Below are 57,671 nucleotides of genomic sequence, written 5' to 3'. Positions count from 1 at the left end.
GGCACAGCAGCGCCGTGATGAAGGCGTAGGCGATCGAGCGCAGATACGATTCGACGTACAGGGTCTGGAACAGGGCGCCGTCGGGGCCGGTGCGGAATATGCTCCAGTAGTTCTCGAACTTGAGCAGCAGCACGCCCTGCTGCGGGTCCCAGAGCGGCTGGAAAGGGTGAATCTCGTTGCCCATATCGACAAAGCTGATGTACAGCAATATCAGAAAAGGCAAGAAGAAGAAAATCAGCAGCCAGACCAGGGGCACGCCGATGACGAAGCGCCGGCCTGGCACGGACAGTTGAAAGGGTTTGGCCACGGTGTTGCGCGCAGGATTTGCGTTGCCAGGGGCGATCAGTCGCGCAGCACCACGCCGGCGCGGTTGCTCCACCAGAAAAAGACCTCGTCTTCCCAGGTGATGTCGGACAGGTCGTGGCGCGCCGTGTTGGGCTCGGTGATCTTGACCTTCTGGCCGTTGCTGGCCTGCACCAGAAAGGTGTTGTACGAGCCGAAATAGGCGATTTCCTTGACCCGGCCGCTGTACAGGTTGCAGCTCACCCCGGCGGGGCGGGTTTTGGCGATTTCGATCTTCTCGGGACGCACCGCCACCGCCACCGGCATGTTCAGCGAGCCACTGACGCCGTGCCCGATCTGGATCTCGCCGATCTCGGTCTGCACCGCGCAGTGGTCGATCTCATCGACGCTCAGACGGCCGTCGAACAGGTTGACGCTGCCGATGAAGTCGGCGACGAAGCGGTTCACGGGAAATTCGTAGATGTCTTGCGGCGCCCCGACCTGCAGCACCCGGCCCTTGCTCATGACGGCGATGCGCTGGGCCATGATCATGGCCTCTTCCTGATCGTGGGTGACCATGACGCAGGTCACGCCCACCTTTTCGATGATGTTGACGAGTTCGAACTGGGTCTGCTCGCGCAGTTTTTTGTCCAGCGCCCCCAGCGGTTCGTCGAGCAGCAGCAGCTTGGGCCGCTTGGCCAGGCTGCGCGCCAGCGCCACGCGCTGCTGCTGCCCGCCCGAGAGCTGGTGCGGCTTGCGCCGGGCGTAGTCGCTCAGTTGCACCAGGTCCAGCATCTCGCCCACCCGGCGCTTGAGCTCGTCCTTGGGGCAGCCCTCGCGCTTGAGGCCAAAAGCCACGTTCTCCCAGATGTCCAGGTGCGGGAACAGCGCGTAGCTCTGGAACATCATGTTGATCGGGCGCTCGTAGGGCGGCATCAGGGCCACGTTCTGGCCGCCGAGCAGGATGCGGCCCGAAGTGGGTTTCTCGAACCCGGCCAGCATGCGCAGCAGGGTCGATTTGCCGCAGCCGGAACTGCCCAGCAGGGCAAAGATCTCGCCCTGGGCGATCGACAGCGAGACTTCATCGACGGCCAGCGCCTCGTCAAAGCGCTTGACCACCTTTTCGGTCACCAGAAAACCTTCTTTGCCTACGTCTTGGAGCATGTGCGCGCCTTGGTCTGCCCTGTGCAAGATGGAAGGCCGCCGCACCCCCGATCGGGGTGGCAGCGGCCTGTGAAAGGTGCGAGCGGTGCAGCGGCGCTGCGCGCCCGGCTGGCTTGGGGCGCTCGAGCCCCCCCACTCAACGGCCTTGCTTGAAGCTATTGTAGGCCGTCGCCATGGCTTCGCGCGCCTCGTTGGAGAGGCTGCCGGGCTGGATCATGCGCGGCATGTAGTCGGCCGGCACCATGATGGTCTTGTTGCCGGCGATCTCGGGCCGAATCTGCGGCATGGCGGCCAGGTTGCCGGTGGGGAAGTTCATCTCGTTGGCCATGCGCGCGGCGTTTTCCGGGCGCAGGAAGAAGTTGATGAAGGTGTGCGCGTTGTTGGGGTGGCGCGCGTCGCGGGTGATGGCCATGGTATCGACGAAGATCAGGCCGCCGGTGCTGGGCAGCAGGGCTTCGAGCACGTCGGTGTTGCCCATTTCGCGCGCCCGGTTGGCGGCGATGTTGATGTCGCCCGACCAGCCCAGCACCACGCACGCCTGACCGCCGGCAAAGGTGTCGATCATGGTCGAGGTGAAGATGCGGATGTGCGGACGCACCTTGAGCAGCATCTCGAGCGCGGCCTGGTAGTCGGCCGGGTTGTTGGAGTAGGCGTCGCGGCCGATGAAGTGCAGCGCCGGCGGGATGATCTCGGACGGCGCGTCGAGGAAGGCGATGCCGCAGCGCTGCGCCAGCGCGGTGTATTTGGGGTTGAACACCAGCTCCCAGGCGTTTTCGGGCATGGGCGTGTTGCCCAGCGCGCGCTCGAGCCGGGTGCGGTTGATGCCCACGGTGGTAAAGCCCCAGGCCCACGGCACCAAGTGGCGGTTTTCGGGGTCGGCCTTGGTCAGGGTGGCCATCAGCGCCGGGTCCATGTTGGCCAGATTCGGGATCTTGCTCTTGTCCAGCGGCTGGAACAGGCCGGCCGCGATCTGCTGCGCCGCAAACACGCTGCCCGGCACCACGATGTCGTAGCCGGTGTTGCCCGCCACCAGGCGCGCGTGCAAGACCTCGTTGGAGGCAAAGGTGTCGTAGGTGACGTCGATGCCGGTTTCCTGCTCGAAGGCTTCGATCAGGCCGGTCGGCACGTAGTCGGGCCAGTTGTAGATGTTGAGCACCTTGGGCTCGGCCGGCGGGGCGGCCGGGGCCACTGCGGCGGGCTGCTCACGCGGTCCGCAAGCCACCAGAAAAGAGGCCGCCAGTGCGGCCGCCAGCAAGGTCTTCAACATGGTTTCACTCCAGCAAGTAAAGAGCAAAAAAGGGATGGGGACAGCCGCACACACGGGCCACGGCCTGCACTGCCTATGCAAACCGCGTGCCAAACGCTATTTTAGCCACAAGGCCAGGGTTTCAGAACCAAGCTTTGGCCCGAAGTTCCGCCAGCGTGGCGTCGAGCGCGCGCTCGATCAGGCCCATCATTTCGTCGATCTGCGCCCGCGTGGTGATCAAGGGCGGGGCGATGATCATGCGCTCACCCACCGCCCGCATGACCAGTCCGCCCCCAAAACAGTGCGCGCGGCACAGCATGCCCACCGCCTGCTCCTCGGGGAAGGGCAGGCCGCGCGCCTTGTCGCGCACCAGAGTGAGGGCGGCGACGAAGCCGCAGCTCTGGGCGCGGCCCACCAGCGGGTGCGCCTCCAGCTCGGCCAGGCGCTGCGCCAGGTAGGGGCCGGTGTCGCGCCGCACCCGGCCCGGCAGGTCTTCGCGCTCGAGCAGATCGAGGTTGGCCAGCGCCACCGCGCACGCCACCGGGTGCCCGCTGTAGGTGTAACCGTGGTTGAACTCGCCGCCGCGCTCGATCAGCACCTGGGCCACGCGCGGCCCCACCAAGGTGCCGCCCAAGGGCACGTAGCCGCTGGTGATGCCCTTGGCAAAGGTCACCAGATCGGGGCGCAGGCCGAATTTTTCGTAGGCAAACCAGTGCCCGAGGCGGCCAAAGGCGCAGATCACTTCGTCGGAAATGAGCAGGATGCCGTACCGATCGACGATGCGCTGCACCTCGGGCCAGTAGCTGTCTGGCGGGATGATGACGCCGCCCGCGCCCTGCACCGGCTCACCGATGAAGGCCGCCACGCGCTCGGGTCCGAGCTCGAGGATTTTGGCTTCCAGCCAGCGCGCTGCGCGCAGGCCAAAATCGTGCTCGCTCTCGCCCGCCAGGCCATGCTGCAAGAAATGCGGCTGCTCGATGTGCACGATGCCGGGGATGGGCAGATCGCCCTGGGCGTGCATGGCGCCCATGCCGCTGAGCGAGGCCGCCGCCACCGTCGAGCCGTGGTAGGCGTTGCGGCGGCTGATCACGGTTTTGCGCTGCGGTTGCTCGAGCAAATCCCAGTAGCGGCGCACCAGCCGCAGGTTGGTGTCGTTGGCCTCGGAGCCGGAACTGGAATAGAACACGTGCTCGAAGCGCCGCCCGGCCACCGGCGGCGCCAGCTCGGCCAGGCGCGCCGCCAGCCGCACCGCCGGCTCGTGCGTGGTCTGGAAAAAGCTGTTGTAGTAGGGCAGCTTGAGCATCTGCGCGTGCGCGGCGTCGGCCAGCTCGCGCCGCCCATAGCCGGCGTTGACGCACCACAGCCCGCTCATGGCGTCGAGCAGCCGCTGGCCCTCGCTGTCCCAGACGTAGATGCCCTCGCCACGGGTGATGACGCGCGCGCCCTTGGCCGCCAGCGCCCGGTGGTCGGTGAAGGGGTGCAGGTAGTGCGCGGCATCGAGCGCCTGCAGCTCGGCGGTGTGGTGGGTGGGGGGCATGGTGGTTCCGGGGTGTGGCACGGCAAATCAGACGTGCAGCAACAGGTGTTCGCGCTCCCAGGGCGAAATGACTTTCATGAATTCCTCGAACTCGAGCTCTTTGATTTCGGTGTAGATGGTGATGAACTCGCGCCCCAGCACCTCGTGCAGATCGCTCTCGCGGCGCAGCCAGTCCAGCGCCTCACCCAGCGTGCGCGGCAGCGCGTAGGCCGACAGGTAGGCGTCGGACTTCATCTCGGGCTTGGGCGCGATCTTGTTTTTCAGCCCCAGGTAGCCACAGGCCAGCGTCATGGCCAGCGCCACGTAGGGGTTGGCGTCGGCGCCGATGACGCGGTTTTCCAGCCGCCGCGACTGCGGCACCGCAATCGGCGAGCGGATGCCGACGGTGCGGTTGTCGTGCCCCCACTCGATGTTGATCGGGGCGGCGGTGTGGCGGCTCAGGCGCCGGTAGCTGTTCACATAGGGGGCCACCAGCGCCATCGCCGCCGGGATGTAGCGCTGCAAGCCGCCGATGTAGTGGTAGAAGGCCTCGCTGGGCGTGCCGTCGAGCTGGCTGAACAGGTTGCGCCCGCTTTCCTGCTCGACGATGCTCTGGTGCACGTGCATGGCGCTGCCGGGCTCGCCGGCAATGGGTTTGGCCATGAAGGTGGCGTACATGTCGTGGCGCAGCGCCGCCTCGCGCACCGTGCGCTTGAAGAAGAACACCTCGTCGGCCAGCGCCAGTGGGTCGCCGTGGAAGAAGTTGATCTCCATCTGGCCGGCCCCGACTTCGTGGATCAGGGTATCGACGTTGAGCTCCATCTGGTCGCAGTAGTCGTAGATTTCCTCGAACAAGGGGTCGAACTCGTTCACGGCGTCGATGCTGTAGGCCTGGCGCGAGGTTTCGGCGCGGCCGCTGCGGCCGATGGGCGGCTTGAGCAGGGTGTTGGGGTCGGTGTTGCGCGCCGTGAGATAAAACTCGAGCTCGGGCGCCACCACCGGCGACAGGCCCATCTCCTCGTACAGGGTGCAGACGTGGCGCAGCACGCTGCGCGGGGCAAAGGGCACGCGCTTGCCGGTGTGATCGAAGCAATCGTGGATGACTTGCGCCGTGGGGTCGGTGGCCCAGGGGACGATGCGCACCGTGGACGGATCGGGGCGCAACTGCATGTCGCGGTCGGTGGGGTCGATCACATCATAGTAGGGCCCGCTGTCGGGGAACACGCCGGTCACCCCCATGGCCACCACCGCCTGGGGCAGGCGCATGCCACGGTCTTCGGTGAATTTGCCGCGGGGCAAGATCTTGCCCCGCGCCACGCCGGTGAGGTCGGGCACCAGACACTCGATTTCGGTCACGCGGCGCTGGTTGAGCCACTGTTCGAGTTCGTTGAAGCTCTGCGGTGGGGTGCTTTTCATCTCATGCTCCGGTGGCGCTGGCGGCGCCGATTGTGGGCTGCGCCAGACCCGCTTGCCAGCGGCGCTGCTGGCGCCGCCGCAGCGCCCGGCCAAAGGCGCTAAAGGTGGCGGCGTAAAAGGGGTTCTGGTCGCAGCGCCACTCGGGGTGCCACTGCACCGCGTAGGCAAACTCGGCCGCGCCCTGCACCTCGATGGCCTCGACCAAGCCGTCTTCGGCCCACGCCAGCGCCCGCACACCGGGCGCCAGGCGGCCGATGCCCTGCCCGTGCAGCGAGTTGACCATGGCCAGCGTGCCGCCGGCCCACTGCGCCAGCGCCGAGCCCTCGGCCAGCCGCACCGGGTGGCTGGGGCCGTACTGCTGCTCCAGCGGCAGGCCGTCGGAGTCGCGGTGGTCCATCAGCCCCGGCACGGCGTGCACGGTCTGGTGCAGGCTGCCCCCCAGGGCCACGTTGATCTCCTGGAAACCGCGGCAGATGCCCAGCAGCGGCACCTCCTGCGCCAGACAGGCGCGCACCAGCGCCAGCGTGAGCGCGTCGCGCTCGGGGTCCAGCGGCAGCGTGGGGTCGTGCACGTCTTCATCGAAGTGCGCCGGGTGCACGTTGGAGGGCGAGCCGGTGAGCAGCACGCCATCGACTTGCGCCAGCAACTCGTCCACCTGCGCCGCCTCGGCCAGCGGGAACAGCACCGCCTGCGCCTGCGCACCGACCTTGACTGCACGCGCGTACTTGTCGCCCAGCAGCAGGTAGGGCATGGCGTTGGGGCCCAGCCGGCGGTGGTCGGCGGGCAGCCAGACCAGGGGCGGGGTGGAGGCCTGCGGCGGGAGCTGCGCGGGCGCACAAGATGCCAGCGACGCAGCGGGGGCGCGGCCAGAGAAAGGGGCGGCGGGGGCGTTCATGGGTGGGCTTGACTAAGCGGGGCAAGGAGGCGAGGCATAAAGCTCAAGGCAAACCATTGTGGCAGATGCCAGGCGGGCGCGCTTGGGCAGGGGCGGGGCTGAGGCTCTGCATGAGGTGAAAAATGCATGACAAGCATGTGTTAGATTAACAGTGCCATGTTGCACCCCTAGTCGCAGTGCCCGCGAACCGATCCGTATGGGTCTTGGACTGGCTGCACAGTCAGGGGTTTGGAAACAGCCAGTCCAGGAGGAGGCCGACCATGCCTGACCCATCCATTGCCCAGCAACACCACGCCACCTTCGAAGGCATCCGCCACGTTGACGAGGACGGCAACGAGTTTTGGCTGGCCCGCCCGCTGGCCAAGGTACTGGACTACTCCGAGTACCGCCACTTTCTGCCCGTGGTAGGGCGGGCCCGAGAAGCTTGCCGCAACAGTGGCCACCCGGTGGCTGACCATTTCGAGGACATCCTCGAAATGGTCGAGATCGGCTCGGGCGCCAAGCGCGCGCTGCCCGACGTGAGCCTCTCGCGCTACGCCTGTTACCTGATCGTCCAGAACGGTGACCCGGGCAAGCCCGTCATCGCCAACGGTCAAACCTACTTTGCGCTCCAGACGCGCCGCCAGGAGCTGGCCGACGATGCCCAATTTGCCCTGCTCAGCGAGGACGAGAAGCGCCTCGCCATCCGCAACGAACTGGCAAGCCACAACAGGCTTTTGGCGGCAGCGGCCAAGGGCGCGGGCGTCGAGACCACGCTGGACTACGCCATCTTTCAGGACCACGGCTACAAAGGGCTCTATGGAGGCTTGGGCAACAGGGAAATCCACGCGCGCAAGGGCCTGAAGAAAAGCCAGAAGATTCTGGACCACATGGGCAGCACCGAGTTGGCGGCCAACTTGTTCCGCGCCACGCAAACCGAAGAAAAGCTGCGCCGCGATGAGGTGCAGGGCAAGTTGCAGGCCAACAAAACGCACTACGAAGTGGGCCGCAAGGTGCGCCAGACGATTCGAGAACTTGGCGGCACCTTGCCCGAAAACCTGCCCAAACCCAACGCCAGCATTCAGCAGATCGAATCTGCGAAGAAAAAGCTCGAGAAGAAAAAACCTTGAGGTGGCAGCGCCATGGCCACGAAAGCGATACATCGCAATTGCTCGCCCCCGCCCCTTGATCCACCTCACCCCAGCGCCTCGCGCAAGCGCTGCCACGCCATGCCCAGCGCCAGCAGCGGCGTGCGCAGCCACGGCCCGCCGGGAAAAGGGTGGTGCTTGAGCCGCGCATAGACATCGAAGCGCCCGGCCTGGCCGCCGATGGCCTCGGCCACCAAGCGCCCGGCCAAACCGGCCAGCACCACGCCGTGGCCGCTGAAGCCCTGCAGGTAATAGACCTGCGGCGACAGCCGGCCAAAATCGGGGGCCCGGTTCATGCTGATATCGACAAAGCCGCCCCACAGGTATTCGACCGGCACCTGCGCCAGATCGGGGAACACCGCCAGCAGGCGCTGGCGCATGAGGGCCTGCAGCTGCGCCGGGGTGCGGGTGGTGTAGCTGACGCGGCCGCCAAACAGCAGCCGCTGCTCGGCGCTGAAGCGAAAGTAGTCGAGCACCAGGTTGTTGTCGCACACCGCGGCGGCGCTGGGAATCAGGCGCCGGCTCAGGGCGGTGGCCACCGGGGCGGTGGCCACCAGGTAGGTGCCCACCGGCATGATGCGCCGCGCCAGCGTCGGCGCCAGTGTCGGGGCGTATTCGGGCAGCAGGCAGTTGCCGGCCAGCAGCGCGTAGCGCGCCGACACCTGGCCGTGGGCCGCGTGGGCCGTGACGCCGGCGGCGCCATGGCTCAGGCGCAGCACGGCGCTGTGCTCGTGCAGCGCCACCCCGGCGCGCTGCGCCGCCTGCGCCAGCCCCAGCGTGTACTTGAGCGGGTGCAGGTGCCCGCTGATCTGCTCAAAGGCGGCGGCTTGGTAGCGCGGGCTGTCGATGTAGCGGCGCACCTCGGGCCCGGTGGCCACCTCGCACGCCAGACCGTAGTCGCGCTGCTGCTGCTCGACGTCGGCCAGCAAACGCCGCGCCTGGCGCGCCGAATCGGCTACCGTCAGGTAGCCGCGCTGCCAGTCGCAGTCGATGCCCTGCTGCGCGATGCGCTGCCCGATGAGCTCGATGCCCTCCAGCGTCCAGTCCCAGAGCCGGCGCGCGTCGGCGCGCCCGAGCTGCTGCTCCAGCTGCCCCTGCCCGCAGGCATAGCCCACCAGGGCCTGGCCGCCGTTGCGCCCACTGGCCCCCCAACCGATGCGCTGCGCCTCGAGCAGGCAGACCTGCAGGCCACGCTCGGCCAGCTCCAGCGCCGCGCTCAAACCCGCCAGCCCGCCCCCGACGACCAGCACATCGGCGCGCTGCTGGCCCTGCAGCGGCGGCAAGGCCGGCGCGCGCTGCACCGACGCCTCGTAGTAGCTGCGCTGGTTCAACAGGGTGTCGGATTGCAGCAGGTGGGATGCCATGCAGCAAGCGTAGCACAGGCCCGAAGCCGCTCATCGGACCTTGCCTCCCGGCCGATCCTGCATCAGCCCAAACCCACAGGCGCGCTGCCGCGCCCCAGCGCCACCTGCCCAGCCAGCCAGGTCCAGACCAGGGTGGCGGCGGCGTTGCTGGTGAGTTCGGCGTGGTCGTAGGCTGGGGCCACTTCGACGCAGTCCATGCCGACCCAGTTCAGGTCAGCCAGTTCTTCGACCACGGTGAGCACTTGGCTGCTGCTCAGGCCACCGGGCTCGGGGGTGCCGGTGCCGGGGGCGAAGGCGGGGTCGAGGCAGTCGATGTCGAGCGTCAGGTAGCAGGGCCGCTGGCCCATGCGCTGGCGGATTTCGCGCAGCAGCGGCTGCAGCGCCGCGCCGTCGAGGCCACGCAAGTCGCGCGCGGTGTAGATCAGGCCGCCTTGGTCGCGCACGTACTCGCGCGCCGCGCGCGCGCCGCTGGAGCGCAGCCCGATCTGCACCGTGTGCGCCGGGCTGACCAGGCCCTCTTGCAGCGCCTCATAGGTCCAGGTGCCGTGGCCCGAGGGTTCGCCGCAGTGATCGCTCCAGGTGTCGCAATGGGCGTCGAAGTGCACCAGCGCCAGCGGTTCGCCCCGGCCATGGACGCGGCGCGCGGCGCGCAGCAGCGGCAGGGTGATGGAGTGGTCGCCGCCCAGGAACACGCAGCGGTGCTGGCCCATCAGGGCCTGCGCCTGCTGCTCGATGCAGGCCTGCAAATCGGGCAGCGCGGCAGTGTTGGGCAGGCGCATGTCGAGCGCATCCCCCAAGTGCTCGATCGGGCTGCAGTTGAAGTGCGGGTGCTCGCCGTCGCACAGCATCAGGCTGGCGGCGCGGATGGCTTGCGGGCCAAAGCGTGCGCCGGGGCGGTTGCTGACGGCGCCATCGAAAGGCACCCCGACCAGCGCAAAGGGCTGGGCGGTCAGCGGCGCGCAACCCAAAAAACGGTTGCCGTTGTTGGCGTAAGCAAAGTCTCCGATGGCCATGGGGTGCTCCTGCGGTGTACCAAGTTCAGTGCGTCGAGCGCTCGGTGTTCTGCAGCGGCCGCTGGCGCCACGCCAGCGCGGCGCCCAGCCACAACGCCAGCGCCGAGTAAAACAAGCCGCGCTCCAGCCCGCCGGGGCCGTCGGCGATCCAGCCCACCGCCGTGGGGCCCACGATCTGCCCGACCGCAAACACGATCGTGAAGGCGCTGATGCCGCCGGCCCACTGCGCCGCAGGCAGATTGTGGCGCACGAGCGCCGTGGTCGAGGCCACCACCGACAAAAAGACCGCCCCGAACAGCAGCCCCGAGGCCAACAATGCCGGCCAGGCCGCCGTGAGCGCCGGCACCAGCGTGGCCAAGCCGAGCAGGGCGCTGAGGCGCGCCAGCGCCTGCCCGCCGCGAAAGCGATCCAGCCAAGCGGCCCATAGCCGCGCCGAAGCCACCACCCCCAAGCCCAACAGGGTGTAAAAAAGCGTGATCGCCCCGCTGGCGTGCCCCTGCTCGTGCAGCAGCGCGATGACGAACGTCATGTAGCCGATGTAACCCAGACCAAACAGGGTGTACGCGGCCAGCGCCCAACCCAGGCTTTGCACCAGCGCCTCCCAACCCAAAGCCGGGCTGGGCAGCGCACCGGGGCCTGCGCGCTGCACGGGCGCGGCATCGACCTCCAGCCCCAGCTGGCGCAGCGCCCGCAGCAGCCTCCACAGCGACGCCGTGGTGAGCAAACAGACCAGCGCCAGCACCCACCAAGCCCAGGCCCAGCCGTGCGGCACGCTGGCGGCCCAGCCCAGCACCGGCGGCACCGCCAGCGCCGACAGCACGATGCCCCAGCCCACGCCGCCGTAATACAAGCCCAGCAACCAACCGCTGTGCGCCGGCCAAACGGTGCCCAGGCGCGCCGCCAACAAGCCCCCGGCGACAAACACCCAGGCGCTGAACACGCCCGCCGCCAGCCGCTGCGCCAGCAGCGGCGCGCTGGCGCTGAAAAAACCGCTGCTGGCCATGAATACGCTGGCCAGCAGGGCCCCGGCCAGCAGCAGGGGCCCGGCCCCCAAACGGCGCAGCAGCCACGGGGCCGACAACGCACCCACGAGGTAACCGATGGCATTGAAGGTGTTCATGGCCCCGGCCAGGGCGTAGGTCCAGCCGAGGTCGGCGCGCATGGGCGGCAGCAGCAAACCGTAGGCAAAGCGCGTGATGCCCAGCGCCACCGCCGCCGCCAGCGACAGCCACAGCGCCAGCAGCACCCCGCGCCACCAGGCTGGCACGGGGCGTCGGATAGCGAACCGGCTGGTGGGAAGGCGCACGCGCAAGAGGGTCTCTCAGCCTACAGGCTGCGCGCCGGCGGCCGCCAGCGCTTGAGCAGCAAGGTGTTGCTCACCACGCTCACCGAACTCAACGCCATCGCCGCCCCGGCCAGCACCGGGCTGAGCAGGCCCAGCGCCGCCAGCGGGATGCCGACGGTGTTGTAGATGAAGGCCCAAAACAGGTTTTGCCGGATTTTGGCCACCGTGCGGCGCGATATGTCGAGCGCCGCCGCCACCAGCAGCGGCTCGCCGCGCATCAGGGTGATGCCGGCGGCATGCAGCGCCACATCAGAGCCGCCTTGGGCGTGGCTCATCGCCAGCCCAACGTCGGCCGCTGCCAGCGCCGGGGCATCGTTGACGCCGTCGCCCACCATCGCCACCACCCGGCCCTGGGCTTTGAGTTCGGCCACCAGCCGCGCCTTGTCGCCCGGCAGCACCTGGGCGCGCACCTCGCCGGCCGCCTCCAGGCCCAAACGGCGCGCCATGGCCTCGGCGGCGCGCTGGTTGTCGCCCGAAATCATCAGCACGCGCAAACCCAGCGCACGCAACTCGGCGATGGCTTGGGCCGATCCGGGTTTGGGCTGGTCGGCAAACGCCAGCAAGGCCAGCGGCTGCCACCCTTGCTGCTGCGCCAGCACCGACACGCTGCAGCCCTGGCTGGCCCAAGCCTCGGCCTGCTCCTGCCAGCCCCGCAAATCGGCCCCGAGCTCCTGCAGCCAGTCCCAACTGCCCAAGTACAGCGCCGTGCCCTGCACCTCGCCATGGCAGCCGCGCCCCGGCACCGCCTGCACCTGCTGCGCCTGCTGCGCCCCGTGCCCTTGAAGTTCCTGTTGCGCCTGCGCCGCCTGCAGTACCGCGCGCGCCAGCGGGTGCTCGCTGTGGCGCTGCAAGGCCGCCGCCGCCTGCAGCGCTGCCGCCCCATCCACACCCGCCGCCGGCAACAGGTGCCGCAACACCGGCTGCCCCAGGGTGAGGGTGCCGGTCTTGTCGAAGGCCACCGTGTCCACGCGGCGCGCGGCTTCGAGCGCCTCTGGGTCCTTGATCAGGATGCCGTGCTGCGCCGCCACCCCGGTGCCGGCCATGATCGCCGTCGGCGTGGCCAGCCCGAGCGCGCACGGGCAGGCGATCACCAGCACCGCCACCGCCGCCAGCAGGGCCTGCTCAAACGGCGCCTGCTGCCAGCCCCACCAGAGCGCAAAGGTGGCCAGCGCGACCAGCAACACCACCGGCACGAACACCGCCGCCACCCGGTCCACCTGGCGCTGCACCGGCGGCTTGACCGCTTGCGCGTCTTGCACCAGCGCGATGATGCGCTGCAACACCGACTGCGTGCCCACCGCCGTCACGCGCAGCTCGATGGCGCCGTCGCCATTCAGGCTGCCGCCGGTGACCGTGTCGCCCACCAGCCGCAACACCGGCAGCGGCTCGCCGGTGAGCATGGATTCGTCGATCTGCGTCTGCCCCTGCTCGATCACGCCGTCGGCAGGCAGGCGCTCGCCCGGGCGCACCAGCAGCCGGTCGCCCGGCAGCAATTCGGCCACCGGCACGTCCTGCAGCTGCTCGCGCCGCACGCCGTCGGGCAGCAGGTGCGCCACCTCGGGGCGCAAGGCCTGCAGGGCGCGTATGGCGCTGGTGGTCTGGCGCTTGGCGCGCGCCTCCAGCCATTTGCCCAGCAGCACCAGGGTGATGATCACCGCCGCCGCCTCGTAGTACAGCGGCACCATGCTGCCAGGCTCGGCGCGCCACCACAACCAGGTGCTCATGCCCCAAGCAGCCGTGGTGCCGATGGCCACCAACAGCTCCATGTTGCCGCTGCCGGCGCGGATGGCGTGCCAACCGGCGCGGTAAAACCGCGCCCCAAGGATGAACTGCACCGGCGTGGCCAACAGAAACTGCCACAGCGGCCCCAGCATCCAGTGCTCGCCCCAGAGCTTACCCACCATGGGCAACGCCAGCGGCAGCGTGAGCGCCATGGCCAGCAGCACCGGCCAAAAATCGCGCCGCACGCCCCACAGGCGATCCAGGGCCGGGTCGGCGTCTGTGGCCTGCGCCAGGGGCACCGGTTCGTAACCGGCGTCGCGCACCGCGCGGTGCAGCCGCGCTTGCCAGAGCGTGGCCTCGTCGGCCTCTACGCCCATGCCCACGTTCAGACCCATACCCATTTCTGCAGCGCCCTGGCCTGGGGCGCCCTGGGCCGGTGCACCGCCGCCATCGGCTGCACCTTGCACGGGCGCCGCCACCCGCACACGCACCGTTTCGGTGGCCAGGTTGACGCTCACCTCCTGCACCCCGGGCAGCTTGGCCAAGGCGCGCTCGACCCGCGACACGCAAGAGGCGCAGGTCATGCCCACGATTTTGAACTGGCTCTCAAACGGCGGCGCGGCAGGGTTCACTCAAGCTTCCAGTAAAACTCACATACTACGGACTTTAACCAGTAAAGGACTCTACCATGGACACCCACCACTTCACGGTTCAGGGCATGAGCTGCGGCCACTGCGATCAGGCGGTGCGCCAAGCCATCCGCCGCCTCGACGCGCAGGCCGAGGTGCAGATCGAGCGCAGCAGCGGCCGCGTGACGGTGCGCAGCAGCATCTCCCGCGGTGCGCTGGCCAGCGCGCTCGACGACGCCGGCTACCCCGAGGTTCCGCCCGAGGCCGGCGATTCCGACCCGGTTTAAAACAGGATCTGCCGCCGCACAAGGGCGCGCACCGACGCGCACCAAAGTTTACCGATCCGTGCCGGGCAGGATCGCTGCACAAGTCTGTGGATAGCTCGCGCACAAGGTGGGGTTTATCCACAGGCTGCGCCGCCCAAGGCCACTTATGCAGCGCTGCAAGAATTTGTCCAGCCCCGCTCTGCACACCTAAAAATGGGTGCAACAGATTGAATCCAAAAGAAATAATGAGTTGTTCAGTGAATCGGGATGGGCCTACTACTACGACTATGCTTTAAATCAAGATATTGGAGATAGAGACACATACCGGCCACCCCCGCGGCTTCGTTGCGGCGCCTCATCTGTCGCGGCCCGTCTGCCGTCCGGCCGCGCTTTGGCCTTCCGGTTTGGCCGGGCTGTTAAGATTTGCCCTTGAACCCCTCCTGCTCTCCCCACCATCCCCCCTTGCGGCCTCTGACCCCTCTATGAGTTTCGAGCTCAAAAGCACCCACTGGCCCTTGTTGGCTTTGGCGCTGCGCAGTGCCGACACCCAGCGTCTGATGCAAGACTGGCAGCAGCGCTACGGCGATGCAGCGGGATTTTTCGACCAAGACGCTCTGTTGCTCGACTTTAGCGCGCTGTCAGACAGCGAACCAGCCCTTGCCGATTTGTCGGCGCTGCTGGCGCTGTTGCGCGCGGCCCACTTGCAACCTGTGGCGTACCGGGGTGGATCGGCGGCCGTGCGCCAGCAGGCCGCGGCGGCTGGGTTGGTACGTGCCGACGATGCAATGGATGCCGTGCAGGCACTCACAGCCAGCGCAACCAGCGCGGCCAGCACGACGCTCGAGCCCACCCCATCCACCCCATCCACCCCAACCGCTGCCCCGGAGCGCCCTGCGGTGGGCGCGCTGCTGATCGACCGCCCCTTGCGTTCGGGGCAGCAGGTGTATGCGCGCGGCCGCGACCTGATCGTCACCGCCATGGTCAACCCTGGCGCCGAGGTGGTGGCCGATGGCCACATCCACATCTATGCGCCGCTGCGCGGCAAGGCCATCGCCGGCGCGCGCGGCGACGAAAACGCGTGCATTTTTGCCACCTGCCTCGAGGCCGAGCTGTTGTCCATTGCCGGCACCTACCGCACCAGCGAAGTGCCGCTGCCGCCCGAGGTGCGCTCCAAAGCCGCGCGGGTGCGGCTGCAGCGCCACAACGATGCCGAGCGGCTGCTGATCGAAGCCATCGCTTAAAAAATTTGTATAGAAAGTCATGACCACATGAGCAAAATAGTCGTCGTCACATCCGGTAAAGGCGGGGTGGGCAAGACCACCACCAGCGCCAGCTTCGCCGCCGGCTTGGCCCTCAAGGGCTTCAAAACCGTGGTCATCGACTTTGACGTCGGCTTGCGCAACCTCGACCTGATCATGGGTTGCGAGCGCCGCGTGGTCTACGACTTCATCAACGTCATCCACCAAGAAGCCAATCTGAACCAGGCCTTGATCAAAGACAAACAATGCGAAGGCCTGTACGTTCTGGCGGCCAGCCAGACGCGCGACAAAGACGCCTTGTCGCAAGAGGGGGTGGAGCGCGTGCTCAACGATCTGGCTGGCATGGGTTTTGATTACATCGTCTGCGACTCGCCGGCCGGGATCGAGACCGGCGCCCTGATGGCCATGCACTACGCCGACGAGGCGCTGGTGGTGACCAACCCCGAGGTCTCCAGCGTGCGCGATTCGGACCGCATTCTGGGTATGCTCAGCAGCAAAACGCGGCGCGCCATCGAGGGCCGCGAAGCCATCAAAGAGCACCTGCTGATCACGCGCTACAACCCGAACCGGGTGCAAGAGGGGCAGATGCTGTCGCTGCAAGACATACAGGACATTCTGCGCATTCCGCTCATCGGCGTCATCCCCGAGAGCGAAACGGTGCTGCAGGCCTCGAACCAGGGCCTGCCGGCGGTGCACATGCAGGGCAGCGAAGTGTCGGAAGCGTACAAGGACGTGATCGAACGCTTCCTGGGCCAGGAGCGGCCGCTGCGCTTTGTCGATGCGCAAAAGCCCGGCCTGCTCAAGCGCCTGTTCGGAAGGTGAGCGCCATGTCCTGGTTGTCGTTTTTCCTGGGCGAGAAAAAGCAGACCGCGTCGATCGCCAAAGACCGGCTGCAGATCATTCTGGCGCACGAGCGCAGCGGGCGCAACGCCAGCGAGCCCGACTACCTGCCGCAGCTGCAGCGCGAGCTGATCGCCGTCATCAGCAAGTACGTGCACGTCAATCCCGGAGACATCCGCGTCAACCTCGAGCGCCAGGACAACCTGGACGTGCTGGAAGTCAAGATCGAGCTGCCCGAAAAACCGCGCTGAAAGCCAGCGCCTGGGCGCCGCAATGCGGTGGCGGGTTGTGTCAAATGACCTGTCTATACTGGATCGGGTCGCTACATTGCGCCTTTGTGCGCCGCTCGCCATGCCTCTGTTGCTCACGCTCAACGCCGGTTCGTCGTCGATCAAGTTTTCGCTCACCGCCTTGCCCGAGGGCGGGCCCGGTACCCTGCCGCAAAGTGCTTTGCCCGCGCCGCTGGCGCATGGGCAGGTGTCTGGCATCGGCGGCACCGCGGCGCGGCTGAGCATCGAGTCGAGCACGCACGGCAAGCAACAGCACACGCTGCCCAGCGCAGAAGCGGCACCCAGCGGCCACGAGCAGGCGCTGGCCGCCGTGCTGCACTGGCTGGAGCACAACCTGCCCGAGCAAAAGGTGGCGCTGGTGAGCCACCGTGTGGTGCACGGCGGCGTGCACTATGCCCAGCCGGTGCGCATCGACGCGCCGGTGCTGGCGCAGCTCGAGGCGCTGGCGCCGCTGGCGCCGCTGCACCAGCCGCACAACCTGGCCGGCATCCGCTCGGCCATGGCGGCCTTTGGGCAGGCGCTGCAAGTGGCGTGTTTCGACACCGCCTTTCACCGCCAGCACCCCTTTGTGGCCGACACCTTTGCGCTGCCGCGCCAGTTTTACGACGCCGGCGTGCGCCGCTACGGTTTTCACGGTTTGTCTTACGAGTTCATAGCGCGCGCGCTGCAGCAGCAGTGGCCGGCGCTGCACCAAGGGCGGGTGATCGTGGCGCACCTGGGCAACGGGGCCTCGATGTGTGCGCTGCGCCAGGGGGTGTCGATCGATTCGAGCATGGGCTTCACCGCCCTCGACGGCTTGCCCATGGGCACGCGCTGCGGCCAGATCGACCCCGGCGTGCTGCTCTATCTGCTGACCGAAAAAGGCTACAGCCCGGCCCAGTTGACCGAGCTGCTCTATCAGCAGTCGGGGCTCAAGGGCATGTCGGGCCTGAGCAACGACGTGCGCGAGCTGCTGCAGTCGGCACAGCCCGAGGCGGCGCAGGCGCTGGACTACTTTGTGGCGCGCTGCAAGCGCGAAATCGGCGCCTTGAGCGCCAGCCTGGGCGGGCTCGATGCGCTGGTGTTTACCGGCGGCATCGGTGAAAACGCGGTGGCCCTGCGCGGGCGGATGTTGGCCGACATGGGCTGGATCGGAATCGACTTCGACGCGCAGGCCAACGCCCACGCGTGCGCTGGCCGCGGTGGCCCGATCAGCCGCGCCGGCTCGCGCGTCACGGTGCTGGTGCTACCCACCGACGAAGAGCGCATGCTGGCCGAACACGCCCTGGCGCTGTGGCAGGCAGACTGAAATTTTAGGCAATCCCGGAGCAGCCCCATGTTCATCGACCCCCACTCACGCGACCCCCTGCCCAAGGTTTGGTACGAAAACACCCGCATCGGCGACATGCTCAAGGGCAAGCGCGGCCTGGTGGTGGGTGTGGCCAACGCCGACAGCATCGCCTTTGGCTGCGCCGCCAAGCTGCGCGCCTTTGGGGCCGAGATCGCCCTCACCTACTTCAACGACAAAGCCAAAAAATTCGTAGCACCGCTGGCCGAGCAGATCGACGCCACGCTGCTGTTGCCGCTGGACGTGAGCCAACCGGGGCAGATGGAGCAGGTGTTTGAGCAGATCAAGGCGCACTGGGGCAGCCTGGATTTCGTCATCCACTCGATCGCCTTTGCCCCGCGCGAGGATCTGCATGGGCGCATCATCGACTGCACGCAAGCCGGCTTCTTGCAGGCCATGCAGGTGTCGTGCCATTCGTTCATCGAAATGGCGCACCACGCCGAGCCGCTGCTGCGCCCAGGCGGCGCGCTGGTGACCATGAGCTACTACGGCGCCGACAAGGTGGTGAACAACTACAACCTGATGGGCCCGGTGAAGGCGGCGCTGGAGTCGGCGGTGCGCTACTTGGCCAAGGAGCTGGGCGAGAAAGACATCCGCGTCTACGCCGTTTCGCCCGGGCCGCTCAAAACCCGCGCCTCATCGGGCATCGCGCACTTCGACGAGCTGATCGAGATGGCGGTGACGCGCGCCCCCGGTCGGCGGCTGGTGGACATCGCCGAAGTCGGGCGCGCGGTGGCGTTTCTGGTCGGCGGCGCGGCCTCGGGCATCACCGGCGACGTGATCTACATCGATGCCGGCTTGCACCACATGGCTTGATCCAGCGCGCCGGCGCCGGCGCGGGCGGCGGTGCAGTGCCAGCGCTTCACGAGCCTGACACACACCCAAGGCAAACTGCGCGCTACCGCCAAGATTTGCACCATGGACAAACAAAAAGCCGTCGCCACGCTGGGCCAAAATTCGTTGCTCTTGCCGGCCTGGATCACCGCCGCCCTGCTGGCCAACGACCGCCTCAAGCTGTATCTGTCGGTGCTGCAGTCGGCGGCGGCGCACGCGGCCGACCCGCAGGCCCCGCTGCCCGACTGGAGCGCCGAGCTGCGCCAGCACGGCCAAGCCGACCTGCTGTGGCTGGGCGAGCTCGCCGCCAACGCCTTTGTGCAGGATGCGCTGCTGGTGCTGCCGCAGCTCGATGCCCTGACGCAGGCCATCGGCGACGATTTGCAGACCATGGCCAAGCCGGTCTGCGAAGCCGGTGGCGCAGCCGAGCCCGCGCTGTGCCAGCGGCGTGAGCAGTGGCTGGCGTTTCTGGAACGGCTCAAGGAGCAGGAGGCGCTGCACCCCGGCGACCTGATCGCGCTCACCCATGGCGAGCGCAAGGCGGGCGACAGCCTGCACCTGCTGGTCATGGACCTGCACAAGCGCCTCAACGCCCTGTCGGCGCAGATCGCCACGGAGAACATCGACGGCGCCCACGCCTGGCAGATCGAGCCCGAGGACCGGCCGCTCATCCAGGCGTTCATGCGCGGCCTGCAGCGCACCGCGCCGCTCAAGTTTGGGCACCCCGGGCTGGCCACGGCGGTCACGCGCCACGGCAAGAAGCTGCTGATTCAAAACGACATCGGCACCAACGACGCGCACGTGCTGGTGCTCGAAGTCAGCGCCAGGACGGTGCGCCTGACCTACTCCGACCTGCACCAGGTGCGCTTCGATTTTTTCCGCCAGCAACTGGAATCGCTCGGCTTCAGCTGGGAGCTGCTGGCGCCACAACGCGCCGATGGGCTCAACCAAGGCCAGCCCTACGTGCTCGGCCACGCCACGCTGCAAGTGCGCCAGCCGGCGGCGCTGTTGCAGGGGCTGGAGGCGGCGGCCGCGCGCATCGTGTTTCTGATCGACTGGAACCGGGCCCGCAAGCGATTGCAACTGTTCGTCGGCAAGGCGCTGGCCATCGACGTCCTGAGCCACTGCGCCAAGACCGAAGTCGGGCACATGGCCTGGCTGCTGGCGGGCGGCGAGCAACTGGTCTATGAAGCCATGCAGGCGGTGGACAGCCACGCCTTTCGCGTCGGCGAACGGCTCGACCTGGTGCTGGGCGAGGCGGCGGCGCGGCAGTTTTTGCAAGCCCTGCTCACCGAGGCCAGCCTCAAGCTGCGCCAGCAACTGCCACTGGCCATGGTGCAAGACGAAGCCCGGCTGCTGCTGGCGCGCGCCATGCGCCAGCGCAGCTTCGAGTTCGACCTGCTGGCCGAACACGCGGCGCTGCAGCACGCCTTGGCCAGCGAGCTGTGCCAGGCGCTGGCGCAGGCCGGCCGCGGCGAGCCACAAAACTGGGAGCGCACGCTGCAGCGCTGCAAAGCCTGGGAGCACCAAGCCGACCAGCTGCTGACCACGGCGCGCGAGCGCACCCGCCGCCACGAGCGCTGGCGCCCCCTGCTGGAGCTGCTCAACGCCATGGACGACGCCGCCGACACGCTCGAAGAGGCGGCCTACCTGCTGATGCTGCTGCACACCGAGCCCTTGCGCGGGCTGCCGGCGCGCATCGTCGAGGCGCTGCTGCGCCTGGCCGAAACCACCTTGGCGGCGATCCAGGACCAGATCAAGGCGATCGAAATCGCGCGCCACCTGAGCCTGCAGGCGAACCGGGTCGATGAAGAGGCGTTTTTGCAGGCCCTGTGGCGCACGCTGCGCGCCGAACGCCAGTGCGACGAGCTCTACCGCCAGACGCGGGTGCAACTGGTGCAAGAGCTGACGCAGCAGCCGGTGCTGTTTGGCTTGGGCAACGAACTGGCGGGGGCGCTGGAAGCGGCCACCGACCACCTGCTCACAGCCGGCTACGTGTTGCGCCGCATCGTGCTCGGCCCCGCCGGAGTGGTGGCATGAAAAAATCCGCTGCGACTGCCGCCGCCTGGCCGCGCCACCTGCACCTGATCGGCCCCGAGCCCGCAGGCAAGACCCCGCCACCGACCCCGGAGGCGGTCGGCGCCAAGGCCTACCACCTCTGGCGCATGGCGCAGCTGGGTTTGCCGGTGCCCGCGGCGCTGGTGCTGGGCACCCACTACACGCGCGACCCAGCCGCCAGCCTACCGCCCTTGCTGGGCAGCGGTTTGCCGGCCCTGGAGGCGGCCTGTGCCCTGAAACTGGGCGACCCGCGCGCGCCGCTGCTGGTCTCGGTGCGCTCCGGCGCCCCGGTGTCGATGCCGGGGATGATGGAGACCTTGCTCAACGTCGGGCTGTGCGAGGCCACCCTGCCCGGCCTGCTGCGCCTGAGCGGCAACCCGCGCATGGTCTGGGACGCCTACCGGCGCCTGATCGCCAGCTACGCGCAGCTGGTCGCGGGCCTGCCCGCACCGCTGTTCGAGGCCGAGCTGCAGCGCGCCACCCAGGGGGGCGACGAGCGCGAACTCGACTACCAGGGCCTGCGCGCGCTGTGCCGCAGCTACCTGGCGCTGTACCAAAGCCACGCCGGCAAGGCGTTCCCGCAAGACCCGCACGAGCAGCTCGCCGCCGCGGTGCAGGCGGTCTATGGTTCCTGGTTCGCGCCCAAGGCCAAGAGCTACCGCAAACTGCACGGCATCGACGAGCAGCTCGGCACCGCCGTGATCGTGCAGCGCATGGTGTTTGGCAACAGCGGCACCCATTCCGGCGCCGGCGTCGGGTTCACGCGCGACCCAAGCAGCGGCGAGCCGACGCTGTGGGTCGATTTTCTGGCCAACGCCCAAGGCGAAGACGTGGTCAGCGGGCAGCGCAACGCGCACGGCCACGCCAGCCTGGCGCAGACCCTGCCACAGGCCTGGGAGGCGCTGCAAAGCGCGGCGCGCACGCTCGAGCACGAGCTGGGTGACATGCAGGACTTCGAATTCACGGTGCAGGACGGCCACCTGCACCTGCTGCAAACGCGCAGCGGCAAGCGCACCCCGCGCGCCGCCGCGCGCATCGCGCTCGATCTGCACGAGGCCGGCCTGATCGACCGCCAGACGGCGCGCGAACGCACCGCGCACCTCAAGCCCAAAGACCTGGTGCTGCAGCAACTCGCCCCGCGCAGCGGCGTGGCCGCGGCAGATGGCGGTCAGCCGCTCGAACTGGCGCGCGCCAGCAGCGCCTGCAGCGGCATCGCCAGCGGCGAGATCGCGCTCGACCCCGAGCGCGCCATCGAGCGCGCCCGCGCCGGTGTGCCGGTGCTGCTGGTGCGTGGCGATGCGCAGACCGACGACATCGAGGCCCTGCAGCGCGTGCAGGGTCTGCTGACCCAGCGCGGCGCGCGCACCGCCCACGCGGCGGTGGTGGCGCGCCAACTGGGCAAGGTGTGTCTGGTCGGCTGTGACGATCTGCGCATCGACGCGCAGCGCCAGACGGTGGCCTTTGGGCCGCACACCTACGCGGTCGGGCAAGCCCTGACTCTGGATGGCAACCAAGGCATCGTTTATGCTGGCGCACTGGCGGTGGTGGACGTGCCCGACCTGCACCTGCAGCGCCGACTGCAGGCCCTGCGCGACCACCCCTGACGTTCATGCCAACGACACTGCATTTTTAGGAACCGATCCATGACCCAGCCCCCGACTTCGAGCGAATGGAGCGAAAACCTGACCTTTGACGAACTGCACATCGGCCAGAGCGCGCGCCTGCTGCGCACCCTGACGCTGCAAGACATCCAGGCCTTTGCCGCCGTGTCCGGCGACACCAACCCGGCGCACCTGAACCCCGAATACGCCAACGACACCCTGTTTCACGGCGTCATCGGGCACGGCATGTGGAGCGGCGCCCTGATCTCGGCGCTGCTGGGCACCCAGTTCCCTGGGCCGGGCACCATCTACCTCGAGCAGGCGCTGCGCTTCGTGCGCCCGGTGCGCATCGGCGACACGCTCACCGTCACCGCCACGGTGCTGAGCAAGGACGAGGCCAAGAAGGCGGTGCAGCTCGACTGCCTCGTGACCAACCAGAAAGACGAGAAAGTGCTGCAAGGCGTGGCCAAGGTGCTGGCCCCGACCGAGAAGGTGCGCCTGCCCAAGATCCACGCCCCCACCATCCAGCTGTTCGATCCGCAGGCGCGGTTTCGTGAGTTGCTGTCGCTGGCCGACGGCATGGAGCCGATGCGCTGCGCCGTGGTGCACCCGTGCGACGCCGGCTCGCTGGCGGGCGCGCTCGACGCCGCCCGCCACGGCCTGATGATCCCGCTGCTGATCGGCCCCAAGGAGCGCATCCTGGCGCTGGCGCGCGAGGCCGAGCTGGACTTGGGCAGCAGCCAGATCCTGCACGTGCCGCACAGCCACGCCGCCGCCGAGCTGGCCGCCGATCTGGCGGCCAAGGGCGAGGTCGATGCCCTGATGAAAGGCAGCCTGCACACCGACGAGCTCATCGCCGCCGTGCTGCAGCGGCGCGAACTGCGCACCGGCCGGCGCATGTCGCACGTGTTTCGCTTCGACGTGCCGCTCTACAGCAAGCCGCTGCTCATCACCGACGCCGCGCTCAACATCCGCCCCGCCTTGAGCGAGAAAGTGGACATCGTGCAGAACGCCATCGACTTTGCGCGCATCATGGGCGTGGAGCAGCCGCGGGTGGCCATTTTGTCGGCGGTCGAGACCGTGAATCCCAACATCCCCTCGACCATCGAGGCGGCGGCGCTGTGCAAAATGGCCGACCGTGGCCAGATCAAGGGCGGCGTGCTCGACGGCCCGCTGGCCTTTGACAACGCCATCTCGGCGCAGGCGGCGGCGATCAAGCAGATCGAGTCGCCGGTCTCGGGGCAGGCCGACATCCTGATGGTGCCGGATCTGGAAAGCGGCAACATGCTGGCCAAGCAACTCGAATACCTGGCCGGGGCCACCGGCTCTGGGCTGGTGCTCGGGGCGCGCATCCCGATCGCGCTCACCAGCCGCGCCGACGGGGCCCACGCGCGCGTGGCCTCGGCGTTGCTGGCGCTGCTGATCGTGCAGCACAACCGCGCACGGCAGGCGGGCAGCGCCAAGCAGGGCGCAGCGGCCCAACCCAGCGCCCCCACCGATGCCAGCCGCCTGCAGGCGTGAGCGTGCCCGCTTGGGGTGAGCTGATCGGCAGCCTGGCGGCCCTGCTCACCACCCTCAGTTTCGTGCCGCAGGTCTGGCACACCTGGCGCACGCGCGACGTGAGCGGCATCTCGCTCGCCATGTACAGCGCGTTCACGCTCGGGGTGGCGCTGTGGCTGGTCTATGGCTGGCTGTTGGGCGCGTGGCCGATCATCGTCGCCAACGCCGTCACGCTCAGCCTGGCGCTCAGCATTCTGGCCATGAAACTGCGCTACGGGCGCGCGCCCGCCAAGGTCCAGCGCCGGGGCCAGTAGGCGTTCGATGGCCTCGCAGCCCTCAGGTGGCCGACGGCTGCCTGGCCCACCAGGGCGCCAGCTGCTCCCACGGCATGGGCTTGGCGATGTGGTAGCCCTGTGCCCAGTCGCACCCCCAGGCTTGCAGCCGCTGCAGCGTGGCGGCGTCCTCCACCCCTTCGGCCACCACCCGCAGCCCGAGCTGGTGCGCCAGTTCGAGCGAGGATTGCACGATGGCGGCGTCGCGGCTGTCGCTGGCCATCTGGGCGATGAAGCTCTGATCGATCTTGAGCGTCTGCACCGGCAGCTGCTTGAGGTAGGTCAGGGACGAATAACCGGTGCCGTAGTCGTCGATCGCCAATTCGAGCCCCAGCGCGGCCAGCTGCTGCAGCGTGGCCAGAGCCCGCGCCGAGTCCTCCATCAGCGCGCTTTCGGTGATCTCGAGGCTGATCTGGCGGCTGTCGACGCCGTGGCGCCGCAGGCAGGCCGCCACGCGCTCGGCAAAGGCGGGGTCGAGCAGGTCGCGGGTCGAGACGTTGACGGCAATCGGGCACGCAAAGCCCTGCCGCTGCCATTGGGCGCAAGCCTGTGCGGCGGCTTCAATCACCCAGGTCGTGAGTTCGGTGATGAAACCGGTCTGTTCGGCAAAGGGAATGAAGCGCGCCGGGGCGATCAAGCCCTCGGTCGGGTGCTGCCAGCGCAGCAGCGCCTCGGCAGACGGCGCCCGTGCGCCATGCAGCGGCAGCTTGGGCTGCAGGTACAGGCGCAACTCGCCGCGTGCCATGCCGTCGCGCAGGGCACCGAGCAAAGACAGATCGGCCACCTGGCTGCGGTCGTGCTCGGGCATGAAGCACAACACGCCGGCGGTGCGCCGCTTGGCCTGGCGCATGGCCATTTCGGCGTGGTTGATCAGGGCGTCGGCGTCGCTGCCATTGCGCGGGCCTTCGGCCAGCCCGGCGCTGGCGCGCACATCGATGCGCTGGCCGCCGAGCACCACCCCGGCCGCCAGTTGCGCCAGAACCAGGCGCGCCTGCGTCAGCGCCTGATCCGCCGACAAACCCGTGAGCAGGAAACCAAACTCATCGCCACCCAGCCGCGCCAGCAGGTGCCCTTTGCCCACCGCCTCGCTCAGGCGCTGCGCGACGGCGCGCAACAGCTCGTCGCCAAAGGCGTAGCCCATGACCTCGTTGACGTGCTTGAAGCGGTCCAGGTTGAGCGTGAGCACCGACAAGGGCGGCTGGCCGGCGCGCTGCTGCCCCAGCGCCAATTCCACCGCCTCGACGAAGCGCTGCCGGTTCGGCAGGCCGGTGAGGCGGTCGCGGTAGGCCAGGCGCCGGATCTCGACCTGCTGCTCGGCCAGGCTCTGGCGCATGGCGTCGAAGCCGCGGCTGAGCTGTGCGACCTCGTCAAAGCCAGTGCTTGGCGGCAGGGGGGCGTCGAAGCGGCCCTGTTCCAGCGCCAGCGCCGCCTGTTGCAAGGTGGCCAAGGGCGCGGTGATGCGGCGCACGCTGCGCGCACTGGCCCAGGCAAACAACGCCAGGCCCATCAGGCTGAGCCCGCCCAGCCACAGCTGCAACTGGATGAACGGCAATTCGGCATCGGCCACCGAGCGCAGCAAGACGGTGTGCAGCTCGCCGCCCAGGACCGGCTGGCGCAGTTGCCGTTGAGCGTAGCGCTTGCCGTCGTACACCGCGTAGGCCGTGTCGGGTTGCGGCACCAGGCCGGCGGCTGGAGCCGCCAGGGTGCCAAAGACCAGGCGCGGCGGGTGGCTTTGGGCCGCGGCCGAAGCAAAAAGCGCCACGTGCACGTCCAGGTCGGCGTGCATCTGATCGGCCAGCGACTGCGCCAGCGCAAAGCCCATCAGCACCCAGCCTTGGATGCGGTTGTGTTCTTGATCCAGCACCGGCGCGACGACGAACTGATACGGGGCGTCGCCGAGCAGCGCCAACACCGAGCGGCTGCGGTCGCGGGTGGCGTGTTCGGCAACGGCGCGCAGCAAGCGCGACAGGGCGTCGGGGTCGTCGAGCCAGGGTGAGGCACTTGCTGCGTCGGCTTTGGGGCGGCTGTTTTGCGCCTGCGCCATCTGCGGGTAGGCGCTGTGTCTGAGCCAGAGCAGAAACACCGCGTCGAGCGGCTTGGTGGCTTGCAATTGCAGATCGGTGTCGAGCACGGCCGTGATCTGGGCCCCGATGCGCTCGCCCTCGAGCGCCAGCGCGGTCTCCATCTGGGCCAGGTCCTTGCGGCCCAGCGCCCGGCGCAGCTCGTGGTTGGCGGCCAGCAGGGCGGCGCTGTCGAGCAGCCGGGTGGACTCCTGGGCCAACAGGCTGCGCCAGACGCGCTCGGCGGCATGCAGTTCGTGCGTCCAGCGCCGGTCGGCCTGCTGGCTGATCAGCCCTTGCACCAGGGCAAACAGCAGCAGCAGCAGGGCCAGCACCAGGGTCACCGACGAAAAGACCAGTCGGGAGGTCAGGCGCTGGCGCTGCCACCAGGATAACAGGGCAAGGTTCACGTGAAGGGGCGATCAAATCGGGGTGGCGGTCAGATCCAGGCGAACCGCCGGCGCGGCTGGTGCAGCCGGCGCCGGTGTGGGCTGGGACGTTCGACCGAGGCGTGGCCACAGGCGTTTCAGGAGCGGGTACATGAGAGCAGCCTCGAAGTGGAAAAGTGGGTTGAGCGGTTCGAAGAGCCGTCGGGCCACCACATGGATCGTTGAGGCCGACACCCCCTTCATGAGCGACAACGCGGCATCGGCCGACTTATTCCGCCGGTTACACAAAATGACAAAGTCTGAGCGGCCAGGGCCCGATGGGAGCGCCCTCAGGCACGCGCCCGCGCCGGGCGCAGCCGTGGGTCGAGGGTCAGGAGCAGGCCGGGCTGACGCGCGGCAGGCCCCAGCCAAAGACCGGATCGCGGCCGGGAGCGCCCAGGTCTTGCAGGGCCATGCCCTGGCCGCTGAACCACTGCGCCGCGCTCAGGCGGTGCTCGTGCAGCGACTGCGACACCATGGCCACCAGGAAGGGCACCGCGTAAGAGGTGCCGCTGCGCTGCTGCAGCGTGCCCGCGCGGCCGACGGTGGGCAAGTCGGTGCCGGGCAGGGCAAAGCGGATGTGGCCGCCCTGGCTGGCGCGCCGGTACACCGCCTGGGACGGGGTGAGCGCCGTGACGGCCAGCGTGGCCGGGTGCGCCGCCGGAAACGCCGGCGCCGCCGCGCGCCCGCCATTGCCTGCTGCCGCCACCACCACCACCCCGCGCGTCCGGGCGCGCTCGAGGGCGGCGTCGAGCACGGCGTTGCGCGGGCCGGCCAGGCTCATGCCGACCACCTGCGCCCCCTGGCCCACCAGCCAGTCCAGGCTTTGCGCCAAACCGAAGGCATCGGCGCGGCTGTGGCCCGAAGCCAGGCGGTAAAACGGCGCCGCCGCCAGCAGGCGCGCGCGCGGCAGCAGCCCGGTGTAGCCGGCGCTAGGCTGGCCCACCAGCAAGGCGGCAATCGCGGTGCCGTGGTCGTCTTCGACCGCAGTCTGACCCGGGCCGAGCTTGTGCTGGCTGCGTATCTGCGCCCCGCGCAGCGTCGGGTGGTCGAGCTGCACGGCGGTGTCCACGATGCCGATCACCTGACGCCGGCCGCACCGGGCGCTGGCCGCCGGCCAGCCGATCGACTGTTTGAAGGCCGCGATGGGCTCGCTGCTGCGCGCCGCCGTGGGGCTGGCTGGGGTGCTGACCGGGGTTTGTGCCACTGCGTAGAGATGGTGCAGCGCGAAGGTCTGGCGCTCGAACGCGGCCAGGCGCCGGAGCGTGGCCTGGGCTTGCACACCGTGCAGGCGCAGCCGCACGACTTGCAGGCCGAGCGCGCGCAGGTTGCGGGTTTCGACGACTTCGACGCCTGTCAGCAGCCGGGCATAGGCCAGCGCAGCCGAACTGGGGTTGAGGGCCAGCAGTTCGTTGGGCAGGTGCTCGCCCGAGTCGCCCGAGGCCGCCCAAGCGGCAGCCAGGGGGGCGGGGTCTGCATCGTCGTCGCCATCATCATCATCTTGGTCGTCAGCGCCCGAAGCGTCGCTGTCGTCGCCGCCATCGTCACCGCCGCTGTCGCCCGCATCGCCGTCGCCGCCACCGCTGTCTCCGCCGCCGTCGCCGGCCCACACCCAACCGCCGCCCAAATCGGGGGGCGAACCGGCGGGGGCGATCCAGGCCAGCGGCCCCAGAAAACCCAGCACCGCCAGCAAGCCCATGCGGGCGTGCAGGCGCAGGCGGGCGGGCGCCAGGGGGCGCGCCGGGCCGGGGAGGGGTCGGGGGTTGGCAACCATTGCGCGCTAGACTCTAGCGCAAGACATCGATTCCGCCTAGCCGGTGCGGCCCGCCGCGGCGGTCATCGGGGGTAAGAATTTGTAACCCGGTTGGGAATAAATCCCGGCTCGACGCGTTGTCACTTGCAACAGACTTTGTATGGCGTCCTCTGATCCGCGTGCCGAACTCATCAGCCTGCTGCCGCGCTTGCGCCGCTTTGCCTACGGGCTGACCGGCGACGGGCACCAGGCCGACGATCTGGTGCAGGCCGGCTGCCTCAAGGCGATCGAGCGCTGGGATCAGTACCAGAGCGATACCAGTCTGGCCAGTTGGATGTTTCGCATCTTGCAGACCACCTGGCTCGACGAGTACCGCGCGCGCCAGCGCCAGCAGACCGAGTCGTGGGACGAGGGTTTCGATGAGTTGCTGGGCGACGATGGGCGCACGCTGCTGGAGGCGCGCAGCGAGGCCCGCGCCGTGCGCCGGCTGGTGGCCGAACTGCCCGAGGATCAGCGCGCGGTGCTGCTGCTGGTGGCGGTCGAGGGCCTGTCTTACAAAGAGGCGGCGGCGGTGTTGGAACTGCCCCTGGGCACGGTGATGAGCCGCCTGGCGCGGGCCAGGGCCCGACTGGCTGAGGGTCTGGGCGCCAAGGGACGGTAGCCGGGCGAAAAACGGGCGGAAAACGGGCGAAAAAAGGACGGTGCATGATGACGATCGACGCGACGACGCTGCTGGCCTATCTGGACGGTGAGCTCGAACACGAGGCCGACTACGAGCGCGTCGAGCAGGCGCTGCAGCAGGATGCAGGTTTGCGCGCGCGCCTGCAGGCGCTGGTGCAGCAGAGCGCCACCCTGCGCGCGGCCTACCGCGCCAAGCTCGAGGAGCCGGTGCCGCCGCGGCTGGTGGCGGCGATCCTGAACGCCCCTTGGCCGCAAGCGCAAGCGCTGGGGCAGCGCGCCCATCCGCAGTCGGTCGTGGCTGCGGCTGCGCAGCCCGCTGTCGCCGCCGACCCGGCGCAGCCCGGCCCGTGGCGGCGTCTGTGGCAGCGCTGGGTGGGCGCGCTGCTGGGCGGGACTGGTGGCAGCGGCAACCAGGGGATGGCAGGAGCCGGTGCCGGCGGTGCGGCTGGAGGGGGTGGCGCCGGTGCCGCGGCGGGCCGGGGCGCGGGTGCCGCCGCCTGGGCGCCGGGCCGGCTCTTGCAGGGCGTGGCGCTGGCCTCGCTGGTCTGGGTGGTGCTGGTGCTGTGGGTCTGGCCGCAGGCGGCGCCCACGGCGCCGCGCCCGCACTGGGCCCAGAGCGGCGCCCCGGTGCACGACGAGCGCGTGCTGACGGCGCTGCAGGCGGTGGCCAGCGCGCAAGTGGTGCGCATCGGCGCCGACACGCTCGAGGTGCTGGGCACCTTCGAGCGCGCACCGGGGCAGCATTGCCGCGAAGTGCAGGAGCTGCGCCTGGATGCCGGGGCACAGACCCAGATGCAAACGCTGGCGGTGCTGTGCCAGACCCCGGACAGCGGCTGGGCGGTGGCTTTTGGCGCCAGCGAAACCGTGCCTGTGGGTGCCTTCGAAACCGCCAGCGGAGCCCAGCAAGCGGCCTTGCAGGCGTTTTACGAAGGCTTGGGAGCGGTGCAGTTTTTGTCGGCTGAAGAAGAAAACGCGCGCCTGACGGCGGGCTGGCAGGGGCCGGCGCCGCGTCCCTGAGCTCTGGTCGGTCAGCCAGAGCCTATCAGGCCACCCATCAAGGCGCGCGCCACCCTCAACCCGCCGCTGCGGCGCGCTGCAGCCGGTCGCGCACGCCGTCCCAGGCTGGGTCGTCGGGTGGGGTTTCGACCCAGATCAGCCGCGTGCCGGGGCGGTCGAGCGCGCGCAGCACCGCAAACAGCTCGTGCGCGCAGGCGCTGGCCTGCTGCGGCATGCGTTCTTGCAACACATGGGCGCTGGCGCAGCGCAGCGGGCTGCGGCTGTAAATCGCCAGGTGGCGTGCGTCGGGGCCGAGCAGGTCGAGCGCGGTTTGCAGCTCGGGCGCGGGCAGCAGGCGCAGCCGGGCCCGCGGCGCGTAGTGCGCGCTCAGGGTGCCCGAGGCGCGCGGGGCCGCTGCATCGCGTGCGGCCAGTGGCTGGCCGGCGGCGGCCTCCAGGGTGCTGAGCGGCAGCACGCCGGGGCGCAGCAGCACCGGCTGGTTGCGGCTGCAGTCGATGATGGTCGATTCGATCCCCACTTGGCAGGGGCCAGCATCCAAAATCAGCAGTTCTTCGTCGCTCAGCAGGCCGGCAAACTCGGCCGCCACGTGCTCGGCGCGGGTCGGGCTCAAACGCCCAAAGCGGTTGGCGCTCGGGGCCGCCAGGCCCCGGATGCCCACCTGCAAGGCGGCTTGCAACACCGCTTGCGCCACCGGGTGCGCCGGGCAGCGCAGCCCGATGCTGCCTTGGCCACCGGCGGCGGCGCTGGCCACGCCGGGGCGGCGTGGCAGGATCAGCGTCAGCGGCCCGGGCCAGCAAGCGGCCATCAGGCGCTGGGCAAAGTCGGGGCAGGCGCGGGTGTAATGCGCCAGCGCCGGCTGCCAGTGCGCGGGCAGGCTGCCGCCCACATGCACGATCAAAGGATGGTCGGCCGGCCGGCCCTTGGCGGCGTAGATGCGCGCCACCGCCTCGGGCGCATCGGCATCGGCCGCCAGGCCATACACGGTTTCGGTGGGCAGGGCGAGCAGGCGGCCGGCCTGCAACTGGGCGCAGGCGCGCTGCAGCACGGGCTCTGCGGGCCCAGCAGCCGTTGCGCTGGCTAGGGCGCGCGCGTCCAGCGTCAGGGCCACGGCTCGATGCCCAGTAGCGCTGCGGCGGCGAGCGCCGTTGCGCGCACCTGCGGCGCGCTGGCGCCGGTGAGCGTTAGGTGCCCCATCTTGCGGCCGGGGCGTGCCTCGAGCTTGCCGTACAGGTGCAAGTGCGCGCCGGGCAGCGCCAGCACGGCGGCCCAGTCGGGGCTGCGCGGCTGGCCTTGGGCGTCAAACCACAGTTCGCCCAGCAGATTGAGCATGAGCGCCGGGCTGTGCTGGCGCGGCGCCACCAGGGGCAGGCCGGCCAGGGTGCGCACCTGCAGCTCGAACTGCGACACGTCGCAGGCGTCGAGCGTGTAGTGGCCGCTGTTGTGCGGGCGCGGGGCCATCTCGTTGAGCACCAGCGCACCCTCGGCGCTGCCGTCGTCGATGACAAAAAACTCGACGCACAGCACGCCCACGTAGCCCAGCTGAGCGGCGATCAGGGCGCTGGCCGACGCGGCGCGTGCGGCGAGCCCGGCGGGCAGGTTGCCGGGGCAGGCCTCGGTGAGCGCCAGAATGCCGTTGCGGTGCAGGTTGCGCTGCGGCGGGTAGTGCACCACCTGGCCGTCGCGGCCCCGCGCCACCAGCACCGACAGCTCGGCTCTGAGGGGCAGCAAGCGCTCGAGCACGCACGGCACACCGCCCAAGCGCTGCCATGCGGCCTGCAGCTCGGCGCGGGTGTGCACCCGCTGCTGGCCTTTGCCGTCGTAGCCCAGGCGTGCGGTTTTGAGGATGCCGGGCAGCAGCGCCGCGGGGGCGGCCTGCAACTGGGCCTCGGTCTCGATGACCGCGTAAGGCGCCGGGCCCACGCCGGCTGGCTGGGCGCAGGCGCTGAAATGGGCTTTTTCGGCGATGCGGTCCTGGGCCAGCGCCACCGCAGCAGCGGCTGGGGCCACCACGCGCCGCTGCGCCAGCCAGCGCAGGGCCGCGGCCGGCACGTTCTCGAACTCGGTGGTGATGGCGTCGCAGCGCTGCGCCAGCTGCTCGAGGCCCAGCGGGTCGGCGTAATCGGCCTGGATGTGCTGCGGGCAGGCTTGGGCGGCGGGGCTGTGGTCTTCTGGCTCCAGCACCGCGCAGGCGTAGCCCAGCCTTTGTGCCGCCTGCACGAACATGCGCCCGAGCTGCCCCCCACCCAGCACGCCCAGGGTGCAGGGCTGGCCCGCATGGCCCAGGCTGCCGGGCAGCAGGGGCGGTGGCAACGATGGGGCTGCGCTGGCCACGCCCACGGCGGCACATGCGCTGGCCGGGCAGTCCACGTGGCCTACGCGGTCAGGGCCGTTCATGGGTTGGGCTGCGGCGGCGGCAGCGTCATGGCGCGTGCGGCCGCGGTCTGGGCGGCGCGAAAGGCTTGCAGGCGCTGCAGCAGCGCCGGGTCGTGCAGGGCCAGCATGGCGACGGCAAACAGCGCCGCGTTGGCGGCCCCGGCGGTGCCGATGGCAAAGGTGGCCACCGGGATGCCTTTGGGCATCTGCACGATGCTGTGCAGCGAATCCACGCCCCCCAGCGCCTTGCCCGCCACCGGCACGCCGAGCACCGGCAGCGTGGTTTTGGCCGCCAGCATGCCCGGCAGGTGCGCGGCGCCACCGGCACCGGCGATGATCGCCTGCAGCCCGCGCCCGGCCGCGCTTTCGGCGTAGGCAAACATATCGTCGGGCATGCGGTGCGCCGAGAGCACGCGCGCCTCGTGCGCCACGCCCAGCTGCTGCAAAATCTCGACGGCGTGGCGCATCGTCTCCCAGTCGGAACTGGAGCCCATGACCACGCCGATCTGCACGGTTGCGTTCATAAAATAGTCGATCGAAGCTGCGGGCTTCAACCGAGATAGTCCATTGGGCGCACCAGCGGTGCGGCGTTGAAAGGGGCCGGCGCAGCCCGCTGTGAGGGGCGCATCCGGTGCAAGCGCTTGATTTTAAGGCGTGGCCGTGCCGCCACCGCTTTGGGCGACAATGTCAGGTGCCGGGCCTTGCAGTGCCCCAATCTTTTGCCCCCCTTTTTCTGCGGTACACCGCCCCACGCCATGATCGACGTCACCCTTGCCAATTTCGAGTCCGAAGTCATCGCCGCTTCTGCGCAGGTGCCGGTGCTGGTGGATTTTTGGGCCCCTTGGTGCGGGCCTTGCCGCACCCTCGGCCCGTTGCTGGAAAAGCTCGAAGCCGCCTACCAGGGCCGCTTCAAGCTGGTGAAGATCGACTCCGACCAACAGCAGCAACTGGCGGCGGCCTTTGGCATCCGCAGCATCCCCACCTGCGTGCTGCTGATCGACGGCCAGCCGGTCGATGGCTTCACCGGGGCGCTGCCCGAGAGCCAGCTGCGCGCCTTCCTCGACAAGCACCTGCCCGAGCTCGACAGCGCGCCGCAAGACGAAGCGCCCGAGCCCGCCGACCTGAGCGCCGAAGAACAGCTGGCGCGGCTGCTGCAGCGCCTGCAACAGGAGCCGGGCAACCACGATCTGCGCTTCGATTGCGTGCGCCACCTGATCGCCCACGGGCAGTTTGAGCAAGCCGAGCTGGCGCTGGCCCCGGCGCTGGCGCAGATTCCGCTGCAGCTGCGTTTCGAGGCCTTGTCGCACTGGCTCAACGCGCTGCTGTTTTGCAGCACCGACGAGCGCGGCCAGTGGCCGCTGGAGCGCTTCGACGAACTGATCGCGCACGACAAGCGCGATTTCGAGGCCCGCATGGCCAAGAGCCGGCTGCTGATCGCCTTGGGCGAATGGCCGGCGGCGCTCGACGAACTGCTCGAGATCATCCAGCGCGACCGCCGCTGGGCCAACGAGCTGGCGCGCAAGACCTACATCGGGCTGCTGGAGCTGATGACGCCGCCCGCGCCCAAAGCCGACCCAGCGCAAGCGGGCAAAAGCGCCGGCGGCATCGAGCTCGCCGGCAAGGCGCTGCAAGCCACCGATCCGCAAAGCGAACTGGTGGCGCGCTACCGCCGCCGCCTGAGCATGGCGCTGAACTAAGGGGATTCAGGGCCGCTGCGGGGCGGCCGGAGCGGCCGGAGCATGACCGTGCGCATGCCCGTGCCCGCCCGGCGCCGCTTGCGCGCCGTGACCTTGGCCGTGGGCACCGTGGCCATGCGCGCCATGCCCATGCGCCCCCGTTGCCGCTGCCCCGAGCGGGCGCACCGGCGCTTCGATGGTCTGGGTGAAGCGCTGGCGGTTGGCGTCTTCGAACACCAGCGTGATGGCCACGCGCTCGCCGGCGTTCAGGGTTTGGCGCAGCTGCATCAGCATCACGTGGTAGCCGCCGGGCCGCAGCTCGACCGCTTGTCCGGCCGGCAAATCGAGGCCGGCGATGGCGCGCATGCGCATGACATCGTTGACCAGCGCCATTTCGTGGATTTCGGTCAGGCCGGCCACGGGTGAGCTGGCCGCCACCAGCCGCGCGTTCTGGCTGGCGCTCAGGCGCATGAAGGCTCCGGTGGCCTGTTGCTGCGCCACGGTGGCGCGCACCCACGGTTCGCTCACCGTCACCACCGGGGTTTGCGCCGCAGCCGGGCCGACCAAGGCAAACCCAGCCAGCGCCAAAGCAAAAAAGAAAGCTCGCATATCGTACTCCTAGAATTTCAAAATCTGACCAGTCGTGAGCCACCAGCCCGCCAGCCCCTCATTCGGGGAGCGGGGGCAGACCACATCAAAAAAACAAAAATTGGATAACGCCGGTTCAAAGGCGCACAGCCAGCCCGGCAGGGGGTGCGCGCGCCTGCGCGGGCGGCCAGCCTTGCGGGTGGCCGACGCACTGCGCCGCTTGGGCGGCGAGGGCGCGGCGGGCAACTGGGGCGTGCAAAACCGGCGCGGTTGCAGGCCCCAGCGCCTGCGCGACTTGGTGTTTGAGGCACCAATCGCAGGCCGGTGCGGCGGCTGGTTCGTGTGCGGGGTCGGCGGCGGCAGGCGCTGGCGCGGCCAGCTTGGCCTGCCAATCGGCGCGCACCCAAACCATGCCGCTGCCGCTGCACACCTGCACCCAGCCCTCGCGCAGCGGCTGCGCCAGCACGCTCTGGCTCAGCGCCGGCAACAACGCCGCCAGCCACAGCAGGCCCAGCGCGAACCAAGCGAGCGAACGGCGGCGTAGGGCTTGGAGCGGCATGGGTTGGGCCCTAAACTGCGACGCCCTAGCCCAGCAGCCGCTGCAGCGCGTCGCGGTACTTGGCGGCGGTCTGCGCGATCACTTCGGGCGGCAGCGTGGGGGCGGGGGCGCTTTTGTTCCACGGCTGGCCGGCCACCGTCGCCGTCTCGAGCCAGTCGCGCAGATACTGCTTGTCAAAGCTCGGCGGGTTGGCGCCGGGGCGGTACTGCTCCAGCGGCCAGTAGCGCGAGCTGTCGGGGGTCAGCACCTCGTCCATCAGCACCAGTCGGCCCTGGGCGTCGAGCCCGAACTCAAACTTGGTGTCGGCGATGATGATGCCCTTGCCCAGCGCATGCGCCGCCGCCGCCCGGTACAGCCCGATCGACACGCGCCGAATCTGCTCGGCCAGCTCGGGGCCGATCATCTGCACCGTCTGCTCGAAGGTGATGTTCTCGTCGTGCTCGCCCTGCGCCGCCTTGGCCGCGGGGGTGTAAATGGGCTCGGGCAGCTGCGCGGCGTTGACCAAGCCCGGCGGCAGGGCCACACCGCAGACGCGGCCGCTGCTTTGGTATTCTTTCCAGCCGCTGCCGGCCAGATAGCCGCGCACCACCGCCTCCACGGGAATCGGGCGCAGGCGCTGCACCAGCATCGAGCGGCCGCGCACCAAGGGCCGCTCGTCCGCGCTGACCACGCTCTCGGGGTCGGCGCCGGTGAGGTGGTTGGGGCACAGCCCCAGGCGGCTCAGGTGCTCGAACCAAAACAGGCTCAGGCGCGTGAGCAGTTCGCCCTTGCCGGGGATGGGCTGCTCCATCACCACATCGAAGGCGCTGATGCGGTCCGAGGCCAGCATCAGGATGCGGTCGTCGCCCACGGCGTAGTTGTCGCGCACCTTGCCGCGCGCCAGCAGCGGCAGGGATTGGAGGGTGGAGGTGTGCAGGGTTTGCGTCATGGTTTGCGAGTGTAGCGCCAGCGCAGCAGGCGCCGCCGTGCCCACATCAAGCCCTAAATCACCTAAATCAGGCCCCAAACTAGGCCGCCTGCAGCGCAGCCGAGCCTTGAACGTTGAACGCCCCCATGGTCTCATCGAGACGCTGGGCCTGTTGGTGCAAAGCCGCGGCCGTGGCTTGCGAGCGCTGCACCACGGTGGCGCTGGTGCTGGCGGTCTGGTTCAGGGCTTCGACGGCTTGGTCTAGCTGCTGTGCGCTGGCGCGCTGCTGCGCCGTGGCCTGGGCGATCGAGCCCATGAGGCTGGAGAGCTCGGCCACCGAATCGACCACGCGCTGCATGGTCTGGCCGGCGTTTTCGGCCGCTGCCGAGCCGGTTTGCACGCGCTGGGTCGAGGTTTCGATGAGCTGCTTGACCTCGCGCGCCGCCTGCGTGCTGCGCTGCGCCAGGCTGCGCACCTCACCGGCCACCACGGCAAAGCCGCGCCCTTGTTCGCCCGCACGGGCCGCCTCCACGGCGGCGTTGAGCGCCAGAATGTTGGTCTGGAACGCAATGCCGTCGATCACGCTCACGATTTCGGCAATGCGCTTCGAGGCCTCGCCGATGCGCTGCATCTCTTGCACCACCGAGCCCACCGCCTGCCCGCCCTCCGAGGCGATGTTGGCCGCCTTGCTGGCCAGCTGGCTCACGTTGTTGGCGCTGCTGGCGCTGGTCTCGATGGCGGCAGCCATGCTGCGCGCGTGAACGGCGCTGGATTCGATGGCGCTGATCTGCTGATCGGTGGCCGCGAGCAGATCGGTGCTGGTGTGGTCGAGCTGCGCCGCCGCGCTCGACACACCGGTCGAAGTCTGACGCACGCGCGCCACCACCTGGCTGAGGCGCTGCTCCATGTCGGCGATCGATGCAAAGAGCGAAGCGAATTCGTCGCCTTGCACCGGGGGCTCGGCCTGGTGGTTGCGCGCATTAGCGATGCGGAAGGTGACTTTTTGCGCCCGGGCAAACGAGGCCCGCATGGTGCGCATGAAGGTGTGGGCGTTGTAAGCCGCCACCACAAACACCAGCAGCGTGGCCAAGGCCAGCGCCAGCTTGGTGTTGAAGGCGATGCGGTCGGTGCCGGCCAGCTGCTCATCGACCAGCTGCTGCTGCCACGCGCGCTGCTCGGCCATGTGCTGCAAAACCCGGTCGCGCGCCGGTACCAGATCGGTGTTCAATAGGGTGAAAGCCGCCGCTGCGTTGCCGGCCTGAATTTGGCCCGCCACCTGCTGGGCTTGGCGCCAAAACTCGGTGTCGGCCGAGCGGATTTGGGCAAAGATTTCGCGCCCGCGGTCGTCATCTAGGTTGGTCTCGAAGGCTTGCAGCAGATCGAGCTTTTGTTGCCTGAAGGTGCCCAGGCGGTCAAGGCTGGCCCGAACCTCGTCGGCGCTGGTCACCAGCATGGCTTGGCGCGCCTCGAGCGAGATGCGAAGCATCAGCACTTGCGCGTCCGAGATGCGCTCGACTTGCGGCATGAAGCGCTGCGCCAAGCGCTCGGACTGGTTTTCGAGGTGGCTCAAGATCAACCAACTGGCCGTCGAGGTGGCGGCCAAGGTGGAAAAAAGCAAAACGACGGTGAAAACCAGTTTGCGGCCCAGCGAGCGCGATTGCGGTGAGGTGCGAAGGTTCATGCTTCAAGCTCGGTAAGGTCAAAGGTGTCGGTGCAGCCGTAGGAGCTTGCTGCTGTGGGACACCACCACCCAAGCCCGAGCCGGCGCGTGGGCATTATGCCGCCGCACCGTGTCTTCGATGCACAGGCATGTGTTTAGCCTTGCGCACCAAACCCGCAAAACTGTACCAAAGTCCAATAGGCAAAGCCTGCCTCGAGCCTTAAGCTGCGCCCATCGTCATACCCAACAGGAGCGCTACCATGGCCCAAGCCACCGTCACCGCCGTCACCGGCAACGTCGTCATCGTCAAAGCCGATGGCACCACCCGGGCCCTGCAAGTGGGCGAAGTCGTGCAGCGCGGCGACGTCATCCGCACCCAGAACGGGGCGCGGGTCGAGCTGCTGCTCGCCGACGGCCGGACCCTGGCCATGGGCCCCAACCAAGCCCTGCGCGTCGATGAAACCGTGGCCCTCACCGACGCCACCCCGCAAGCCGCCGACGCCGCCGTGCAAGCCACCACCGTGGCCGAGATTGTCCAGATTTTGGAGCAAGGCCTAGACCTGCTCGAACAAATCGACCCCGCCGCCGCCGGTGCCGTGGCCGCCGGTGCGGGCGAAGGCAGCGACTTTGTGCGCCTGCTGCGCGTGGCCGAGCCGGTTGAGCCGCTGGCATTCCAGTTCAACCTCGGCGCCGCCGACACCACCGACGAGATCGAGGGCGATCCGGCCCCGGTCACGATCGACCTGAGCTTCGAACTCGAAGAAGAATCGGCACTGGGCCTGGACGGCAACGACGAAACCGACGACGGCCTGAGCGCATCGCGAAGCGGCAACTTCCTCACCGGCGTGGGCGGCGTGCTCACCAGCTTCAGCGTGCCGGGCTTGGGCTTCATCGCCATCGCGCCCGGCGGCAGCACCTTGGCCTTCGACGCCAACGGCCAAGTCATCCCCCCCGGCGCCACCACCCCGCCTTCCGTGCTGCTCACCGTGCAGCCCAACGGCGACTACACCCTCACCGTGGTCGGCCCGCTCAACCACCCCACCCCCGGCACGGTCGAAGAGCTGCTGGCCCTGAGCCCCATCGCCCTCATCGGCACCGCCGGCACGGGCGGCTACCTGACCATCAATCTGGCCATCACGGTGCAAGACGACGTGCCGCTGGCAGCCATGGGCGAAGATGGAGTGCCGCGTTCCGACTCGATCGCGCTCGACGAAGACGACCTGCGTGCAGCCCGAGGCGTGGGCGAGAGCGAAGGCAACGACAGCACGCCCGAGCCGCTGTCTGTCAGTGGCAGCATCGTCGACAACGTCAACTGGGGCGCCGACGGCTTTGGTCGCGTCACTGGCGTGAGCTGGAGCGGCGGCAGCGTTGCTTTGGCGGCCAACGCCGCCAGCGTCACCGTGTTCCTCGATGCCAACGCCCAAGTGCAAGAGGGCGGCACCGGCGCCGCCCTGAGCCTGCAAGTCTTTGCCAACGGCAACTACACCGTCACCTTGCTCGACAACCTGCTGATTGCAGGTGCGGGCGAGAACCTGGTCAGCGTGCTCAACGACGGCTTCACCATCAACGCCGTCGATGGCGACGGCGATGCCGTGGCCGGCGGGGTGCGCGTCAACGTCAACGTGACCGACGACGTGCCGCTGGCCATCATGGGCCAAGACGAAAGGCCGCTGGCCGACACCGTCGCGCTCGACGAAGACGACCTGCGTGCAGCCCGAGGCGTGGGCGAGAGCGAAGGCAACGACAGCACGCCCGAGCCGCTGTCTGTCAGTGGCAGCATCGTCGACAACGTCAACTGGGGCGCCGACGGCTTTGGTCGCGTCACTGGCGTGAGCTGGAGCGGCGGCAGCGTTGCTTTGGCGGCCAATGACACCAGCGTCACCGTGTTCCTCGATGCCAACGCCCAAGTGCAAGAGGGCGGCACCGGCGCCGCCCTGAGCCTGCAAGTCTTTGCCAACGGCAACTACACCGTCACCTTGCTCGACAACCTGCTGATTGCAGGCGCGGGCGAGAACCTGGTCAGCGTGCTCAACGACGGCTTTACCTTCAACGCCGTCGATGGCGACGGCGATGCCGTGGCCGGCGGGGTGCGCGTCAACGTCAACGTGACCGACGACGTGCCGGTTATCGACGTGACCAGCGCCTTGACCACTACCCTGACGGTTACGCTGCGCGGCTCCGATGCGGGCTACGACAACAGCTTTGGCTACTACATCAAAGACGCCAACGGCAACCCGACCAGCGGTGTCGTGATCTGGGACAACGTCAAGGCCTTTGGCGCCACCCAAGTCACCATCGTCGGCTACACCGCCGATCAGATTGGCTTCTTCATCATCCCCAACGGCAACAACCTCAACCCGGACTTGGGGCCCAACACCCCCATCGCCTTCGAGCGGGTCGGCGACCATTGGCAAGCGACACCTGTCGGCAGCAGCACCGCCTTGGTCGGCGAAGGGGGCGCGGGTGGCATCTTGTTCGACGTCGCTGGCCTCAACCCCGATGGCCGAGCCTACGTGCAAGACAACGCGGCCCCGGGCAACCTCAACTGGGAAGACATTCGCGGCGGCGGCGACGAGGACTTCGACGACGTCAACATCGAAGTCTCTTGGAGCTCCAACCTGCCTACGCTGGCGGTCGACGAGAGCAACCTAGCCACCAACGCCAGCGCCAGCTTTGCTGCTTTGTTTGCGGTCGATGCCACCCCCGGCGCCGACGGCGAGGCCAGCCGCAGCAGCGTCTACAGCCTGAGCGTCAACACCGCCATCGCCAGCGGCGTGGTCGATGTGGCCAGCGGCCAAGCCGTCACCTTGGTCACCGACGGCACCACCGTGCGCGGTCAAGTCACCATCGGCACCACCGTCACCGACGTGTTTACGCTGAGCGTCGACGCCCAAGGCGAGGTCAGCCTCGACCAGCTGCGTGCGCTGCGCCACGCCGACGCCAGCAACCCCAACGACAGCGTCAGCCTAGCGGCGGGAGCGGTTACGCTCACGCGCACCGACACCATCGAAGACGGCGACTACGACGAAGCCAGCAGCAGCGCCACGGTTCAAATCGGTGCGGCCCTGAGCTTTGCCGACGACGGCCCGAGCATCAGTGTCGCGTCCGACACCGTGCTGCTCGACGAAGACGACCTGCGTGCAGCCCGAGGCGTGGGCGAGAGCGAAGGCAACGACAGCACGCCCGAGCCGCTGTCTGTCAGTGGCAGCATCGTCGACAACGTCAACTGGGGCGCCGACGGCTTTGGTCGCGTCACTGGCGTGAGCTGGAGCGGCGGCAGCGTTGCTTTGGCGGCCAACGCCGCCAGCGTCACCGTGTTCCTCGATGCCAACGCCCAAGTGCAAGAGGGCGGCACCGGCGCCGCCCTGAGCCTGCAAGTCTTTGCCAACGGCAACTACACCGTCACCTTGCTCGACAACCTGCTGATTGCAGGTGCGGGCGAGAACCTGGTCAGCGTGCTCAACGACGGCTTCACCATCAACGCCGTCGATGGCGACGGCGATGCCGTGGCCGGCGGGGTGCGCGTCAACGTCAACGTGACCGACGACGTGCCGCTGGCAGCCATGGGCGAAGACGAAAGGCCGCTGGCCGACACCGTCGCGCTCGACGAAGACGACCTGCGTGCAGCCCGAGGCGTGGGCGAGAGCGAAGGCAACGACAGCACGCCCGAGCCGCTGTCTGTCAGTGGCAGCATCGTCGACAACGTCAACTGGGGCGCCGACGGCTTTGGTCGCGTCACTGGCGTGAGCTGGAGCGGCGGCAGCGTTGCTTTGGCGGCCAATGACACCAGCGTCACCGTGTTCCTCGATGCCAACGCCCAAGTGCAAGAGGGCGGCACCGGCGCCGCCCTGAGCCTGCAAGTCTTTGCCAACGGCAACTACACCGTCACCTTGCTCGACAACCTGCTGATTGCAGGCGCGGGCGAGAACCTGGTCAGCGTGCTCAACGACGGCTTCACCATCAACGCCGTCGATGGCGACGGCGATGCCGTGGCCGGCGGGGTGCGCGTCAACGTCAACGTGACCGACGACGTGCCGCTGGCCATCATGGGCCAAGACGAAAGGCCGCTGGCCGACACCGTCGCGCTCGACGAAGACGACCTGCGTGCAGCCCGAGGCGTGGGCGAGAGCGAAGGCAACGACAGCACGCCCGAGCCGCTGTCTGTCAGTGGCAGCATCGTCGACAACGTCAACTGGGGCGCCGACGGCTTTGGTCGCGTCACTGGCGTGAGCTGGAGCGGCGGCAGCGTTGCTTTGGCGGCCAATGACACCAGCGTCACCGTGTTCCTCGATGCCAACGCCCAAGTGCAAGAGGGCGGCACCGGCGCCGCCCTGAGCCTGCAAGTCTTTGCCAACGGCAACTACACCGTCACCTTGCTCGACAACCTGCTGATTGCAGGCGCGGGCGAGAACCTGGTCAGCGTGCTCAACGACGGCTTTACCTTCAACGCCGTCGATGGCGACGGCGATGCCGTGGCCGGCGGGGTGCGCGTCAACGTCAACGTGACCGACGACGTGCCGGTTATCGACGTGACCAGCGCCTTGACCACTACCCTGACGGTTACGCTGCGCGGCTCCGATGCGGGCTACGACAACAGCTTTGGCTACTACATCAAAGACGCCAACGGCAACCCGACCAGCGGTGTCGTGATCTGGGACAACGTCAAGGCCTTTGGCGCCACCCAAGTCACCATCGTCGGCTACACCGCCGATCAGATTGGCTTCTTCATCATCCCCAACGGCAACAACCTCAACCCGGACTTGGGGCCCAACACCCCCATCGCCTTCGAGCGGGTCGGCGACCATTGGCAAGCGACACCTGTCGGCAGCAGCACCGCCTTGGTCGGCGAAGGGGGCGCGGGTGGCATCTTGTTCGACGTCGCTGGCCTCAACCCCGATGGCCGAGCCTACGTGCAAGACAACGCGGCCCCGGGCAACCTCAACTGGGAAGACATTCGCGGCGGCGGCGACGAGGACTTCGACGACGTCAACATCGAAGTCTCTTGGAGCTCCAACCTGCCTACGCTGGCGGTCGACGAGAGCAACCTAGCCACCAACGCCAGCGCCAGCTTTGCTGCTTTGTTTGCGGTCGATGCCACCCCCGGCGCCGACGGCGAGGCCAGCCGCAGCAGCGTCTACAGCCTGAGCGTCAACACCGCCATCGCCAGCGGCGTGGTCGATGTGGCCAGCGGCCAAGCCGTCACCTTGGTCACCGACGGCACCACCGTGCGCGGTCAAGTCACCATCGGCACCACCGTCACCGACGTGTTTACGCTGAGCGTCGACGCCCAAGGCGAGGTCAGCCTCGACCAGCTGCGTGCGCTGCGCCACGCCGACGCCAGCAACCCCAACGACAGCGTCAGCCTAGCGGCGGGAGCGGTTACGCTCACGCGCACCGACACCATCGAAGACGGCGACTACGACGAAGCCAGCAGCAGCGCCACGGTTCAAATCGGTGCGGCCCTGAGCTTTGCCGACGACGGCCCGAGCATCAGTGTCGCGTCCGACACCGTGCTGCTCGACGAAGACGACCTGCGTGCAGCCCGAGGCGTGGGCGAGAGCGAAGGCAACGACAGCACGCCCGAGCCGCTGTCTGTCAGTGGCAGCATCGTCGACAACGTCAACTGGGGCGCCGACGGCTTTGGTCGCGTCACTGGCGTGAGCTGGAGCGGCGGCAGCGTTGCTTTGGCGGCCAACGCCGCCAGCGTCACCGTGTTCCTCGATGCCAACGCCCAAGTGCAAGAGGGCGGCACCGGCGCCGCCCTGAGCCTGCAAGTCTTTGCCAACGGCAACTACACCGTCACCTTGCTCGACAACCTGCTGATTGCAGGTGCGGGCGAGAACCTGGTCAGCGTGCTCAACGACGGCTTCACCATCAACGCCGTCGATGGCGACGGCGATGCCGTGGCCGGCGGGGTGCGCGTCAACGTCAACGTGACCGACGACGTGCCGCTGGCCATCATGGGCCAAGACGAAAGGCCGCTGGCCGACACCGTCGCGCTCGACGAAGACGACCTGCGTGCAGCCCGAGGCGTGGGCGAGAGCGAAGGCAACGACAGCACGCCCGAGCCGCTGTCTGTCAGTGGCAGCATCGTCGACAACGTCAACTGGGGCGCCGACGGCTTTGGTCGCGTCACTGGCGTGAGCTGGAGCGGCGGCAGCGTTGCTTTGGCGGCCAATGACACCAGCGTCACCGTGTTCCTCGATGCCAACGCCCAAGTGCAAGAGGGCGGCACCGGCGCCGCCCTGAGCCTGCAAGTCTTTGCCAACGGCAACTACACCGTCACCTTGCTCGACAACCTGCTGATTGCAGGCGCGGGCGAGAACCTGGTCAGCGTGCTCAACGACGGCTTTACCTTCAACGCCGTCGATGGCGACGGCGATGCCGTGGCCGGCGGGGTGCGCGTCAACGTCAACGTGACCGACGACGTGCCGGTTATCGACGTGACCAGCGCCTTGACCACTACCCTGACGGTTACGCTGCGCGGCTCCGATGCGGGCTACGACAACAGCTTTGGCTACTACATCAAAGACGCCAACGGCAACCCGACCAGCGGTGTCGTGATCTGGGACAACGTCAAGGCCTTTGGCGCCACCCAAGTCACCATCGTCGGCTACACCGCCGATCAGATTGGCTTCTTCATCATCCCCAACGGCAACAACCTCAACCCGGACTTGGGGCCCAACACCCCCATCGCCTTCGAGCGGGTCGGCGACCATTGGCAAGCGACACCTGTCGGCAGCAGCACCGCCTTGGTCGGCGAAGGGGGCGCGGGTGGCATCTTGTTCGACGTCGCTGGCCTCAACCCCGATGGCCGAGCCTACGTGCAAGACAACGCGGCCCCGGGCAACCTCAACTGGGAAGACATTCGCGGCGGCGGCGACGAGGACTTCGACGACGTCAACATCGAAGTCTCTTGGAGCTCCAACCTGCCTACGCTGGCGGTCGACGAGAGCAACCTAGCCACCAACGCCAGCGCCAGCTTTGCTGCTTTGTTTGCGGTCGATGCCACCCCCGGCGCCGACGGCGAGGCCAGCCGCAGCAGCGTCTACAGCCTGAGCGTCAACACCGCCATCGCCAGCGGCGTGGTCGATGTGGCCAGCGGCCAAGCCGTCACCTTGGTCACCGACGGCACCACCGTGCGCGGTCAAGTCACCATCGGCACCACCGTCACCGACGTGTTTACGCTGAGCGTCGACGCCCAAGGCGAGGTCAGCCTCGACCAGCTGCGTGCGCTGCGCCACGCCGACGCCAGCAACCCCAACGACAGCGTCAGCCTAGCGGCGGGAGCGGTTACGCTCACGCGCACCGACACCATCGAAGACGGCGACTACGACGAAGCCAGCAGCAGCGCCACGGTTCAAATCGGTGCGGCCCTGAGCTTTGCCGACGACGGCCCGAGCATCAGTGTCGCGTCCGACACCGTGCTGCTCGACGAAGACGACCTGCGTGCAGCCCGAGGCGTGGGCGAGAGCGAAGGCAACGACAGCACGCCCGAGCCGCTGTCTGTCAGTGGCAGCATCGTCGACAACGTCAACTGGGGCGCCGACGGCTTTGGTCGCGTCACTGGCGTGAGCTGGAGCGGCGGCAGCGTTGCTTTGGCGGCCAATGACACCAGCGTCACCGTGTTCCTCGATGCCAACGCCCAAGTGCAAGAGGGCGGCACCGGCGCCGCCCTGAGCCTGCAAGTCTTTGCCAACGGCAACTACACCGTCACCTTGCTCGACAACCTGCTGATTGCAGGCGCGGGCGAGAACCTGGTCAGCGTGCTCAACGACGGCTTCACCATCAACGCCGTCGATGGCGACGGCGATGCCGTGGCCGGCGGGGTGCGCGTCAACGTCAACGTGACCGACGACGTGCCGCTGGCAGCCATGGGCGAAGACGAAAGGCCGCTGGCCGACACCGTCGCGCTCGACGAAGACGACCTGCGTGCAGCCCGAGGCGTGGGCGAGAGCGAAGGCAACGACAGCACGCCCGAGCCGCTGTCTGTCAGTGGCAGCATCGTCGACAACGTCAACTGGGGCGCCGACGGCTTTGGTCGCGTCACTGGCGTGAGCTGGAGCGGCGGCAGCGTTGCTTTGGCGGCCAATGACACCAGCGTCACCGTGTTCCTCGATGCCAACGCCCAAGTGCAAGAGGGCGGCACCGGCGCCGCCCTGAGCCTGCAAGTCTTTGCCAACGGCAACTACACCGTCACCTTGCTCGACAACCTGCTGATTGCAGGCGCGGGCGAGAACCTGGTCAGCGTGCTCAACGACGGCTTCACCATCAACGCCGTCGATGGCGACGGCGATGCCGTGGCCGGCGGGGTGCGCGTCAACGTCAACGTGCAAGACGACGTGCCGCTGGCAGTGGCCGAACGCTCGGTGACTGCCACCGTGGCCGAAAACGACATCAACACCCGGCTTTCCACCGGCACCTCGCCCAACGACGGCAACGCCGATGGCTCGTTCACCGGCGACCCAGGTCAGAGCCGCGGCCCGGCCACCGTCAGCGGCTCGCTGGCCAGCTTGGTCAGCTTCGGTGCCGACGGCGCGGCTGCTGGCGGCGGGTTTGGCCTGAGCAGCGACTTCGCTGGCCTGACGGCCCAAGCCCTCACTTCAGCAGGCGCAGCCCTGAGCTACGCGGTCAGCGGCAACACCCTGACCGCCACGGTCGGCAGCGGCAACGCCGCGCGCACCGTGTTCACGCTCGAAGTCCAGCCCAACGGCAACTACACCTTGCGCCTGTTCGACCAGCTCGACCACCCGCCGGGCGCAGGCGCCAACAACCTGGCGCTCGACCTCTCGTCGGCCATCACCGCGACCGACGCCGACGGCGACCGCATCACCCTCAGCCGTGGCTTTACCGTCAACGTGACTGACGACGTGCCGCAGTTGGCTGGCATATTGCCCGCAGTTGGTTTGGTCGAAGAAGAAGCGCTGCCAGGCGGCAACCCGGAATGGCCAAACCTCGGCGCAGTGGCCAGCGGCAGCGTCGCCGGCCAAGCCCAGTCTGGCGCCGACGACCCGCTGACTTTCAGCCTCAACCCGGTGCTGGGCGGGCTGCCCACGCTCACTTCCGCAGGCCTGCCCGTGAACTATGCCATCAGCGGCAACATCCTCACTGCCACGGCCGGCAGCGGCATCACCGCGCGCACCGTGTTCACGCTTGAAGTTCAGTCCAACGGCGACTACACCTTCACCCTGCGCGCCCCGATCGACCACCCGGCTGGCCAGGGCGAAAATTGGCGCACCCTCGACCTGTCGAGCGCCATCGTCGCCACCGACCGCGACGGCGACGCCCTCGTGCTCCGCAACGCCCTGTCGATCACGGTCATCGACGACGAGCCGCGGGTCGATTTGCGCGGCGCAGGCACGGTTGCAGAAGACGCCGCAGGCACCATCACGGGCACTTGGAGCGTGCAGATGGGGGCCGATCAACCCGGGGCAGTAGAGGTCAGGCTCGGCGGCCAGAGCCATGCCATCGGCACCCCGATCACGGTCAATGTAGGCGGCCAAGCGATCGGCACCCTGACCGTCAATGTCGGCGGAACGTGGAGCTTCGACCCCAACCCCAACCTGAACAACCCCAACGGCGTCCATTTCACGTTCAGCATCCGCGCCACCGACGCCGACAGCGACGTCGAGTCCGACGGCCACAGGATCACCGTCACCGATGGCCGCAACCCCAGCGCCGGTGCGGCGCAAACGCTGGCGCTGGACGAAGAGGCGCTGGGCAACGCCAACGCCACCGGCACCAACCCGGCCAACACCGCCGAAGCCGCCACCGCCACCTTGGCATTCACGGCCGGTTCCGACGACCTGGTGGGCTTTGCCTTCTCGACCAATCTGAACAACCTGGTGCGCAACACCGACGGCGTGACCGGCCCGGAGCTGACCTGGACCCGCACCAACGCCACCACCCTGACCGCCACCTTTGGCGCCAGCAACGACGTCGCCCTGACCCTGACCTTGACGGCACCGGCCTCGATCGCGCACGGCACTGCGGGCTCCGTAAGCGTTACCGCCACCCTGTCAGACAACCTGCGCCATGAGCTCGCCGGTGGCGAACAGGTGCTCAGCCTGGGTTCGATCGGTGTGGTGGCCACCGACCGCGACGGCGATGCTGCAACGGGCACCGTCAACCTGTCGGTACAGGACGACGTGCCGAGCATCACCGTCTCCCCCACCCAGAACCTGCGCGAATCTTTCGAGGGCTTTGTGACCACCGAGCCCAACCAGGGCGGCTGGTTCGTCGTGGGCGAGAACGGCAGCACCTTGGTGGGCAACGACGGCATCGTCTGGACGCTCAACGAGGCCGGGATCGAAATCCAGCGCGGCAACGTCGGCGGTGCTGCGCCCTCCGACGGCGCGCACAAGGCCGAGCTCGATGCGCACAACCTGGCCGGCGGCAGCACCAACACCCTGAGCGTGCTCTCGACCCAGCTCTATGTGCCCGCGGCCCCCTTCGTCATGTCCTTCGACTACCAGCCGCGCCCGGCTGCCATGACCGACAGCACCATGACCGTCACACTGGGCGCGGTGGTGGTTGCCATCAGCGCCGACGCCCAAGGCGTGCTCAGCATCAGCGCCCCCAGCGGAGTCACGGCAACCACGACCCCGGGCACCAACGGCTGGAGCACCATCAACCTGAGCTTTGCCAACGTCACACCGGGCCTCAACACCCTGAGCTTTGCCGGCACGGGCTCGGCCAACAGCCTAGGCGCCTACATCGACAACATCCGCATGGCGGCCAACAACCCCATCCTGGTCGATGAAACCAGGCTCGGTGACGATGGCAGCGCCAACGCCGGGGCGCTGCGCTTCAGCGTCGATTTCGGTGCCGATGGCGCGGCCGCCAGCAACGCGCGCGTGTTTGATCTGACGGCTGCCAACGGTGCCCCAACCGGCCTGACCGACACCGCCAGCGGCCAGCCGGTGGTCATCGCCCAAGGCAGCAATGGCCAAATCCTTGGCGTCGTGACCGTCAACAACGTGCAACAGACGGTGTTCGTCATGTCGGTCGATGCCGAAACTGGCGTGGTCAGTTTCGACCAGCAGCGTGCGGTCGTGCACGGCGACGCACTAGACCCCGACGACAGCGTCAGCATCGCCCAAGGTGTCATCGAGCTGCGCTTGACCGCCACCGACGGCGACGGCGACACGGTCAGCGCCACGGTTGACGTTGGGAGCTTGGTCTCGATTGCCGACGACGGCCCGCGCATCGACGTTTCACTGGCCTCCCCAGACGCCCAACCCCTGCCCGTGCTCACCACCCAAGACGCCGAGACCATCGGCGCGGCCAGCGACACGGCCACGGGCAACTTTGCCGGCTTGTTTGCGGTCAGCGCCAACGCCGGTGCCGACGGCGAGGCCAGCCGCAGCAGCAGCTACAGCCTGAGCGTGGGCATTCCAGCAACCGGCCTGAGCAGCGGTGGGCAAGCCATCAGCCTGTTTGCCGGCCCCAACGGGCAGCTGCTGGGCTCGACCGCTGCGGCGGCCAACTTGGTCACCGCCAGCAACACCGTGTTCGAGATCGGCGTCAATGCCAGCACTGGCCAAGTCACCCTGACCCAGCACATCGAGATCGACCACGCCGTCAGCGGCAGCCTTGCGGGCTTGCCGGCAGGAACCGTGCTGCTGAGCGCCAGCTCCACCATCACCGACGGCGACGGCGATCAAGCCAGCGACAGCGCCACGCGCGACATCAGCGCCGCGTTCAAGTTTGAGGACGGTACGCCGCCGGTGGTCTCGATCAGCGCCAGACCGGCCACCGTGGACGAAGACGGCGCAGCCGTCATCACCTTCACCGTCAGCCAAGACCGGGTCTCGGTCACCGACACCGTGGTGACCATCAGCCTGACTGGCACGGCCACCGAAAACACCGACTACGCGGTAACCGGGTTGCCAGCTGGCCAGACCCGCACCGTTACCATCCTGGCCGGCCAGAGCAGCGTGAGCTTCACCGCCGACCCGACGCCGAACATTCTTGATGAAAACAACGAAACCGTCGTTGCCACCATCGATGCGGCCACAGGTGCCACGGTCGACCCGGGTGCCGACAGGGCCACCGCCACCATCCTCGACAACGACACCGCACCCACCATTGATGATTTGGCGGTCAGCGTATCCGAGGAGGGCTTGGCGAACGGCCTAGTAGACACCAGCGGCACACCAGTTGACACCACCAACAGCCGCAGCGCCAGCGGCACCCTTGCAGTCACCGGCAACGGCGTGGCCCCTCTGACCATCGCCTTGTCGCTCGCCGGCTTGCCTGCAACGGTCGGCGGTACTGCGCTCACATGGAGCCATGGCGCAAACCAAGCGGTGCTCATCGGCAGCGCGGGCACGACGCAGGTCATTCAGATCACGCTCAACGGCGGCAGCATCAACGTTGCCTCCGGCGCCACCAGCGTGAGCTACCAAGTCGAGCTGCTCGCGCCCATCCAGCACCCCACCAACAACGTGGAGGACTTGCTCAGCCTCAGCGTCGGCCTTTCCATCAGCGACGGGGTCAACCCAGCAGAGAGCGGCAGCATCCAAATCACCATCGAAGACGACATGCCGCGCATCACCAGCGTGGACAACCTGACGCTGGCCAATCAAGTATCCAGCCAAACCGGCAACATCGTGGGCTTGGCCTTTGGTGCCGACGGGCCTGCTGCGGTGCAGGCGCTGCAACTGTCGGGTTGGACCGATTTGGCTGGCATCACCGAGACCCTCTCGGCAGACGGTCAGACCTTGACCGCCACCATCGATGGCAGCGGAACGCCGCCCCAAGTGTTCTACACCGTCGGCTTGAACAACAACGGCACCTACACCTTCAACCTCATCACGCCGCAGCCGACCCAGACCTTTGCCATCGGTGGCCAGTTTGGCGCTGGCGGCCCGGTAGAAACCATCACCGTCAACGCAGGCACCAATACCGTGATCTTTGACGGTCTGCTGTATACCAATGCGGGCGGGGTGGGTGCGCCACAAAACAGCGGTGCCGATGATTTGAACCCCAACAACCAGGGCTTTGGTGTCGCCAACGGCAACATAGAACACAACGAGGGCTTCCGGGCCAGCATGACGCAGCCAGCCGATGGCTTGTCGTTCCAGGTGCATGGAAACGGCAACACCGACACGGCAACCATAGAGTGGGTGGCTTATGCGGCCGATGGCACCACCGTGGTTGACTCTGGAACATTGACGTTGTCGGGTTTGAAAACCGTGAATCAGTTGGCGTCGATCGAATCCGATGCGGAATTCTCACGCGTAGACGTGCGTTTTGTTCTGGACGGAAACGACACCGTGCGGGTGCAAGATTTTGGCGTCATCGACCGCATCACGCCGCCCGATTTGGCGCTCGGATTTGAGGTGCGCGCCACCGACAGCGATGGCGACTGGGCCACAGCAAACTTTAACGTCAATGTGAATGCCGTCAGCGTGCCCACCGTCCAAGTCGGTGCCCCCGGCACCGGCGTGGGCGACATCGAGGTGCCCGAAGGCCAGGCGGCCGTGTTTGGCGTGCGCGTCAGCGGTGCGGCCAGCGGCTCGGCCCTGACGCTCGCGCTGGCCGACGGCACGGGCTCAAACCCTGCCCTGAGCCCGGCCGACTACAGCCGCGCCGTGTTCGAGTTCAGCCTCGACAACGGCGTGACTTGGAGCGCCTACGCCGGGGCGATCAGCGTGGCGACCGGCGACAGCCTGGTGCAAGTGCGCACCAGCACCGTCAACGACCTGATCGACGAAGCCAACGAGACCTTCAGCCTGACGGCGACCCTGACCAGTCTGGGCCAGACGGTGAGCGACAGCGCCACGGCCACCATCCTTGACAACGACGTGCCGGTGGTCTCGATCAGTGCCAGCCCGGCGACGGTGGCCGAAGACGGCACCGTCAACGTCACCTTCACCGTCAGCTTGGATCAGCCCTCGGTGACCGCCACCGTGGTCACCATTGCCTTGGGCGGCAGCGCCACCGAAGGCACCGACTACGCTGTGACTGGCTTGCCCACTGGCGCGACGCGCACGGTCACCATCCCTGCGGGCCAGACCAGCGTGACTTTCACGGCCGACCCGACGCCCGACACGGTCGTGGAAAACAACGAGACCGTGGTGGCCACGATCACCGCGGCCACCAATGCCACGGTCAGTGCGACCGCTGGCAGCGCCACGGCCACCATCCTTGACAACGACGTGCCGGTGGTCTCGATCAGTGCCAGCCCGGCGACGGTGGCCGAAGACGGCACCGTCAACGTCACCTTCACCGTCAGCTTGGATCAGCCCTCGGTGACCGCCACCGTGGTCACCATTGCCTTGGGCGGCAGCGCCACCGAAGGCACCGACTACGCTGTGACTGGCTTGCCCACTGGCGCGACGCGCACGGTCACCATCCCTGCGGGCCAGACCAGCGTGACTTTCACGGCCGACCCGACGCCCGACACGGTCGTGGAAAACAACGAGACCGTGGTGGCCACGATCACCGCGGCCACCAATGCCACGGTCAGTGCGACCGCTGGCAGCGCCACGGCCACCATCCTTGACAACGACGTGCCGGTGGTCTCGATCAGTGCCAGCCCGGCGACGGTGGCCGAAGACGGCACCGTCAACGTCACCTTCACCGTCAGCTTGGATCAGCCCTCGGTGACCGCCACCGTGGTCACCATTGCCTTGGGCGGCAGCGCCACCGAAGGCACCGACTACGCTGTGACTGGCTTGCCCACTGGCGCGACGCGCACGGTCACCATCCCTGCGGGCCAGACCAGCGTGACTTTCACGGCCGACCCGACGCCCGACACGGTCGTGGAAAACAACGAGACCGTGGTGGCCACGATCACCGCGGCCACCAATGCCACGGTCAGTGCGACCGCTGGCAGCGCCACGGCCACCATCCTTGACAACGACGCCGCCCCCACCATCGCCGCAGGCAGTGCCAGCGTATCCGAAGAAGGCCTGCTCGGCGGTCTGCCAGACTCGACCGGCACCAGCGACACCACCGACAGCGCAACCACCTTGGGCATGCTGAGCATCACCCGCAACGGCAGCGCGCCGCTCACCGTCAGCCTCACGAGCGACGGCCTGCCCGCTGCACTGGGCGGCACCCCCATCACTTGGAGCGGCGCCGGTACAGCGGTGCTAACCGGCAGCAGCGGCAGCGACGCGGTTATCCGCATCACGCTCAACGGCGGCAGCACCAGCGTTGGCACCAGCGGCAGCAGCGTGAGCTACCAAGTCGAGCTGCTGCGGCCAATCGCCCACCCCGACACCACAGCCGAAGACGTGGTGAGCTTTAACGCCAACGTGCGCATCAGCGACGGCGTCAACCCGGGCAGCACAGCCGCTTTGGCGGTGTCGATCGAGGACGACCGGCCCGCAGTGCCCCAGACCCTCAACGCCAGCGTCAATGAAAGCGGCGCGGCCCAGCACAACCTCATGTTCATCCTCGACCTCTCGGGCAGCATGGACGATGACGCTGAAATTGCTGGCGCTCCCCAAACCCGCCTTGCAGTCGCCAAAGACGCGATGCAACGGCTCATCGACACCTACGATGGCATGGGCGATGTGATGGTGCGCATCGTCACGTTCAGCGACACCGCGAGCGCGGTGGGCAACGTCTGGATGAGCGCGGTGGCGGCCAAGAACTGGATCACGGCCCTTGCCAACAACGCGGGCGACGGCTTCACCAACTTCGACGCCGCGCTTACCGCGGCGATGAACGCCTTCGGCTCAAGCGGCAAAATCCCCAGCGGCGTCAATGTGTCCTACTTCCTGTCCGACGGCGAGCCGAACCGGGGCAGCGATCCATTCACCGAGCACGGCCCCACCGCAGCCACCACTGGCGACAGCGGCATCGGCACCCAAGAGCAGACCGCTTGGGAGAACTTCCTGCGCGCCAACGACATCAAATCGTTTGCCTTGGGCATGGGTGGCGGGCTGACTGTGAACCCCGGTGCGCTCGACGACGAACTCGACCCGATCGCCTACGACGGCCGCGCTGAAGCCAACCTGCACCCGATCGCCGTGACCGACATGGCCCAACTCAGCAATGTGCTGGCCGGCACCGTGGTAGGCGGCAACACGATCACGGGCAATCTGCTGACCGATGGCAACCCAGACGCCCGCTTTGGTGCCGACGGGGCCGGTGTGCGGCAGATATTTTCAGTCACCTTCAACAACGTGGAGCACACCACCGCGTCTAGCCTGTACAACGCCAGCACCCACACCCTCACGCTGTCGGTTCCAGGCGGCAGCCTGAGCGTCAACTTCCAGACCGGGGCCTACAGCTTCACGACCTCTGCGCTCGAGGCCAACAATGCGTTGAACGCGTTCACCTACAAGATCATCGACGGCGATGGCGACACCGCCACCGGCGCGCTCAACATCACCGTGGTCGAGCACCAGCCTACAGCCAGCCACGATACTGCCACCGCCACCGAGGGGAACTGGCGGTTCGCAGGTGACGCGGATCGCACCGTATCGATCTTCTTGCCAGAAAGCTGGAGCACCGCATCCACCACCACAAAAGTTGCCGGCGAATGGAAGATTGATCCGAAGAGCGGAGATCCTGTGGTGAGTGCTCAAACACCCACCTTTACCTTCGCCGCCAACCCCAGCAACCCAGCGCAGGTGCGGTTTGATATCGACGTCGATGGTTACAACTCGGTTGACGTGCTGCGGGTCGAGCTTGTGAATGCAGGCGACAACCAAGTCGTGGCTTTTATGAACTTTAGCGATGACGTCAGCAATGCTTCGTTCAGCGTCACCGCAAGCGGCACCTACCGGCTGCGCGTCGTGGGTGAAGACAATTCAACGGGTGGAGGTCTCGACGCCACATTGAGTGGTGTGGAGATTATCAGCCGCGCCTTTACCCCTGCGCGATGGGAGTCGCAGACCGTGCGCACAGCCAATATCGCCTGGGTGGCGGGTATTGCCGCAGCCGGCAACGTGTTGGCCAATGACGAGGCCGGTGTTGAGGGCGCCGTGGTGTCGCAAGTCACCGTGGGCAGCAGCACACCTACCAACGTTGCCGTCAGCGGCAACACGGTCATCGTGGGCCAGTTTGGCACGCTGAGCATCAACGCCCAAGGGGCCTTCACCTACACGCCAAACAGCCGCGACAACCCACAAGGTGCGCAAGACGTGTTCAACTACACCATCCGCCAGCCCGACGGCGACACCGCCAGCGCCAACCTCACGGTGTCGCTGACCAACTTCGCCTACAGCACGACGGCTAACGATTTCGCCCAACTGGTCGGCGGCGGCGATGGCAACGACACCCTCAACGCCTTGGGTGGCAACGACGTGGTCTATGGCGGTGCCGGCAACGACACCTTGACGGGTGGCGCCGGCAACGACCTGCTGCTGGGCGGCAGCGGCAACGACACCCTCACCGGCGGTCTGGGGGCCGATGTGTTTGCATGGCGCTTGGGCGACCAAGGCAGCACCGGCACCCCGGCGCGCGACGTGATCACCGACTTCAACCCCCGCGAAGGCGACGCGCTCGACCTGCGCGATCTGCTGCAGGGCGAGACAGCCGCCAACCTGGGCAGCTTCCTGCGCTTTGGTACCGATAGCGCGAGCGGCAAGCTGGTGCTGCAGGTGGACCACGATGGCGGCACGAGCTTCGCGCCGACACAAAACATCGTGTTCGACAACTTTGCCAGCCAGGCGGCACTGGCGCAGGCGCTGGGTCTGGCGGTTGGGGCGTCGGAGACCGACATCCTCAACAAAATGCGCACCGACGGGCACCTGCGCACCGACTGATCGGGGCGGCGGCGCGCGCCTCAAGCCCGGGGCGCGGCCGCCGTGCCCTCGGCTTGGTCCAGCACCTCGCGCGCGTGTTGCTCGCCTTGGCGCACGATGGCGTCGAACTGGTTCCACTGCAGCAGCCCGACTTTGAGCAGGGGCGGGTTGAGGTAGAGGTCGCACAGGCGGCGCGATTCGGCCTGGCGCGAGGCGCTGTAGAGGATCGAGACGTTGAGCAGGTACGACACCAGCGAGGGCAGGCGGTAGCGGCGGCTTGCGCGCGGGCGCAGGCGATCGAGCAGCAGCGCCCAGGGGCCAGGGATTTCATCGAAGGTGAGCCGGCGCGCGCTGCGTGGGCTCAGGTCGACGCCGATGACGCGGCGCACGCCGCGCTGCTCGCGCATTACGTTGACCGGGAAGTTGTTGAAGGTGCCGCCGTCGCAGAGCAGCTCACCGTCGCGGATCACGGGCGGCAGCGCACCGGGTATGGCCAAGCTGGCGCGCAGGGCCTGGCTTAGGTCGCCTTGCTGCAGCCGCAGCTCTTGGCCACGCGAGTAGTTGCTGGCGATGCAGAAAAAACCCTTCCACAAATCGACCAGGTCGGCCTGGCCGCCGGTGATCTGCTGGAAAGATTCATCGACCACACGCCGCACCCGGCGCCCGCGGATGAGCGAGACCAGCGGCAGCCAGTTGTAGTCGCCGGTGGGGTTGATGCGAAACGCGCGCCGCGCCAGGTTGATGGTGGCGTCCACGTCGCCGTCGGCGGCGATCAGCGCCGCCATGATGGCGCCGATGCTGGTGCCGCCCACGCAGTCGATCTCGATGCCGCGGCGTTGCAGCTCTTTCCAGATGCCCAGATGCGCCAGCCCGCGCGCGCCGCCGCCGGCCAGCACCAGCCCGGTGGCTTGGTGGCTGAGGATGCGCGCCAGCCGCTGCACGTCGCGCTCGAGGGCGGGGCGCAGGTTGATGTGGCCGTTGACCGGGCGCCGATCGAGCCAGCGCCGCATACCGAGCGGGCTTTGGAGCTCGGCCGGATGCAGCAGCAGCAGGGTCTGGTTGGGCGCGCCCAGCTGCAGCGATTCGATCAGGCAGGCTTGTTCGATCGGATGGATCTGCGCCGGCTCGCTGGCTTGGGCCAGCAGCAGGATTTCGTCGGCGTGGCGCGTACACAGGCGGCTCCAGCCTTCGTCGGCGCTGTCGGCCTGCAGGAGCACGAAATCGTGCCGGGTTTCGAGCTCGTCGAGCACCAGGGCGCAGGCGGCGTCGCTGGCCGCGCCGTGGGTTTGCAGCGCCTGGGCGCGGGCTTCGGCGGCGCCGATGCAGGCCACGCGGCCGTGCCTGGCCAAGGCCTGCTGCAGGTCTGCGGCCAGCGGGGCGGCCTGCACGTGGGCCGTGATGGGCAGCAGACACAGCATCACCGGTGCCGCTTCGGGGCGGCTGGTGCTCTGGGTCTGCAGGCGCTCGATGATCTGGCGCGTGAGCGCAAACGAGGCCTGGGGGTGGCGTTGCACCAGATCGAAAAACTGTGCCTTGTCGAGGCGCGCCAGCACCGTGTGGCGCACCGCGACCACGGTGGCCGTGCGCGGGGCCTCGCTGTAGAGGCCGATTTCGCCCACGATCTCGCCGCGCCCGAGCTCGCGCACCGGGCGCTGGCTGCCGTCGGCGCCGTTGACGTACACGCGCAGCCGCCCGCTCAGGCTCAGGTAGGCCGCGTCGGCCACCTGCCCCTGCTGCAGCAGCACCGCACCGGCTTCGAGCTCGACCCAGCTGAAGTGCGCGCACACTTCCTGCAGCAGCTCCGGCTCCATGGCCCCAAAATGGGCCTGCAAATACCGCCCCAGGCGCTCAAGGCGCTGTAGATTCAAGTCCGTATGCATCGTTGCCTCCAAAAGTGCTAATAGTACCACCTCCGAGGCAAACTTCGCCGTCGTACAGCACGGCGCTTTGTCCGGGCGTGACGGCCCATTGGGGTTGATCGAACTGCAAGTTGAAGCCGGCACCGGGCGCTGCTGCGGCGTGGGTGCTGGCGGGGCCGGGGTCGGGGGCGTTGGGGGCGGGCGCGAAGCGACACGGGGCGTCGGCTTGGCGGTAGCGCGTTTTGGCACCATAGACCCCCGGTGGCGGGGCGCTGCCGCTCACCCAACTGGCGTCCTGGGCTTGCAGCGCGTCGGACAGCAGCCAGGGGTGTTCGTGCCCCTGCACCGCCCACAGGGTGTTGTGGGCCAAGTC

General features: G+C 68.1%; 36 protein-coding genes and 1 pseudogene (2 of these 37 cut by a window edge). 15 read left to right on the top strand and 22 right to left on the bottom strand.

Annotation, left to right across the window (positions count from 1 at the left end):
- The 6 genes from AAAZ40_RS01300 to AAAZ40_RS01275 all read right to left on the bottom strand — a co-directional run.
- On the bottom strand, positions 1 to 382 hold the 5' end (the start) of the coding sequence (locus tag AAAZ40_RS01300) for an ABC transporter permease (protein ID WP_476661655.1). 614 nt of this gene lie to the left of the window's left edge; 382 of the gene's 996 nt are visible here — the first part of the coding sequence; its start codon is at positions 380 to 382; its stop codon lies off the left edge, out of view.
- Positions 343 to 1,446, bottom strand: coding sequence for an ABC transporter ATP-binding protein (locus AAAZ40_RS01295; protein WP_476660806.1), 1,104 nt, complete (start codon positions 1,444 to 1,446; stop codon positions 343 to 345). The genes AAAZ40_RS01300 and AAAZ40_RS01295 overlap by 40 nt, the downstream gene beginning before the upstream one ends.
- A gap of 136 nt (positions 1,447 to 1,582) precedes the next feature.
- Positions 1,583 to 2,713 (bottom strand): extracellular solute-binding protein, encoded by a 1,131-nt coding sequence (locus AAAZ40_RS01290; protein ID WP_476660805.1) that lies wholly within the window; start codon positions 2,711 to 2,713, stop codon positions 1,583 to 1,585.
- A 121-nt stretch (positions 2,714 to 2,834) separates the two neighbouring features.
- On the bottom strand, positions 2,835 to 4,229 hold the full coding sequence (locus AAAZ40_RS01285; RefSeq protein WP_476660804.1) for an aspartate aminotransferase family protein: 1,395 nt from the start codon (positions 4,227 to 4,229) through the stop codon (positions 2,835 to 2,837).
- A 27-nt stretch (positions 4,230 to 4,256) separates the two neighbouring features.
- Complete coding sequence (locus AAAZ40_RS01280; RefSeq protein WP_476660803.1) at positions 4,257 to 5,624, bottom strand: glutamine synthetase family protein; 1,368 nt, start codon at positions 5,622 to 5,624, stop codon at positions 4,257 to 4,259.
- A 1-nt stretch (position 5,625) separates the two neighbouring features.
- Positions 5,626 to 6,375 carry a gamma-glutamyl-gamma-aminobutyrate hydrolase family protein gene (locus tag AAAZ40_RS01275; protein WP_476661654.1) on the bottom strand — a complete coding sequence of 250 codons (750 nt, stop codon included), beginning with the start codon at positions 6,373 to 6,375 and terminating at the stop codon, positions 5,626 to 5,628.
- Positions 6,376 to 6,779: 404 nt separating this feature from the next.
- Between AAAZ40_RS01275 and dinD the strand changes: the two genes are divergently transcribed.
- Positions 6,780 to 7,628: a DNA damage-inducible protein D gene (dinD, locus tag AAAZ40_RS01270; RefSeq protein WP_476660802.1), complete on the top strand. Its 849-nt coding sequence runs from the start codon at positions 6,780 to 6,782 to the stop codon at positions 7,626 to 7,628.
- A 65-nt stretch (positions 7,629 to 7,693) separates the two neighbouring features.
- Here dinD and AAAZ40_RS01265 read toward each other — a convergent pair whose 3' ends face one another.
- From AAAZ40_RS01265 to AAAZ40_RS01250, 4 genes are all read right to left on the bottom strand, one after another.
- Positions 7,694 to 9,010: an NAD(P)/FAD-dependent oxidoreductase gene (locus AAAZ40_RS01265; RefSeq protein ID WP_476660801.1), complete on the bottom strand. Its 1,317-nt coding sequence runs from the start codon at positions 9,008 to 9,010 to the stop codon at positions 7,694 to 7,696.
- A gap of 62 nt (positions 9,011 to 9,072) precedes the next feature.
- Positions 9,073 to 10,023 (bottom strand): agmatinase, encoded by a 951-nt coding sequence (speB, locus tag AAAZ40_RS01260; protein ID WP_476660800.1) that lies wholly within the window; start codon positions 10,021 to 10,023, stop codon positions 9,073 to 9,075.
- 25 nt (positions 10,024 to 10,048) lie between these two features.
- Complete coding sequence (locus AAAZ40_RS01255) at positions 10,049 to 11,290, bottom strand: YbfB/YjiJ family MFS transporter (RefSeq protein ID WP_476660799.1); 1,242 nt, start codon at positions 11,288 to 11,290, stop codon at positions 10,049 to 10,051.
- A 59-nt stretch (positions 11,291 to 11,349) separates the two neighbouring features.
- A complete protein-coding gene (locus AAAZ40_RS01250; RefSeq protein ID WP_476660798.1) occupies positions 11,350 to 13,722 on the bottom strand; it encodes a heavy metal translocating P-type ATPase in 2,373 nt (790 codons plus the stop codon).
- 56 nt (positions 13,723 to 13,778) lie between these two features.
- Between AAAZ40_RS01250 and AAAZ40_RS01245 the strand changes: the two genes are divergently transcribed.
- From AAAZ40_RS01245 to AAAZ40_RS01200, 10 genes are all read left to right on the top strand, one after another.
- On the top strand, positions 13,779 to 14,006 hold the full coding sequence (locus tag AAAZ40_RS01245) for a heavy-metal-associated domain-containing protein (RefSeq protein ID WP_476463810.1): 228 nt from the start codon (positions 13,779 to 13,781) through the stop codon (positions 14,004 to 14,006).
- 461 nt (positions 14,007 to 14,467) lie between these two features.
- Positions 14,468 to 15,226: a septum site-determining protein MinC gene (gene minC / locus AAAZ40_RS01240; protein WP_476660797.1), complete on the top strand. Its 759-nt coding sequence runs from the start codon at positions 14,468 to 14,470 to the stop codon at positions 15,224 to 15,226.
- 27 nt (positions 15,227 to 15,253) lie between these two features.
- Positions 15,254 to 16,066: a septum site-determining protein MinD gene (gene minD, locus AAAZ40_RS01235; RefSeq protein WP_476660796.1), complete on the top strand. Its 813-nt coding sequence runs from the start codon at positions 15,254 to 15,256 to the stop codon at positions 16,064 to 16,066.
- A gap of 5 nt (positions 16,067 to 16,071) precedes the next feature.
- Positions 16,072 to 16,335 (top strand): cell division topological specificity factor MinE, encoded by a 264-nt coding sequence (gene minE / locus AAAZ40_RS01230; RefSeq protein WP_476660795.1) that lies wholly within the window; start codon positions 16,072 to 16,074, stop codon positions 16,333 to 16,335.
- 100 nt (positions 16,336 to 16,435) lie between these two features.
- Positions 16,436 to 17,662, top strand: coding sequence for an acetate/propionate family kinase (locus AAAZ40_RS01225; protein ID WP_476660794.1), 1,227 nt, complete (start codon positions 16,436 to 16,438; stop codon positions 17,660 to 17,662).
- A gap of 96 nt (positions 17,663 to 17,758) precedes the next feature.
- Positions 17,759 to 18,517 (top strand): enoyl-ACP reductase FabI, encoded by a 759-nt coding sequence (gene fabI / locus AAAZ40_RS01220; RefSeq protein ID WP_250960442.1) that lies wholly within the window; start codon positions 17,759 to 17,761, stop codon positions 18,515 to 18,517.
- Positions 18,518 to 18,619: 102 nt separating this feature from the next.
- Positions 18,620 to 20,575 carry a DUF47 domain-containing protein gene (locus AAAZ40_RS01215; RefSeq protein WP_476660793.1) on the top strand — a complete coding sequence of 652 codons (1,956 nt, stop codon included), beginning with the start codon at positions 18,620 to 18,622 and terminating at the stop codon, positions 20,573 to 20,575.
- Entirely contained in the window at positions 20,572 to 22,197 is a 1,626-nt protein-coding gene (locus AAAZ40_RS01210) for a PEP/pyruvate-binding domain-containing protein (RefSeq protein ID WP_476660792.1), read from the top strand. Before AAAZ40_RS01215 ends, AAAZ40_RS01210 begins: the two co-directional genes overlap by 4 nt.
- Before the next feature lie 39 nt (positions 22,198 to 22,236).
- Complete coding sequence (locus AAAZ40_RS01205; protein ID WP_476660791.1) at positions 22,237 to 23,715, top strand: bifunctional enoyl-CoA hydratase/phosphate acetyltransferase; 1,479 nt, start codon at positions 22,237 to 22,239, stop codon at positions 23,713 to 23,715.
- On the top strand, positions 23,712 to 24,008 hold the full coding sequence (locus AAAZ40_RS01200) for a SemiSWEET transporter (protein WP_476660790.1): 297 nt from the start codon (positions 23,712 to 23,714) through the stop codon (positions 24,006 to 24,008). The genes AAAZ40_RS01205 and AAAZ40_RS01200 overlap by 4 nt, the downstream gene beginning before the upstream one ends.
- A gap of 22 nt (positions 24,009 to 24,030) precedes the next feature.
- On the opposite strand, the gene AAAZ40_RS01195 is transcribed toward AAAZ40_RS01200, so the two are convergent.
- Together AAAZ40_RS01195 and AAAZ40_RS01190 are read right to left on the bottom strand one after the other, a co-directional pair.
- Positions 24,031 to 26,496 (bottom strand): putative bifunctional diguanylate cyclase/phosphodiesterase, encoded by a 2,466-nt coding sequence (locus AAAZ40_RS01195; RefSeq protein ID WP_476660789.1) that lies wholly within the window; start codon positions 26,494 to 26,496, stop codon positions 24,031 to 24,033.
- Between the two features lie 349 nt (positions 26,497 to 26,845).
- The gene (locus tag AAAZ40_RS01190) at positions 26,846 to 28,288 is read right to left on the bottom strand and encodes a S8 family serine peptidase (RefSeq protein WP_476660788.1); all 1,443 of its coding nucleotides are present in this window, start codon (positions 28,286 to 28,288) and stop codon (positions 26,846 to 26,848) included.
- A 139-nt stretch (positions 28,289 to 28,427) separates the two neighbouring features.
- Between AAAZ40_RS01190 and AAAZ40_RS01185 the strand changes: the two genes are divergently transcribed.
- Both AAAZ40_RS01185 and AAAZ40_RS01180 read left to right on the top strand, forming a co-directional pair.
- A complete protein-coding gene (locus AAAZ40_RS01185) occupies positions 28,428 to 28,928 on the top strand; it encodes an RNA polymerase sigma factor (RefSeq protein WP_476660787.1) in 501 nt (166 codons plus the stop codon).
- 44 nt (positions 28,929 to 28,972) lie between these two features.
- Complete coding sequence (locus tag AAAZ40_RS01180; protein WP_476660786.1) at positions 28,973 to 29,965, top strand: anti-sigma factor family protein; 993 nt, start codon at positions 28,973 to 28,975, stop codon at positions 29,963 to 29,965.
- A 55-nt stretch (positions 29,966 to 30,020) separates the two neighbouring features.
- On the opposite strand, the gene AAAZ40_RS01175 is transcribed toward AAAZ40_RS01180, so the two are convergent.
- From AAAZ40_RS01175 to purE, 3 genes are read right to left on the bottom strand one after another with little or no spacing between them, the layout of a single operon-like run.
- Positions 30,021 to 31,067: an L-threonylcarbamoyladenylate synthase gene (locus tag AAAZ40_RS01175; protein WP_476661653.1), complete on the bottom strand. Its 1,047-nt coding sequence runs from the start codon at positions 31,065 to 31,067 to the stop codon at positions 30,021 to 30,023.
- Positions 31,064 to 32,359, bottom strand: coding sequence for a 5-(carboxyamino)imidazole ribonucleotide synthase (locus AAAZ40_RS01170; protein ID WP_476660785.1), 1,296 nt, complete (start codon positions 32,357 to 32,359; stop codon positions 31,064 to 31,066). Before AAAZ40_RS01170 ends, AAAZ40_RS01175 begins: the two co-directional genes overlap by 4 nt.
- Positions 32,356 to 32,862 (bottom strand): 5-(carboxyamino)imidazole ribonucleotide mutase, encoded by a 507-nt coding sequence (gene purE, locus AAAZ40_RS01165; protein ID WP_476660784.1) that lies wholly within the window; start codon positions 32,860 to 32,862, stop codon positions 32,356 to 32,358. The genes AAAZ40_RS01170 and purE overlap by 4 nt, the downstream gene beginning before the upstream one ends.
- 231 nt (positions 32,863 to 33,093) lie before the next feature.
- Between purE and trxA the strand changes: the two genes are divergently transcribed.
- Complete coding sequence (gene trxA, locus AAAZ40_RS01160; RefSeq protein ID WP_476660783.1) at positions 33,094 to 34,035, top strand: thioredoxin; 942 nt, start codon at positions 33,094 to 33,096, stop codon at positions 34,033 to 34,035.
- A 6-nt stretch (positions 34,036 to 34,041) separates the two neighbouring features.
- On the opposite strand, the gene AAAZ40_RS01155 is transcribed toward trxA, so the two are convergent.
- The 5 genes and pseudogenes from AAAZ40_RS01155 to AAAZ40_RS01135 form a co-directional block, all read right to left on the bottom strand.
- Positions 34,042 to 34,623, bottom strand: coding sequence for a copper chaperone PCu(A)C (locus AAAZ40_RS01155; RefSeq protein WP_476660782.1), 582 nt, complete (start codon positions 34,621 to 34,623; stop codon positions 34,042 to 34,044).
- A 115-nt stretch (positions 34,624 to 34,738) separates the two neighbouring features.
- Positions 34,739 to 35,161 carry a DUF2946 family protein gene (locus AAAZ40_RS01150; RefSeq protein WP_476660781.1) on the bottom strand — a complete coding sequence of 141 codons (423 nt, stop codon included), beginning with the start codon at positions 35,159 to 35,161 and terminating at the stop codon, positions 34,739 to 34,741.
- A 25-nt stretch (positions 35,162 to 35,186) separates the two neighbouring features.
- A complete protein-coding gene (locus AAAZ40_RS01145) occupies positions 35,187 to 36,089 on the bottom strand; it encodes a phosphoribosylaminoimidazolesuccinocarboxamide synthase (RefSeq protein ID WP_476660780.1) in 903 nt (300 codons plus the stop codon).
- A gap of 79 nt (positions 36,090 to 36,168) precedes the next feature.
- Positions 36,169 to 36,816, bottom strand: a complete 648-nt coding sequence (locus tag AAAZ40_RS01140) for a methyl-accepting chemotaxis protein (protein WP_476661652.1) — start codon at positions 36,814 to 36,816, stop codon at positions 36,169 to 36,171.
- A gap of 414 nt (positions 36,817 to 37,230) precedes the next feature.
- A pseudogene (locus tag AAAZ40_RS01135) lies at positions 37,231 to 37,749 on the bottom strand (MCP four helix bundle domain-containing protein); the annotation flags it as partial.
- Positions 37,750 to 37,988: 239 nt separating this feature from the next.
- Between AAAZ40_RS01135 and AAAZ40_RS01130 the strand changes: the two are divergent.
- The gene (locus AAAZ40_RS01130; RefSeq protein WP_476660779.1) at positions 37,989 to 55,460 is read left to right on the top strand and encodes a retention module-containing protein; all 17,472 of its coding nucleotides are present in this window, start codon (positions 37,989 to 37,991) and stop codon (positions 55,458 to 55,460) included.
- A gap of 20 nt (positions 55,461 to 55,480) precedes the next feature.
- Here the strand turns inward: AAAZ40_RS01130 and AAAZ40_RS01125 are convergent, their stop codons facing one another.
- A complete protein-coding gene (locus AAAZ40_RS01125) occupies positions 55,481 to 57,319 on the bottom strand; it encodes a patatin-like phospholipase family protein (RefSeq protein ID WP_476660778.1) in 1,839 nt (612 codons plus the stop codon).
- Positions 57,288 to 57,671 carry the 3' end of a tRNA 2-thiouridine(34) synthase MnmA gene (gene mnmA / locus AAAZ40_RS01120; protein ID WP_476661651.1) on the bottom strand. Its footprint extends 837 nt past the window's final position, so 384 of the gene's 1,221 nt are visible here — the last part of the coding sequence; the start codon falls outside the window, past its right edge; the stop codon is at positions 57,288 to 57,290. The genes AAAZ40_RS01125 and mnmA overlap by 32 nt, the downstream gene beginning before the upstream one ends.

The organism is Serpentinimonas sp. SMBJO2 (genome assembly GCF_056341105.1).
Note: the sequence above shows the minus strand (reverse complement) of the source record. Positions and strands in the feature narration are given on the sequence as shown.

Coding starts and splice junctions, on each gene's coding strand:
- AAAZ40_RS01295 (WP_476660806.1), bottom strand. CDS start 1,446: ATGCTCCAAGACGTAGGCAAAGAAGGTTTTCTGGTGACCGAAAAGGTG.
- AAAZ40_RS01290 (WP_476660805.1), bottom strand. CDS start 2,713: ATGTTGAAGACCTTGCTGGCGGCCGCACTGGCGGCCTCTTTTCTGGTG.
- AAAZ40_RS01285 (WP_476660804.1), bottom strand. CDS start 4,229: ATGCCCCCCACCCACCACACCGCCGAGCTGCAGGCGCTCGATGCCGCG.
- AAAZ40_RS01280 (WP_476660803.1), bottom strand. CDS start 5,624: ATGAAAAGCACCCCACCGCAGAGCTTCAACGAACTCGAACAGTGGCTC.
- AAAZ40_RS01275 (WP_476661654.1), bottom strand. CDS start 6,375: ATGCCCTACCTGCTGCTGGGCGACAAGTACGCGCGTGCAGTCAAGGTC.
- dinD (WP_476660802.1), top strand. CDS start 6,780: ATGCCTGACCCATCCATTGCCCAGCAACACCACGCCACCTTCGAAGGC.
- AAAZ40_RS01265 (WP_476660801.1), bottom strand. CDS start 9,010: ATGGCATCCCACCTGCTGCAATCCGACACCCTGTTGAACCAGCGCAGC.
- speB (WP_476660800.1), bottom strand. CDS start 10,023: ATGGCCATCGGAGACTTTGCTTACGCCAACAACGGCAACCGTTTTTTG.
- AAAZ40_RS01245 (WP_476463810.1), top strand. CDS start 13,779: ATGGACACCCACCACTTCACGGTTCAGGGCATGAGCTGCGGCCACTGC.
- minC (WP_476660797.1), top strand. CDS start 14,468: ATGAGTTTCGAGCTCAAAAGCACCCACTGGCCCTTGTTGGCTTTGGCG.
- minD (WP_476660796.1), top strand. CDS start 15,254: ATGAGCAAAATAGTCGTCGTCACATCCGGTAAAGGCGGGGTGGGCAAG.
- minE (WP_476660795.1), top strand. CDS start 16,072: ATGTCCTGGTTGTCGTTTTTCCTGGGCGAGAAAAAGCAGACCGCGTCG.
- AAAZ40_RS01225 (WP_476660794.1), top strand. CDS start 16,436: ATGCCTCTGTTGCTCACGCTCAACGCCGGTTCGTCGTCGATCAAGTTT.
- fabI (WP_250960442.1), top strand. CDS start 17,759: ATGCTCAAGGGCAAGCGCGGCCTGGTGGTGGGTGTGGCCAACGCCGAC.
- AAAZ40_RS01215 (WP_476660793.1), top strand. CDS start 18,620: ATGGACAAACAAAAAGCCGTCGCCACGCTGGGCCAAAATTCGTTGCTC.
- AAAZ40_RS01210 (WP_476660792.1), top strand. CDS start 20,572: ATGAAAAAATCCGCTGCGACTGCCGCCGCCTGGCCGCGCCACCTGCAC.
- AAAZ40_RS01205 (WP_476660791.1), top strand. CDS start 22,237: ATGACCCAGCCCCCGACTTCGAGCGAATGGAGCGAAAACCTGACCTTT.
- AAAZ40_RS01190 (WP_476660788.1), bottom strand. CDS start 28,288: ATGGTTGCCAACCCCCGACCCCTCCCCGGCCCGGCGCGCCCCCTGGCG.
- AAAZ40_RS01185 (WP_476660787.1), top strand. CDS start 28,428: ATGGCGTCCTCTGATCCGCGTGCCGAACTCATCAGCCTGCTGCCGCGC.
- AAAZ40_RS01180 (WP_476660786.1), top strand. CDS start 28,973: ATGATGACGATCGACGCGACGACGCTGCTGGCCTATCTGGACGGTGAG.
- AAAZ40_RS01170 (WP_476660785.1), bottom strand. CDS start 32,359: ATGAACGGCCCTGACCGCGTAGGCCACGTGGACTGCCCGGCCAGCGCA.
- purE (WP_476660784.1), bottom strand. CDS start 32,862: ATGAACGCAACCGTGCAGATCGGCGTGGTCATGGGCTCCAGTTCCGAC.
- trxA (WP_476660783.1), top strand. CDS start 33,094: ATGATCGACGTCACCCTTGCCAATTTCGAGTCCGAAGTCATCGCCGCT.
- AAAZ40_RS01155 (WP_476660782.1), bottom strand. CDS start 34,623: ATGCGAGCTTTCTTTTTTGCTTTGGCGCTGGCTGGGTTTGCCTTGGTC.
- AAAZ40_RS01150 (WP_476660781.1), bottom strand. CDS start 35,161: ATGCCGCTCCAAGCCCTACGCCGCCGTTCGCTCGCTTGGTTCGCGCTG.
- AAAZ40_RS01145 (WP_476660780.1), bottom strand. CDS start 36,089: ATGACGCAAACCCTGCACACCTCCACCCTCCAATCCCTGCCGCTGCTG.
- AAAZ40_RS01140 (WP_476661652.1), bottom strand. CDS start 36,816: ATGGCTGCCGCCATCGAGACCAGCGCCAGCAGCGCCAACAACGTGAGC.
- AAAZ40_RS01130 (WP_476660779.1), top strand. CDS start 37,989: ATGGCCCAAGCCACCGTCACCGCCGTCACCGGCAACGTCGTCATCGTC.
- AAAZ40_RS01125 (WP_476660778.1), bottom strand. CDS start 57,319: ATGCATACGGACTTGAATCTACAGCGCCTTGAGCGCCTGGGGCGGTAT.